General features: G+C 73.9%; 37 protein-coding genes, 1 tRNA gene and 1 pseudogene. 25 read left to right on the forward strand and 14 right to left on the reverse strand.

Going from position 1 to position 47,681, the window contains the following annotated elements:
• Positions 1-49: 49 nt before the first annotated feature.
• Together E6U81_RS34600 and E6U81_RS34605 are read right to left on the reverse strand one after the other, a co-directional pair.
• On the reverse strand, positions 50-292 hold the full coding sequence (locus E6U81_RS34600) for a hypothetical protein (RefSeq protein ID WP_030650150.1): 243 nt from the start codon (positions 290-292) through the stop codon (positions 50-52).
• Between the two features lie 20 nt (positions 293-312).
• Positions 313-2,307, reverse strand: coding sequence for a 4-alpha-glucanotransferase (locus E6U81_RS34605; protein WP_136233963.1), 1,995 nt, complete (start codon positions 2,305-2,307; stop codon positions 313-315).
• Between the two features lie 231 nt (positions 2,308-2,538).
• Between E6U81_RS34605 and E6U81_RS34610 the strand changes: the two genes are divergently transcribed.
• Positions 2,539-5,562, forward strand: a complete 3,024-nt coding sequence (locus E6U81_RS34610) for a beta-N-acetylglucosaminidase domain-containing protein (protein WP_136233964.1) — start codon at positions 2,539-2,541, stop codon at positions 5,560-5,562.
• 93 nt (positions 5,563-5,655) lie between these two features.
• Here E6U81_RS34610 and E6U81_RS34620 read toward each other — a convergent pair whose 3' ends face one another.
• Positions 5,656-6,198 carry an HNH endonuclease gene (locus E6U81_RS34620; protein ID WP_136233966.1) on the reverse strand — a complete coding sequence of 181 codons (543 nt, stop codon included), beginning with the start codon at positions 6,196-6,198 and terminating at the stop codon, positions 5,656-5,658.
• 287 nt (positions 6,199-6,485) lie between these two features.
• Here E6U81_RS34620 and E6U81_RS34625 point away from each other — a divergent pair, with 287 nt between their 5' ends.
• From E6U81_RS34625 to E6U81_RS34690, 14 genes and pseudogenes are all read left to right on the forward strand, one after another.
• Positions 6,486-7,568: a mechanosensitive ion channel family protein gene (locus E6U81_RS34625; protein ID WP_240804186.1), complete on the forward strand. Its 1,083-nt coding sequence runs from the start codon at positions 6,486-6,488 to the stop codon at positions 7,566-7,568.
• Between the two features lie 139 nt (positions 7,569-7,707).
• Complete coding sequence (locus tag E6U81_RS34630) at positions 7,708-8,934, forward strand: ROK family transcriptional regulator (protein ID WP_136233967.1); 1,227 nt, start codon at positions 7,708-7,710, stop codon at positions 8,932-8,934.
• Positions 8,935-9,084: 150 nt separating this feature from the next.
• Entirely contained in the window at positions 9,085-10,425 is a 1,341-nt protein-coding gene (locus E6U81_RS34635) for an ABC transporter substrate-binding protein (RefSeq protein ID WP_136233968.1), read from the forward strand.
• A 3-nt stretch (positions 10,426-10,428) separates the two neighbouring features.
• On the forward strand, positions 10,429-11,373 hold the full coding sequence (locus tag E6U81_RS34640) for a sugar ABC transporter permease (RefSeq protein WP_136233969.1): 945 nt from the start codon (positions 10,429-10,431) through the stop codon (positions 11,371-11,373).
• A pseudogene (locus E6U81_RS34645) lies at positions 11,370-12,230 on the forward strand (carbohydrate ABC transporter permease). The gene E6U81_RS34640 and the pseudogene E6U81_RS34645 overlap by 4 nt, the downstream one beginning before the upstream one ends.
• A 5-nt stretch (positions 12,231-12,235) precedes the next feature.
• Positions 12,236-13,522 (forward strand): 6-phospho-beta-glucosidase, encoded by a 1,287-nt coding sequence (locus E6U81_RS34650; protein WP_136233970.1) that lies wholly within the window; start codon positions 12,236-12,238, stop codon positions 13,520-13,522.
• The gene (locus E6U81_RS34655) at positions 13,513-14,538 is read left to right on the forward strand and encodes a BadF/BadG/BcrA/BcrD ATPase family protein (RefSeq protein WP_136233971.1); all 1,026 of its coding nucleotides are present in this window, start codon (positions 13,513-13,515) and stop codon (positions 14,536-14,538) included. The genes E6U81_RS34650 and E6U81_RS34655 overlap by 10 nt, the downstream gene beginning before the upstream one ends.
• A 206-nt stretch (positions 14,539-14,744) precedes the next feature.
• Entirely contained in the window at positions 14,745-16,157 is a 1,413-nt protein-coding gene (locus E6U81_RS34660; RefSeq protein WP_240804189.1) for a hypothetical protein, read from the forward strand.
• Positions 16,158-16,300: 143 nt separating this feature from the next.
• Complete coding sequence (locus tag E6U81_RS34665) at positions 16,301-17,248, forward strand: glutamate ABC transporter substrate-binding protein (RefSeq protein WP_240804190.1); 948 nt, start codon at positions 16,301-16,303, stop codon at positions 17,246-17,248.
• 122 nt (positions 17,249-17,370) lie between these two features.
• Positions 17,371-18,663, forward strand: a complete 1,293-nt coding sequence (locus E6U81_RS34670) for a hypothetical protein (protein WP_136233995.1) — start codon at positions 17,371-17,373, stop codon at positions 18,661-18,663.
• Positions 18,660-21,653, forward strand: coding sequence for a serine/threonine-protein kinase (locus E6U81_RS34675; protein ID WP_136233973.1), 2,994 nt, complete (start codon positions 18,660-18,662; stop codon positions 21,651-21,653). Before E6U81_RS34670 ends, E6U81_RS34675 begins: the two co-directional genes overlap by 4 nt.
• A gap of 3 nt (positions 21,654-21,656) precedes the next feature.
• Positions 21,657-23,264 (forward strand): protein phosphatase 2C domain-containing protein, encoded by a 1,608-nt coding sequence (locus E6U81_RS34680; protein ID WP_136233974.1) that lies wholly within the window; start codon positions 21,657-21,659, stop codon positions 23,262-23,264.
• A gap of 33 nt (positions 23,265-23,297) precedes the next feature.
• Entirely contained in the window at positions 23,298-24,623 is a 1,326-nt protein-coding gene (locus E6U81_RS34685; protein WP_136233975.1) for a VWA domain-containing protein, read from the forward strand.
• Between the two features lie 45 nt (positions 24,624-24,668).
• Positions 24,669-25,676, forward strand: coding sequence for an FHA domain-containing protein (locus E6U81_RS34690; protein ID WP_136233976.1), 1,008 nt, complete (start codon positions 24,669-24,671; stop codon positions 25,674-25,676).
• Here the strand turns inward: E6U81_RS34690 and E6U81_RS34695 are convergent, their stop codons facing one another.
• The gene (locus E6U81_RS34695) at positions 25,677-26,675 is read right to left on the reverse strand and encodes a methyltransferase domain-containing protein (RefSeq protein ID WP_136233977.1); all 999 of its coding nucleotides are present in this window, start codon (positions 26,673-26,675) and stop codon (positions 25,677-25,679) included.
• A gap of 83 nt (positions 26,676-26,758) precedes the next feature.
• Between E6U81_RS34695 and E6U81_RS34700 the strand changes: the two genes are divergently transcribed.
• The gene (locus tag E6U81_RS34700) at positions 26,759-27,163 is read left to right on the forward strand and encodes a globin (protein ID WP_136233978.1); all 405 of its coding nucleotides are present in this window, start codon (positions 26,759-26,761) and stop codon (positions 27,161-27,163) included.
• A 61-nt stretch (positions 27,164-27,224) separates the two neighbouring features.
• On the opposite strand, the gene E6U81_RS34705 is transcribed toward E6U81_RS34700, so the two are convergent.
• The 3 genes from E6U81_RS34705 to ettA are packed head-to-tail and all read right to left on the reverse strand — an operon-like array spanning position 27,225 to position 30,068.
• The gene (locus E6U81_RS34705) at positions 27,225-27,935 is read right to left on the reverse strand and encodes a hypothetical protein (RefSeq protein WP_136233979.1); all 711 of its coding nucleotides are present in this window, start codon (positions 27,933-27,935) and stop codon (positions 27,225-27,227) included.
• The gene (locus tag E6U81_RS34710; RefSeq protein ID WP_030840593.1) at positions 27,932-28,381 is read right to left on the reverse strand and encodes a thioesterase family protein; all 450 of its coding nucleotides are present in this window, start codon (positions 28,379-28,381) and stop codon (positions 27,932-27,934) included. Before E6U81_RS34710 ends, E6U81_RS34705 begins: the two co-directional genes overlap by 4 nt.
• A gap of 22 nt (positions 28,382-28,403) precedes the next feature.
• Positions 28,404-30,068, reverse strand: coding sequence for an energy-dependent translational throttle protein EttA (gene ettA / locus E6U81_RS34715; RefSeq protein ID WP_078658346.1), 1,665 nt, complete (start codon positions 30,066-30,068; stop codon positions 28,404-28,406).
• Positions 30,069-30,358: 290 nt separating this feature from the next.
• Here ettA and E6U81_RS34720 point away from each other — a divergent pair, with 290 nt between their 5' ends.
• Both E6U81_RS34720 and E6U81_RS34725 read left to right on the forward strand, forming a co-directional pair.
• Entirely contained in the window at positions 30,359-31,501 is a 1,143-nt protein-coding gene (locus E6U81_RS34720) for a hypothetical protein (protein WP_136233980.1), read from the forward strand.
• A 120-nt stretch (positions 31,502-31,621) separates the two neighbouring features.
• Complete coding sequence (locus E6U81_RS34725) at positions 31,622-31,849, forward strand: hypothetical protein (RefSeq protein WP_136233981.1); 228 nt, start codon at positions 31,622-31,624, stop codon at positions 31,847-31,849.
• 64 nt (positions 31,850-31,913) lie between these two features.
• On the opposite strand, the gene E6U81_RS34730 is transcribed toward E6U81_RS34725, so the two are convergent.
• From E6U81_RS34730 to E6U81_RS34750, 5 genes are all read right to left on the reverse strand, one after another.
• Positions 31,914-33,392 carry a bifunctional phosphatase PAP2/diacylglycerol kinase family protein gene (locus tag E6U81_RS34730; protein ID WP_136233982.1) on the reverse strand — a complete coding sequence of 493 codons (1,479 nt, stop codon included), beginning with the start codon at positions 33,390-33,392 and terminating at the stop codon, positions 31,914-31,916.
• A gap of 95 nt (positions 33,393-33,487) precedes the next feature.
• The gene (locus E6U81_RS34735; protein ID WP_240804187.1) at positions 33,488-34,822 is read right to left on the reverse strand and encodes a thioester domain-containing protein; all 1,335 of its coding nucleotides are present in this window, start codon (positions 34,820-34,822) and stop codon (positions 33,488-33,490) included.
• Between the two features lie 68 nt (positions 34,823-34,890).
• Positions 34,891-35,298, reverse strand: coding sequence for a single-stranded DNA-binding protein (locus E6U81_RS34740; protein ID WP_136233983.1), 408 nt, complete (start codon positions 35,296-35,298; stop codon positions 34,891-34,893).
• Positions 35,299-35,398: 100 nt separating this feature from the next.
• Entirely contained in the window at positions 35,399-37,243 is a 1,845-nt protein-coding gene (locus E6U81_RS34745) for a YfjP family GTPase (RefSeq protein ID WP_136233984.1), read from the reverse strand.
• Between the two features lie 4 nt (positions 37,244-37,247).
• On the reverse strand, positions 37,248-38,873 hold the full coding sequence (locus E6U81_RS34750) for a dynamin family protein (RefSeq protein ID WP_136233985.1): 1,626 nt from the start codon (positions 38,871-38,873) through the stop codon (positions 37,248-37,250).
• Positions 38,874-39,205: 332 nt separating this feature from the next.
• Here E6U81_RS34750 and E6U81_RS34755 point away from each other — a divergent pair.
• The 3 genes from E6U81_RS34755 to E6U81_RS34765 all read left to right on the forward strand — a co-directional run bounded on the left by E6U81_RS34755 (position 39,206) and on the right by E6U81_RS34765 (position 42,113).
• Positions 39,206-39,278: transfer RNA gene (locus E6U81_RS34755), tRNA-Arg, on the forward strand.
• Positions 39,279-39,647: 369 nt separating this feature from the next.
• Complete coding sequence (locus tag E6U81_RS34760) at positions 39,648-40,922, forward strand: phosphoribosyltransferase family protein (RefSeq protein ID WP_136233986.1); 1,275 nt, start codon at positions 39,648-39,650, stop codon at positions 40,920-40,922.
• Between the two features lie 60 nt (positions 40,923-40,982).
• On the forward strand, positions 40,983-42,113 hold the full coding sequence (locus tag E6U81_RS34765; RefSeq protein ID WP_136233987.1) for a sulfite oxidase: 1,131 nt from the start codon (positions 40,983-40,985) through the stop codon (positions 42,111-42,113).
• A 157-nt stretch (positions 42,114-42,270) separates the two neighbouring features.
• On the opposite strand, the gene E6U81_RS34770 is transcribed toward E6U81_RS34765, so the two are convergent.
• Complete coding sequence (locus E6U81_RS34770) at positions 42,271-42,735, reverse strand: phospholipase (protein ID WP_136233988.1); 465 nt, start codon at positions 42,733-42,735, stop codon at positions 42,271-42,273.
• A 188-nt stretch (positions 42,736-42,923) separates the two neighbouring features.
• On the opposite strand from E6U81_RS34770, the gene E6U81_RS34775 reads away from it, so the two are divergent.
• The gene (locus tag E6U81_RS34775) at positions 42,924-43,406 is read left to right on the forward strand and encodes a hypothetical protein (RefSeq protein ID WP_136233989.1); all 483 of its coding nucleotides are present in this window, start codon (positions 42,924-42,926) and stop codon (positions 43,404-43,406) included.
• On the opposite strand, the gene E6U81_RS34780 is transcribed toward E6U81_RS34775, so the two are convergent.
• The gene (locus E6U81_RS34780; RefSeq protein WP_136233990.1) at positions 43,403-44,230 is read right to left on the reverse strand and encodes an alpha/beta hydrolase; all 828 of its coding nucleotides are present in this window, start codon (positions 44,228-44,230) and stop codon (positions 43,403-43,405) included. The genes E6U81_RS34775 and E6U81_RS34780 overlap by 4 nt on opposite strands.
• 145 nt (positions 44,231-44,375) lie before the next feature.
• Here E6U81_RS34780 and E6U81_RS34785 point away from each other — a divergent pair, with 145 nt between their 5' ends.
• The 3 genes from E6U81_RS34785 (at position 44,376) to E6U81_RS34795 (ending at position 47,660) form a co-directional block, all read left to right on the forward strand.
• Complete coding sequence (locus E6U81_RS34785) at positions 44,376-44,789, forward strand: GNAT family N-acetyltransferase (RefSeq protein ID WP_136233991.1); 414 nt, start codon at positions 44,376-44,378, stop codon at positions 44,787-44,789.
• A gap of 78 nt (positions 44,790-44,867) precedes the next feature.
• Entirely contained in the window at positions 44,868-46,091 is a 1,224-nt protein-coding gene (locus E6U81_RS34790) for a S8 family peptidase (RefSeq protein ID WP_276615838.1), read from the forward strand.
• A gap of 273 nt (positions 46,092-46,364) precedes the next feature.
• On the forward strand, positions 46,365-47,660 hold the full coding sequence (locus E6U81_RS34795; RefSeq protein ID WP_240804188.1) for a hypothetical protein: 1,296 nt from the start codon (positions 46,365-46,367) through the stop codon (positions 47,658-47,660).
• The last annotated feature ends 21 nt before the right edge of the window (positions 47,661-47,681 follow it).

Below are 47,681 nucleotides of genomic sequence, written 5' to 3' on the forward strand. Positions count from 1 at the left end.
CGGCGCCCGGAAGGTCACACGGCTCCGGCCCCCACGGGGCCGGACCGGGTCAGGCCTGCTTCTTCTTCGGCCTGTCCGACTTGTCGAGGGCCATCACGAGGCCCACGATGACCAGGAAGATCACGATCGGCAGGGCCACGTACAGGCCGAGCGTCTCGCCGATGCTCAGGCCCGGGCCCGGGTCGTCGCCGTCGTCGCGGGTCAGCGCGAGAGCGGGAGACGTCATCAGCAGCATCATCAGCGTCGTTCCGGCCGAGACGGCGCCGGCGCGCAGAGCGTTCTTCTTGTCCACGGTGCAAACGTAGCGAACACCTAAACGCTGCGCGCGCCCGGGGGTGCCGTACGGGGACCCGCTCCCTCCCGCACCGCGCTGAGCAGCGCGTTCGCCCGGGGCGAGGACATCAGCTCCTCCAGCGTCAGGGGCCTGCCCGAGGCATCGGCGAGCGGCAGCCGCCAGTTGGGGTACTGGTCCCAGGTGCCCGGCAGGTTCTGCGGCCGCCGGTCCCCCACGGCGTCCGGCAGCCATACGCCCACCAGGCGCGCGGGGGTGCGCAGCAGGAAGGAGTACAGGGCCTGTACGGCGGCCTCCTCCCCCTTGGTGTCGAGGCCCAGCCCGTCCAGCAGGGCCAGCCACTCGGCGGTGTCGGCGGCGTCCTCGGCCCGCTCCCGCTCGGCCGGACGGGTCAGCAGGCCGAGCCGGTCGCGCAGTTCCACATGGCCGCCGGCGAGCTTGGCGGCCGTGGGCGGCAGGTCGTGGGTGGTGACGGTGGCCAGGCAGTCCGCCCTCCAGGCCTCGGGGGCGAGCGGGCTCCCGTCGCCCGACCAGTTCCGCTCGAACCACAGCACCGACGTGCCGAGCACCCCGCGCCGGGCCAGCTCCCGGCGTACGTGCGGCTCCACGGTCCCCAGGTCCTCACCGATGACCGGGGCCCCGGCCCGGTGCGCCTCCAGCACCAGGACCGCCAGCATGGCCTCGCCGTCGTAGCCGACGTAGGTGCCCTCGGCGGGCGGGGTGCCCTCCGGGATCCACCAGAGCCGGAACAGGCCCATGACATGGTCGATGCGCAGTGCGCCGGCGTACCGGAACACCCCGCGCAGCAGCGCCCGGAAGGCGGCGTAGCCGGAGCCGGCCAGCGAGTCCGGACGCCAGGGCGGCAGCCCCCAGTCCTGGCCGCGCGCGTTGAAGGCGTCCGGCGGCGCCCCGACCGAGATGGAGCGGGCGTGCAGGGCCGGCTCGAAGGCGTCCGAACCGCCCGGGTGCACCCCGACGGCCAGGTCGTGCACGATACCGACGCTCATGCCGGCCTCGCGGGCGGCCCGCTGGGCGGCGGCGAGCTGGCCGTCCGTCAGCCAGACCAGCCAGCGGTGGAAGTCGGTGCGCGTCCTCGGGTCCTCGCCCGTGCGGGAGGCCTGCCAGCCCGCGTGGATGTCCAGCGAGGCGCCTCCCTGAGCGCAGAACGCGCGGTAGTCCGCCTCCCGTTCGGGGGTGCGCGGGACGGCGTACAGCAGCTCCAGGGCCTGGCGCTTGAGCGCCCAGACGGCGTCCCGGTCGATCAACGCGCCCTTCTCCAGCACCTCGTGGCGCAGCGCGGCCCCCCGGGCGGCCAGCTCGGCCAGGGCCTCCCGGTCGGGGCAGTCGGCGTACTCGGGGACGTCCTCGATCCGCAGGTGGACCGGGTCCGGGAAGCGCCGCGAGGACGGCCGGTACGGGGAGGGGTCGGTCGGTGTCCCCGGCAGGGAGGCGTGCAGCGGGTTGACCTGGAGGAAGCCCGCGCCGTGGGTCACGGCCGCCCAGCGGGCCAGTTCCGCGAGGTCCCCGAGGTCGCCCATGCCCCAGGAGCGCTCGGAGAGCACCGAATAGAGCTGCACGAGCAGCCCGTGGGCGCGCTCCGGCGCGGCGGGGGCCCGTTCGGGGGCCACGACCAGGGTGGCCCCGGCGGTCCGCCCGTCGGGGGCCTCGGCGGTGATCCGGTGGACCCCGAGGGGGAGTCCGGGCCCCCAGGCGAACTCCTCGCCCGACTCCTCCGCCACCACCGCGACCCTGCTGCCCGGCGGCAGCCCGGCCGGGAGCGACGCGACCGGCTCCCCCTGCCAGAGCACCACCGTGGGCGGCAGCAGCCGCCCGGCGGCCGACTCGGCGGCCTCCTCTGCGGACACCCGGATGCTCTCGGCGTCGTCGGTGACGACCCCGAGCAGGCCGAGGACGGTTCTGATGGTGGCCTCGGGGACCTGGACGGTGACGTCGGGGGCGGGCTGGTAGGCGGTGGCGATGCCGTGGAGGGCGGCGAGCCGGGCCAGGTCGTCCATGGACGGGCGCTCCTTCGTGCGTGCGGGCAGGGGGGGGTGAGGGTGAGTCAGAAGCGTGGAGCACAAAAGCGGGACGCCGCCGGGGAACAACGCAGCCATACCCACTCGGAGGGGCCGCATTCCTGGCAGATCCGGGGCAGATCACCCACCCGCATTGACACTCAAGCCGCACGGGTGGTGGGCTCGGGCTCATTCGTACGAGCGGGGGACGTCTCGCGGCGAGGAGGCTCTGTGCAGCTCAGGGGCAGGAAAAGGTCGACGGCCGCCGCCATCGCGGTGATCGGGTCGCTGCTCGGCGGCGCCGTGGCGTCCGCGCCGCTCGGGTTCCTCGCGAGCCCCTCCCTCCCGGACGGTCCGACCACCGCACCGGGCGCCGCAGGCGCGGCCGGTGCCGCCGGTGTCGGCGCCAACGGCACCGTCGGCCCCGTGCTCGACCCCGGCGCGGACACCCCGCGCAGTGCCGCCGAAGGGCCCGCCGTGTGGCCCCGGCCGCAGTCGATGGCCGCCGATCCCGCGCGCGAGGTGCCGCTCGGCCGGGAGGCCGTGCTGGTGGCACCGGCCGACGCCGATCCGCACGCCGTCCGCGTGGTGCGCGAGGCGCTGCGCAAGGCGGGTGTGAAGACCCTGCACGAGCCGGAGCCCGGGGAGCCGCTGCCCGGGCGGGGCACCGTCGTACGGCTCCAGGACGCGGGCGCGCAGGAAGCGCTGCTGGCGCTGGGCGCGACCGCGGCCACGGACCTGCCGAACGGCGGCTACCGCCTCGCCGTGGGGCGGCCCGCCGGGCGGGACACCGTCGCCCTGGCCGGCGTCGGCGAGGAGGGGCTCTTCCACGCGGCGCAGACCCTGCGTCAGCTGCTCGCCGCGGGCGGCGGGAAGGTGCCCGGCGTCCTGGTCCGCGACTGGCCGGCCGCGCCGGTGCGCGGGATCACCGAGGGCTTCTACGGGCAGCCGTGGACCGAGGAGCAGCGCCTGGCCCAGCTGGACTTCATGGGCCGCACCAAGCAGAACCGGATGCTGATCGCGTCCGGCGACGACCAGTACCGCACGACGGGCTGGCGCGAGGACTACCCGAAGGAGCGGCAGGAAGAGTTCCGCAGGCTGGCCGAGCGGGCCCGCGCCAACCGGGTCGTGCTGGCCTGGGCGGTGACCCCGGGGCAGTCCATGTGCCTGTCGTCGGCGGCCGACCGGGCGGCGCTCGGGCGCAAGCTGGACTCGATGTGGGACCTGGGCTTCCGCGCCTTCCAGGTGCAGTTCCAGGACGTCAGCTACACCGAGTGGGGCTGCCGCGCGGACGTGCAGCAGTACGGCAGGGGCCCGGAGGCCGCAGCCAAGGCGCACGCGGAGGTCGCGAACGAGCTGGCCAAGCACCTGGCCTCCCGGTATCCGGGGGCGCCCGCGCTGTCGCTGCTGCCGACCGAGTACTACCAGGAGGGCGCCACCGCCTACCGGACGGCCCTGGCCCGCGGACTGGACGCGCGGGTGGAGGTGGCCTGGACCGGCGTCGGCGTCGTGCCGCGTACGATCACGGGCCGCGAACTGGCCGGGGCGCGCTCCGCGCTGGGTCAGCAGCCCCTGATCACCATGGACAACTACCCGGTCAACGACTGGGATCCGGGCCGCATCTTCCTCGGCCCGTACGCGGGGCGCGAACCGGCGGTGGCGGGCGGCTCGGCGGCCCTGCTGTCCAACGCGATGCAGCAGCCCATCCTGTCGCGCATCCCCCTCTTCACGGCTGCCGACTTCGCCTGGAACCCGCGCGGCTACCGGGCCGGCGAGTCCTGGCAGGCCGCGGTGCGCGACCTCGCGGGCTCGGACCCGCGGGAGCGCGAGGCGGTGGCGGCACTGGCCGGGAACACCACCTCCTCCGGGCTCAAGCAGGAGGAGTCGGCGTACCTGAAGCCGCTGGTCGAGCAGTTCTGGAAGGCCCGGGCCGCGGGGGATCCGGCGGCCGGGACCGAGCTGCGCAAGGCGTTCACGGTGCTGCGCGAGGCCCCGGCCCGGCTGACCGCCCTGTCGGACGAGGCGGGTCCCTGGCTGGAGCGGCTCTCGCGTTACGGAACGGCCGGCGAACTGGCCGTGGACGTCCTGCAGGCCCAGGCCCGCGGGGACGGGGCGGCCGCCTGGCAGGCCTCCCGGGCCCTCGCCGAGGCGCGCGAGGCGCTGGCCGAGCCGGGCCCCGCCCAGGTGGACAAGGCCGTCATGGACCCCTTCCTGGAGAAGGCGGCGACGGAGGCGGACGCCTGGACCGGGGCGACCCGCACGACCGGCGCGGTGACGAAGGACGCGCAGGCCTGGACGGTGCGGCTGGACGCCGTGCGCCCCGTGTCGGCGGTGACGGTGATGACGGACCCGCTCCCGGCGGGCTCGCGGGGCGCCGTGGTGGAGGCCCACGTACCGGGCGAGGGCTGGCGCAAGGTCGGCGACGCGGCGGCCTCGGGCTGGACCCAGATCGACACGGCGGGGCTGCGCGCGGACGCGGTGCGCCTGGCCTGGGCCGGGGCCGCGCCCGTGGTGCACCAGGTGGTCCCGTGGTTCGGCGACGGCCCCCGGGCCCGCTTCGAGCTGGCCGACGGCGGCAGGACCGACGCCGAGATCGGCGGCGCCCCGCAGCGGGTCACCGCCCAGCTCTCCGCCCTGGGTCCCGGCGAGGTCCGCGGGCCGCTGTCGGCCCGGGCGCCGGCCGGGATCGAGGTGCGCCTCCCGCAGACCGCGGTGGTCCCGCGCGGCGGCCGGGCGTCGATACCGCTGGAGGTCGTCGTCGCCGCGAACACCCGGCCGGGCACCTACCAGGTCCCGGTGGCCTTCGACGGGGAGTCTCGCACCCTGACGGTGCGGGCGGTGCCCCGTACCGGCGGGCCGGACCTGCTGCGCACCGCGCGGGCGAGCTCCTCGGCGAACGAGACGGCGGCCTTCCCGGCCTCGGCGGCCGTGGACGGCTCCCCGAGCACGCGCTGGTCCTCACCGGCGGTGGACGGGGCGTGGTGGCAGGCGGAGCTGTCCGCCCCGGCCCGGGTCGGCCGGCTGGAGCTGCACTGGCAGGACGCGTACCCGTCGGCCTACCGGGTGGAGACCTCGGCCGACGGGGTGACCTGGCGGCCGGCCGCGGCCGTCACGTCCTCCAAGGGCGGCCGTGAGTCGCTCCGGCTGAACGCTCCGGCGCCGGACACCCGGTTCCTGAGGGTGACGTGCGAGCGCCGCGCGACGCGCTACGGCTGCTCGCTCTGGTCGGCGGAGGCCTACGCGGTCACGCCGTAGCCCTGTCGGGGCTCCGCCCCGGACCTCGCGCCTCGAACGCCGGCGGGGCCGGCTTCAGCCGCGCCGGCGCTTGGGTCCGGGGGGCGGGGACCCTCAGGAGGCTGCCACGCTGATCCCGATCCGCTCCAGTGCGTCGTCGGCCCCGTACGGCTGGAGGTACGGCATCCACCGGGGATCACGGTGCCCGGTGCCGATGATGCGCCAGGCCAGGCCCGAGGGCGGGGCCGGCTGGTGGCGCAGGCGCCAGCCCAGTTCCAGCAGGTGCCGGTCGGCCTTGACGTGGTTGCAGCGCCGGCACGCCGCGACGACGTTGTCCCAGACGTGCTGTCCGCCCCGGCTGCGCGGAATGACGTGGTCGACGCTGGTGGCGACGGCGCCGCAGTACATGCAGCGGCCGCCGTCCCGCGCGAACAGGGCGCGCCGGGTGAGTGGAACGGGCCCCCGGTAGGGGACCCGCACGAAGCGCTTGAGCCGTACCACGCTGGGCGCGCTGACGACCCGTGTCGCGCTGTGCAGATAGGCGCCGGATTCCTCCAGGGAGACTGCTTTGTTCTCCAGGACGAGGACGAGCGCGCGGCGGAGCGGTACGACGCCGAGGGGCTCGTACGACGCGTTGAGGACCAGGACGTGCGGCACGGACTGCCTCCTTGTACGTCGGCGGCGCGTGGCTCGCGCCGGGACGATCTGCTCTCCAGTCTCTCCTTACGGCTGGTCGAAGCGCCACCACTCGCCCGTAACGGGTCCGAGGTGTTTTCAACCACAGTCAGTCATCCCCAGGTGAGTCTGGTCTCTCCCTCGAACACGGCACCAAGGTGAAGGGATTGCCCCGTTAGTGTGGTTGGTCTGCCCGCGCAGCCGCCCCCGGACCCCGTCCGGGGGGACACCCCCGGACGGGCAGACCGCTACATCTGGAGGTTCCTGTCGTGCCCTGGCCCGCCGCTCTGCTGCCGTTGGCAGCCGATGTCCCGGACACGCCCGCTTCGGTCAAGGAGGCGCAGGAGAGCGTCACCGAAGCCGCGAGCTTCATCGAGCAGAACTGGGCCACCTGGCTGAGCATCGGTCTGCGGATCCTGCTGATCGTCGTGATAGCGGCCGTGATCCGCTCGGCGGTCCGCAAGGCGCTGACCAAGCTCATAAACCGGATGAACACCAGCGCCGAGGCGGTCGAGGGCACCGCGCTCGGCGGGCTGCTGGTCAACGCCGAGCGGCGGCGCCAGCGGTCGGAGGCGATCGGTTCCGTCCTGCGGTCGGTGGCGTCCTTCCTGATCCTGGGCACGGCCGCGCTGATGGTCCTGGCCGCCCTGAAGATCGACCTGGCCCCGCTGCTGGCCAGTGCCGGTGTGGCCGGTGTGGCCATCGGTTTCGGCGCCCGCAACCTGGTGACGGACTTCCTCTCCGGCGTCTTCATGATCATGGAGGACCAGTACGGCGTCGGCGACAAGATCGACGCCGGCGTGGCCTCGGGCGAGGTCATCGAGGTCGGCCTGCGCGTGACCAAGCTGCGCGGCGACAACGGCGAGATCTGGTACGTGCGCAACGGCGAGATCAAGCGGATCGGCAACCTCAGCCAGGGCTGGGCGACCGCGGCCGTGGACGTGCAGGTCAAGCCCTCGGAGAACCTGTCGCGGATCCGCGAGGTGGTCCAGCAGGTCGCCGACTCGATGGCGAAGGAGTCGCCCTGGGACGAGCGCCTGTGGGGGCCGGTTGAGGTCCTGGGCCTGGACGAGGTGCTGCTCGCCTCGATGACGGTGAAGGTGTCCGCCAAGACGATGCCGGGCCAGCAGTTCGCCGTGGAGCGGGAGCTGCGCTGGCGAATCAAGGAGGCCTTCGACGCCGCGGGCATCCGGATCATCGGCGGCGTGCCGGCCGCGGACGAGGAGGACGAGGCCCCGGCGGACCCGTCGGCCTCCGTCGCCGCGCCGTCCGCGCTGGCGAACCCCGCCTCGCCGCAGTCCCTGGCCACCGCCCCGATCCCGCCGCCGTCCGGCCCGCGGATCACCAAGTAGCGGCCCGGTCCGCCGCCACGCCCGCTGCCCCGCAGGCCGGTCCTCACGGACAGGACCTGCGGGGCAGCGGCATTGACAGGGCTCGAACAGTGATAGGAAACTTACCTAACAGATCGCCTCGGTGAGGGAGAGCCGCCGCATGCCCGCCGCCACGCCCGGAACGCCCAGCCTGTTGCGCGCCATGAACGACCGGGCCGCACTCGATCTCCTGCTGACGCACGGCCCGCTGTCCCGGACCCGCATCGGACACCTGACCGGGCTGTCCAAGCCCACCGCCTCCCAGCTGCTGGCCCGCCTGGAGGCCGCCGGACTCGTCGTGGCCACCGGCACCGACGGCGGCCGCCCCGGCCCCAGCGCCCAGCTGTACGCCATCAACCCGCGGGCCGCGTACGTCGCCGCCCTCGACGTCGCCCCGGGGCGCGTCCTGGCCGCCGTCGCGGACCTGACCGGCACCGTGACCGCCACCCACGAGGTCCCGTACACGGAGGGCGCGGGAGCCCTCGACCAGGTGACCGAGGCGCTCGGCGGGGCCGTCAAGGCCGCCGGGCTGCACCGCTCCGACCTGCACCGGGTGGTCATCGGCACGCCCGGCGCCTTCGACCCGCAGACCGGCCGGCTGCGCTACGCCAGCCACCTCCCCGGATGGCACTCCCCCACCCTCCTCGACGACCTGGCGGCGGCCCTGCCGATGCCCGTCGAGTACGAGAACGACGTCAACCTCGCCGCCGTCGCCGAGCAGCGCCTCGGCGCCGCCCGCGGGCACGAGGACTTCGTCCTGCTGTGGAACGAGGAGGGCCTCGGCGCCGCGCTGGTCTTCGGCGGCCGGCTGCACCGCGGCTGGACCGGCGGCGCGGGCGAGGTGGGCTTCCTGCCCGTTCCCGGCCGCCCCCTGGTCCGGCAGGTCACCCGGGCGAACTCCGGCGGCTACCAGGAGCTGGCGGGTGTGGAGGGGCTGCCCCGCCTCGCCGCGGAACTGGGCGTCGAGCCCGCCGCCGGCCCGCAGGACCCCCCGGAAGCCGGCCCGCACGGCCCGGAGGTCGCCGCCGCCGTCGCACTGCTCGCCCGGGCCGCCGCCGCGCCCGAGGGGGCGCACCTGCGCCTCCTCCAGGAGTACGCCACCGCCCTGGCCACCGGTCTCGCCTCGCTGGTCGCCGTACTGGACCCGGAGATCGTGGTCCTGGCGGGGGCCGCGATCGCCGCGGGCGGCGAACCGCTGCGCGAGCTGCTGGAGGCCGAGCTCGCCGAACTGGCCCCCTCCCGCCCCCGGCTGGTCCCGGGCGAGGTCCTCCAGCGGCCCGTCCTGCACGGCGCGCTGGAGAGCGCGCTGGCCACCACCCGGGACGAGGTCTTCGACACCTCCCGCTGACCCCCGCGCCCCGCGCGCGCCCCGCCCCACCGGCCCTCACGCGCCTGCCGCCCCCGCACGCTCCGCCGCACACACGCTCCGCGCACCACGCTCCGCCGGCACCCCCAGGCCCCCACCGGAAGTTCCCTCCCGCAGAGAGCGAGCCCCGCCATGCCCAGAACCGGACGCCTGACCACCGCAGCCGCCCTCCTCGCGGCGATATCCGCACTCGCCACGGCCTGTACGGGCCGGACCGCCGACTCCGCCACCGACGATCCGAAGGCGGACGTCACCCTCTCCTTCTGGCACGGCTGGTCCGCCCCGGGCGAGGTCAAGGCGATCGAGGACGGCATCGCCCGCTTCGAGAAGGCGCACCCGAACATCAAGGTCGAGGTCACCGGCAACATGACCGACGACAAGATCAACCAGGCGCTGCGCGCGGGCGGGGACAAGGCCCCCGACGTGGTCTCCTCCTTCACCACGGACAGCGTCGGCAAGTTCTGCAACTCCCGCGCCTTCGCCGACCTGAACCCCTTCCTGCAGAAGTCGGGCGTCGACAAGACGAAGGTCTTCCCCAAGACCCTGCTGGAATACACGCAGTTCAAGGGCAACCAGTGCACCCTGCCGCTGCTGAACGACGCGTACGGCCTCGTCTACAACAAGACCGCCTTCGCCGCCGCCGGCATCACCGAACCCCCCAGGACCTGGAGCCGGTTCGTCGAGGTCGCGCAGAAGCTGACGAAGCCGGACGCCTCGGGCGACAGCTACGAGCAGGTCGGCCTGATGCCCACCTTCCACGGCTACGAGACCACCCCCATGCGGCTCGCCGCGCAGTGGAGCCCCACCTACTTCGACGCCGACGGCCGCTCCAACCTCTCCCGGGACCCGGCCTTCGCGAAGATGCTGACCGCGCAGAAGGACCTGGTGGCGGCGCTCGGCGGATACGAGAAGCTGGAGCGGTTCCGCAGCACCTTCGGCGACGAGTGGAGCGCCGAGCACCCCTTCCACACCGGCCGGGTGGCCATGCAGATCGACGGCGAGTGGCGGGTCCCCATGGCCGAGGAGGCGGGTGTCGGCTTCGAGATCGGCACGGCTCCGCTGCCCGTCCCCGACGACCAGGCCGCCGACTACGGCAAGGGCTACCTCTCCGGCACGGTCGTCGGCATCGCCTCCGGCAGCAGGAAGCAGAACGCGGCCTGGGAACTGGTCAAGTACATGACCACCGACACCGAGGCGGTGGTGGCCTTCGCCAACGCCATCCACAACGTGCCGTCCACGCTCGCCGCCCTGGAGTCCCCTGACCTGGAGGTGACCCCGGAGCTGCGGACCTTCCTCGACATCGCCCGGCACCCGAAGTCCGGCACCACGCCCGCCCGGGCCGACGGCGGCACCTACCAGCTGACCTTCCAGGACTTCGCGTACGCGGTCGAGAAGGGCGACGTCCCCGACATCGCGGCCGGACTCGCCAAGGTCGACCGGCAGATCGACACGGACATCGCGAAGGCGGAGTAGCCGATGTCAGCCGCCGCCGCCCCGCGGTCGAAGCGCCTGCGGTCCGCCGTGCGGACCGCAGCCTTCATGTCCCCCTGGCTGATCGGGTTCTCGGTCTTCTTCGCCTATCCCCTGCTGTCCACCGTGTACTTCTCCTTCACCAAGTACGACGGCTTCCGCCCGCCCGCCCTCAACGGCGCGGACAACTGGAGCTACGTCTTCACCGACTATCCGCTGTTCTGGCCGGCGATGCGCAACACCCTGTGGCTGGTGGTGGTGATGGTGAGCTGCCGCGTGGTCTTCGGCCTCGGCGTCGGCCTGCTCGCCACGAAGATCAAGACCGGGGTCGGGGTCTTCCGGACCCTCTTCTACCTGCCCTACCTGGCGCCGCCGGTCGCCGCGACCCTCGCCTTCGTCTTCCTGCTCAACCCCGGCACCGGCCCGGCCAACACCCTGCTGGACGCGGTGGGGCTGCCCGCCCCCGGCTGGTTCACCGACGCCGACTGGTCCAAGCCCGCGCTGACCGCCCTCGCCCTGTGGGGGGTGGGCGACCTGATGGTCATCTTCATGGCCGCGCTGCTCGACGTACCGAAGGAGCAGTACGAGGCGGCCGAGCTGGACGGCGCCGGGGCCTGGGCGCGGCTGCGCCACATCACCCTGCCCAACATCTCGCCGATCATCATGTTCGCCGTGGTCACCGGGGTCATCCAGGCCATGCAGTACTACACCCAGCCGCTGGTGGCGGGGAAGGTCGCGGCCGGGGTGATCGGCGGTTCCGGCCAGCAGTTCGAGCCGGGCTACCCGGACCGGTCCACCCTGACCCTGCCCCAGCTCGTCCACAACCTCGGCTTCCAGCGCTTCGACTACGGCTCCGCGTGCGTCGTGGCGCTGGTCCTGTTCGCCCTCTCCATGGCCTTCACCGCACTTCTGATGCGGCGCCGTGGCGGTCTGATCGGAGCAGGACGATGAGCACGCACGCACCGGCCGGCGGCACCCACCGGCGCAAGGCCGTACTGCACTGGATCGCGGTGCACTCGCTGGGCGTGGCCGCCGCCCTCTTCTTCGTCCTCCCCTTCGTCTTCCTCCTGCTCACCTCGCTGATGGGAGACCGGCAGGCGCTGACCCGCGACCTGTGGCCCGACACCTGGGAGTGGGGCAACTACGCCCGGGTGTGGCACACCCCGGGCTTCCTGACCTGGTGGCGCAACACGCTCCTGTACGCCGGACTGGGCACTCTGTTGACCGTGGTCTCCTCCGTGCCCGTCGCGTACGCGCTCGCCAAGTTCCGCTTCCGCGGGCGCAACCTGTCGCTGATGCTGGTGGTCGCGATGATGATGCTGCCGCCGCAGGTGGTGGTCATCCCCATGTACCTCTTCTGGGCCAGGCAGCTCGACCTGTCGGGCAGCCTGTGGCCGCTGATCGTCCCGATGGCCTTCGGCGACGCCTTCTCGATCTTCCTGCTCCGCCAGTTCCTGCTGACCATCCCCGACGAGTACCTGGACGCGGCGCGCGTGGACGGCTGCGGCGAGGTCCGCACGCTGCTGCGCGTGGTCGTACCGATGGCCAGGCCCGGGATCGCGGCCGTCGCGCTGTTCTAGTTCTTCTGTGCCTGGAACGACTACTTCGGCCCGCAGATCTACGCCTCCGACAACCCCGCGGCCTGGACCCTCAGTTACGGACTGGAGTCCTTCAAGGGGGCGCACCACACCAACTGGAACCTGACCATGGCCGCGACCGTGCTGGTCATGGCCCCGGTGATCGTCCTCTTCTTCTTCGCCCAGAAGGCGTTCGTCGAGGGAGTCACCCTGACCGGCGTGAAAGGCTGACGACGTTGAAACTCGCAGTGGTGGGCGGCGGTTCCACCTACACCCCCGAACTGATCGACGGCTTCGCACGGCTGCGCGACACCCTGCCGGTCGAGGAGCTGGTGCTGATCGACCCGGCCACCGAGCGGCTGGAGCTGATCGGCGCCCTGGCCCGCCGGATCTTCGCCCGGCAGGACCACGCCGGCCTGGTCACCACGACCACCGACCTCGACGCGGGCGTCGCCGGGGCCGACGCCGTCCTCCTCCAGCTGCGCGTCGGCGGGCAGGCCGCCCGGCTCCAGGACGAGACCTGGCCCCTGGAGTGCGGCTGCGTCGGCCAGGAGACCACCGGCGCGGGCGGGCTCGCCAAGGCCCTGCGCACCGTCCCCGTGGTCCTCGACATCGCCGAACGGGTCCGCCGGGCCAGCCCCGACGCCTGGATCATCGACGTCACCAACCCGGTCGGGATCGTCACCCGGGCCCTCCTGAGGGCCGGGCACAGGGCCGTCGGGCTGTGCAACGTCGCCATCGGCCTCCAGCGGAAGTTCGCCGCCCTGCTGGACCTGGCCCCGTCCGACGTCCACCTGGACCACGTCGGCCTCAACCACCTCACCTGGGAGCTGGGCGTGCGGCGGGGCGGCCCGGACGGCGAGGACCTGCTGCCCGGGCTGCTCGCCGCGCACGGGGAGGCCGTCGCCTCCGACCTGCGGCTGCCGCGGGCGGTGCTGGACCGGCTCGGCGCCGTCCCCTCGTACTACCTGCGCTACTTCTACTCCCACGACGAGGTCGTACGGGAGCTGGGCACCAAGCCCTCGCGGGCCGCGGAGGTCGCCGCGATGGAGCGTGAACTGCTCGCCCTGTACGCGGATCCGGCACTCGACGAGAAGCCCGCGCTGCTGGCGAAGCGGGGCGGCGCCTTCTACTCGGAGGCGGCCGTGGACCTGGCGGCCGCCCTGCTGGGCGGCGGCGGCACGGACGTGCAGGTGGTCAACACCTACAACAACGGCACGCTGCCCTTCCTGCCCGACGACGCCGTGATCGAGGTCCAGGCGCGCGTGCGCGCCGCCGGCGGCTCCGGCCCCGTGCCGCTCCCGGTGCCGCTCCCGGTTCCGCGCCTGGACCCGCTGTTCGCCGGGCTGGTCTCACACGTGACGGCGTACGAGGACCTCGCGCTGGATGCGGCCCTGCGCGGTGGCCGCGAGCGGGTGTTCAAGGCGCTGCTCGCGCACCCGCTGATCGGCCAGTACGACCTGGCCGAAGGGCTCACCGACCGGCTCCTCGCCCACAACAAGGAGCACCTGCCATGGGCGTGACCCCCGTGGCCCCCGCGGCCCCTGCGCGCCCGGTGCCCCTCCCTCCCGTCCTCGCGATCGACGCGGGCAACAGCAAGACGGACGTCGCGCTCATCGGCTCCGACGGGTCCGTGCTGGCCGCCGGGCAGGCCGGGGGCTTCCAGCCGCCCCGCACCGGGGTGGCCGCGGCCGTGGACGTCCTGGCCGAGGCGCTGGCCTCGGCGGGGGTGCCCTCCGGCGCCGGGTCCGGGCCCGTCGCCGAGCACGTGTCGGCCTGCCTCGCCAACGCCGATTTCCCCGTGGAGGAGCGGCGGCTGGCGGACGAGATCGAGCGCCGCGGCTGGGGACGCGCCACCGCGGTGCACAACGACACCTTCGCGCTGCTGCGCGCCGGCCTGCCACCGGGCGCGGAGCCGCGGGGCGTCGCGGTGGTGTGCGGGGCGGGCATCAACTGCGTCGGGATGACCCCGGACGGGCGGACAGCGCGCTTCCCCGCGGTCGGGCGGATCTCCGGCGACTGGGGCGGCGGGGGCGGACTGGCCGAGGAGGCCCTGTGGTTCGCCGCCCGGGCGGAGGACGGCCGGGGCGCGCCGACGGAGCTGGCACGGGCGCTGCCCGCCCGGCTCGGGCACGCCTCGATGGCCTCGCTGATCGAGGCGATGCACCTGGGGGACGTGCCGGCCGGCCGGCGGCACGAACTGGCCCCGGTGCTGTTCGAGGTGGCCGACGCCGGTGACCCGGTGGCGCTCTCGCTGGTGCACCGTCAGGCCGACGAGGTCGTCGCCATGGCCGTGGTGGCGCTGGGCCGCCTGGGCCTGCTGGCCGAGGAGGTGCCGGTGGTGCTGGGCGGCGGGGTGCTGGCGGCCCGGCACCCGGGGCTCGACGACCGGATCGCGGCGGGCTTCGCCCAACGGGCCCCGCGCGCCCGGATCACGGTGGTCACGGCGCCTCCGGTGCTGGGCGCCGGGCTGCTCGGTCTGGACGCGCTCGGGGCTGCGGCGGAGGCCCACGGAAAACTCCGTGCCCATTTCGGTTGAACCCGCCCCGGAAGGCGCCCGGTCTGGAACCGTTACGGCCGTAAGCGCGTATTGACGGTGAAGGGGTGACGAAAGGCACCCCCGGGGGCGGATCGCCCCGGATCCAGCACCGGGTGCTGTGGTCCACCGGCACTACGGCCATACTGCTGCTGCGCAGGGGGATCTCCCGGCGCCGGCCGGGGGACGACAGGACCGAGGGGGAGGTCATGGTGGCGATCACATCACGCGCGCCCGCGCCCGGGGGTGGTGTCTCCGCGCCGCCCGCCGGCGCACCGGCGTCGCCGCCCGACGGGCCGCCTGGGCGGCGCACCGCCTGGTCCGAGGGAGTGCAGCGGCTGCGTGAGGCCGCCACCACCGAGCCGGGCCGGCTGCGGATCATCGGCGCGGTACTGGCCGCACTGATCGTGCTGTTCGGCACGGTGAGCGTGTGGGAGATCTCCGCCCGGGCCACCGCCGCCGACGACGTCGTGGGCCGCAGCCAGCCGCTGAGCGCGGACGCCGCCAGCATCTACCGCTCGCTCGCCGACGCCGACACCACCTCCTCCAGCGGGTTCCTCCTCGGCGCGCAGGAGCCGCGCGAGGTCCGCCAGCGCTACGAGAAGGACATCGCCAACGCCTCCCGCCTGCTGGTGAGCGCCGCCGCCAACACCGGCGGCAGCAAGGAGTCCCGCGAGCAGATCACCCTGCTGAGCGAACAGCTGCCGCGCTACACCGGCCTGATCGAGCAGGCCCGGGCCACCAACCGGCAGGGCCTGCCGCTGGGCGGCGCATACCTCCGTTACGCCAACGAACAGATGACCACCCAGCTGCTGCCCGCCGCCCAGCGGCTGTACGAGGCGGAGACCCGCCGGCTGCACACCGACGACGACGACGCCCGTGCCTGGCCGCTGGGTTCGCTGGGCCTCGGCGTACTCGCCGTGGCCGCCCTGGTGTGGGCGCAGCGGCGCAACTACCGCCACACGAACCGGGTCTTCAACCACGGGCTGGTGGCCGCGACCGCCGCCTCCGTGGTGGTGCTGCTCTGGCTGTCCGTCGGCCACACGGTGGCGCGTTCCTCGCTGAGTGAAGCCCGCACGGACGGGCAGGAGTCGATGAAGGTGCTCAACGACGCGCGGATCGCCTCCCTCCAGGCCCGTGCGAGTGAGAACCTGACCCTGATCGCGCGGGGCGCCGTACTGGCCGAGGACAAGAAGTCCGACAAGTACGACGTGGACTTCACGAACAACATGAAGCAGCTGGACGCGGGGCTCGCGACCGCGCTGCGGCTGGCCGACGACGATGACGGCCGGGCGCCCGTGAGCCGGGCCGTGGACGGCGTCGAACAGTGGAAGCAGCGGCACACGGCGGCCCGGGAGGCGGACTTGAAGGGCGACTACGAAGCCGCACTGCCGCAGGTCGTCGGGGACGCGCAGCACAAGGAGAGCAGCGGCGCCGCCTTCGACACGGTGGACGCCTCCCTGGAACAGGCCGTCGCCCACGAGCAGCGGGAGTTCACCCGCGCCGCCCAGAACGGTCTGGGCGCGCTGGGCGGCCTGGTGACGGGCTCGGCGGTACTGGTGGTCATCGGCGCGACAGCGGCCCTGCTCGGTATCGGGCGCAGGCTTTCGGAGTACAGGTGAGAGCGATGCGGATACGGGCGAGGCGGGCCGCCGAAGGCCATGAGGAGTACGAGGAGCACGAGGTACGCACGCGTGTCCCGGGCCCGGTGTCCGGGGTCCGGCGGGCCGCGCGCCGGCTGCGCGGCTGGGGCGGTGTGAGCGCGATGGCGGTCGCCTGCGCCATGACGGCCGCGGTCGTACTGCTGCCGCTGGCCCACGCCACTCCGGACACCACACCCGGCGTCCCCGCCCGCGGGCCCGCACCGGCGGCCCCGGCGGCCCCCTGGGTCCTCTCGGACACCTGCCAGGACCCCGAGGCCAGCCTGCGCCCGTCCGACGTGGACGGGGCGGCCATCGCGCGGATCAAGGCGGCGGGCAAGCTCGTCGCGGGCGTGGACCAGAACAGCTTCCGCTGGGGGTACCGCAACCAGACCGCGGAGGGCGGCCGCCTCGACGGCTTCGACATCGACCTGGTCAAGGCCATCGCCAAGGACATCCTGGGCGACGAGAACGCGGTCATCTACCGGGCCATCCCGACGAGCCAGCGCATCCCCGCCCTCCAGGAGGGCCGCGTCGACATCGTCGTGCGGACCATGACCATCAACTGCAAGCGGCTGGAGGACGTCGCCTTCTCGACGGCCTACTTCGAGGCCGGGCAGCAGGTGCTGGCCCCGAAGGGCTCGCCGATCACCGGGTACGACGCCTCGCTGAAGGACAAGCGGATCTGCGTCGCGGCCGGTTCCACCGCGGAGAGCGCGCTCAAGGCACAGTCCTACGGCGCGGCCCCGGTCACCGTGGCCAACCAGCTCGACTGCCTGGTCCGGCTCCAGCTGGCCGAGGTCGACGGCATCATCACGGACAACGCCCTCGCCGCCGGCCAGGCGGCGCAGGACCCCTCGGTGCGGCTGGTGGGCTCGCCCTTCACCCGCGAGTTCTACGGGGTCGCGATGAACAAGGACGCCCCCGACCTGGTCCGCCGCGTCAACAAGGTGCTGGAGAACTACCGCGCGGGCGGCAATGACAGCCCGTGGATGAAGGCGTACCTCAAGCACCTCCAGCCCGTGCTGCCCGGCGTGACCGGGCCGCCCGCGCCCAAGTACCGGGACGGCTGAGGCCGGTGGCGATTTCGGGCACGGGACCGGGCACGAGGTCGGACACGGAGGGGAACGGGGAAGCGCACACGGAGGCGGCAGCGGAAGCGGAGGCACAGTCGGTGGAGGCGGGGTCTGCAGTGATGGACCGGGACGGCGTCGACCGCGCCCTGACGAGGCTGGGCGCCGAGCACGAGGCCGTCGAGACCTCGCTGCTCGCCCTCCAGGACCACGCCGGGCGCCGGCTGCTGGAGGGCGCCGCGCTGACCGGTCTCACCAAGGAGCGGTGGGCGGGCGCCGACGCGGACATCACCCGGCTGTGGACGTACTTCGACGCCTACAGCGGGGCGCTGACCGCCGCCCGGGAGATCCGTGAGCGGCGCCGCTGGCCGGGCCGCGACGACCTGATCGAACTGACCGAGCGGCTGCGCGGGCCCGGGGTCCTGATCGCCGGGGCCGCCACCGAGGGCGCCGCACTGGCGGAGCGGCTCTCCCTCGCGGAGCTCGTGACCCGGATGAACGACCTCTACGCGCGTTCGCTCGACGTGGTGGTCGCGGCAGACGCCGTCTGGTCGGCGCTGCCCGCCCGGATCGACCTGCTCGCCGCCGAACTGCACCGCACCCGTTCACTGGCCCACTCCGTGGGCGTGCGCCCGGGCGAACACCCCTCGGGCGACGACCTGGAGTACATCACCGCCGAGCTCACGGACCTGCGCGCCCAGGTGATCGCGGATCCGCTGGCCTTCTGGCGGCCCGCAGCCGGGAGTTCCGCGCCCGGCGGCGGCCGCCCCGACACCGGTCGCTACGACCGGGCCGCGCTCGCCCTGGAGGACGTACGCCGCGAGGTCGAGGCGGTGCTGGCCGTACGGCAGGACGCCGAGCAGCGGCTGATCAGCCTGCGCGACGTGCTCTCGCGGGCCGACCGGACCCTGGCGGAGGCGCGGACGGCGCGCGGAGAGGTGCTGGCGAAGATCGCCGCGTCCGAGGTGCCCGTGGTCAGCGGCCCGCCGACGGTGCTCCAGGAGCAGCTCGCGACGGCGGCCGACCACCGGCGCCACGCGCGCTGGCACCGGCTCTCCCCGCTGCTGGAATCCCTGGAGGAGCGGGCCGAGGAGGAACTGCGCAGGGCCCGCGAATCGTTGACTGCGGTGACGGCACCGCTGGCCGTACGGGCCGAGCTGCGCGGGCGTCTCGACGCCTACAGGGCGAAGGTGGCCCGCCACGGCCTGGCGGAGGACCCCCTGCTCATCGAGAGGTACGACACGGCCCGGCGGATGCTGTGGAGCGCGCCCTGCGACCTGCGGGCCGCCGAACAGGCCGTCCTGCGCTACCAGCAGGCGGCGGCGGAGTCGCTGGTGCCGCAGCACCGGCCCGAACAACAGCCAGAGCAGCACCGGGAAGAGCGGCCCGACGGGCCGGGGACGGAGGACGCATGAGCCTGAGCGGAGCAGCGTGCGTTCGCCCCGGCTGCCCGGGGACGTACGAGGACATGGGCGGCGGCGAGCTGTACTGCGACACCTGCGGCCTGGCCCCGGTCGGCTCGGTCGCGGCGGGCGCGGAGGAGCTGGTGTCGCCGCCGACGGGGATGACGAGCGCGGCCCGCGGCTCCCTGGGCTCCGGTGGGTCCCGGGGATCCCAGGGGTCACAGGGCTCCCACGGTTCGGCGCGCTCCTCGGCCTCGGCCCGCTCCTCCCGGTCCTCCTCCTCCCGCCGCTCGGTGTCGGGGCGGCTGTCGCGGTCCCTGACCGGGCAGGCGTCCACCCGCTCGGTCTCGGTGCGCAGTTCGGGCTCGGCCGCCCCCTCCTCGGGGCGCAGCCGGCTGGGTGCCGGCCTGGTCAGCGTTCCGGAGGTACCGCGCCCCGATCCCTCGACGGCGGTCCTGGAGAACCCGGAGGTGCCCGAGCGCAAGCGGTTCTGCTCGCGCTCGGACTGCGGCGCCCCGGTGGGCCGGGCCCGCGGGGACCGGCCTGGCCGGACGGAGGGCTTCTGCACCAAGTGCGGGCACCCGTACTCCTTCGTGCCCAAGCTGCGCGCCGGTGAAGTGGTGCGCGGCCAGTACGAGGTGGCGGGCTGCCTCGCGCACGGCGGCCTCGGCTGGGTGTACCTGGCGGTGGACCGGGCGGTCGCGGACCGGTGGGTGGTCCTCAAGGGCCTCCTCGACACCGGTGACCAGGACGCGATGGAGGCCGCGATCTCGGAGCGGCGCTTCCTCGCGGAGATCGAGCACTCCAACATCGTGCGGATCTACAACTTCGTGGAGCACCTGGACCAGCGGACCGGTTCGCTGGACGGGTACATCGTCATGGAGTACGTCGGCGGCAAGTCGCTGAAGGAGATCGCGAACGAGCGGCGCCGGCCGGACGGCCGGCGCGACCCGCTGCCGGTGGAACAGGCGTGCGCGTACGGCATCGAGGCGCTGGAGGCGCTGGGCCACCTGCACAGCCGGAACCTGCTGTACTGCGACTTCAAGGTCGACAACGCGATCCAGCAGCAGGACCAGCTGAAGCTGATCGACATGGGCGCGGTGCGGCGGATGGACGACGAGGAGTCGGCCATCTACGGCACGGTGGGCTACCAGGCCCCGGAGGTCGCCGAGCTGGGGCCGTCGGTCGCCTCCGACCTGTACACGGTGGCGCGCACGCTGGCCGTCCTGACCTTCGACTTCCAGGGCTACACCAATGTGTTCGCGGATTCGCTGCCGGACCCGGAGCACATCGAGGTGTTCCGGCGGTACGAGTCCTTCTACCGGCTGCTCGTCCGGGCGACCGACCCGGACCCGGGGCGGCGGTTCGCCTCCGCGCAGGAGATGGCCGACCAGCTGACCGGTGTGCTGCGGGAGGTGGTCGCGCTGCAGACGGGCAGGCCGCGCCCGCAGCTGTCCACCCTCTTCGGCCCGGAACTGCGGGTGCCGGACACCCGGCTGTTCACCGGCACGGACACCGCGGACACGGTCGTCTCCCGCCTGGGTGACCGCCCGGTCGCGCCCCGCCGGGGCGGCCTGCGAAGCCGCTTGGGCCGCGGCCCGGCCGCCCTGCCGACGGCTTCGGCACCGGGCAGACCCGGGACCTCGGCGCCGGCCACGGCCGCCTCGGCGGGATCCGCCGCCGGATACCCGCCCGCCTTCGCCGGAGGCACCCCGCCGGCCGGCACGCCGGGGCCCGCGGGCGCCGGCCTGACCGGCACGCCGGGGCCGAGGCACGCCACGCCCGGCGGCGCGTCCGCGCCGGCGCATCCGACCCGGCTCGGCGCCGGCACGCCGGGTACGCGGCATCCCGCGCCCGGCGGCGGACCGACTTCGGCGGGACCCGCCGCGTCCGGCGCCGCAACCCCGCCCTTCGGCGGAGGCGGCCTGCCCGGCGCAGCCCCCGGCAGGGGCGGGCTCGGGACCACCGCCACGCACGTGGCCGGGGCGGCCGTGCCCCGGGCGCGGCAGGCTCCCGCGACCGCGACGGGACCCGCGCCCGCCGCCGTGGTCCCGCCGCCGGCCGGGGCCGCGCACCCCGCCACGACCCTCGACGCCCGCGACAGCGCACTGGCGCTGCCCGTGCCGCTGGTGGACGCCTCCGACCCCAACGCCGGTTTCCTGACCGGTCTGCTGGCCTCCGCACCCGGCGATCTGCTGGGCGCACTGGCCTCGGCACCCGCCGACTCCGCCGAGCTGCGGCTGCGGGAGCTGCGCGCCCGGCTGGAGCTCGGCGAACTGTCGGCGGCCGGGGACGCGCTGGCCGAGCTGGAGGCCCGCCATCCCGACGACTGGCGGGTCGTGTGGGCCCGCGGCATCGCCTCACTGGCCACCGGTGACGACGAGATAGCGGCGCTGTCCTTCGACGCGATCTACGACGCCTTCCCGGGTGAGCCCGCGCCGAAGCTGGCCCTCGGGCTGTGCGCGGAGGTGCTGGGTCAGCTGGACAACGCCGCCGAGTACTACCGCCTGGTCTGGATCACCGACCCGGGATTCGTCAGCGCGGCGTTCGGGCTCGCCCGGGTCCAGCTGGCCGCCGGCGACCGGGACGGAGCCGTCCGCACGCTGGAATCCGTACCGGAGGCGTCCATCCACTACACCGCCGCGCGGGTGGCGGCCGTACGCGCACGTCTGCGCGACCGGTCACCGGACGAGCCGCTGCTGGCGGATCTTTCGGCCGCCGCCGACCAGGTGGAGGCCCTGCGGAGGTTCGGGCTGGACCCGGAACGGCAGGAGTTGCTGGCGACGGAGGTTCTGGGCTCGGCCCTGGACTGGGTACTGTCGGGTGGCCGGGGTGCCGACCCCGGCCGGACCTCGCTGCTCGGCAGTCAACTGGACGAGCGGGGCCTGCGCTTCGGACTGGAGCGCTCGTACCGCGTCCTCGCACGGCTGGCACGGCGTGGCGAGGAGAGGATCGAACTGGTGGAACGGGCCAACCGTTTCCGTCCCCGGACGTGGGTGTGATTGATGTCGATGCATCGGCTGTCGGGCTGCCCCAGCTGCGCGGAACCCCTCGAAGAGGGTGACCGTTTCTGCGGTCTCTGCGGCTATGCCCTGACCCCTTCTCCCGCGGCCGCGTCCACGGACCACCCGACCGTCCCCATCCCACCGGCGCCACCGGCGCCGGCCGCCCCCGCGCCCCCGGCCCCCGTCACCGCGCCCGCCCAGGCCGCCCCCGCGGGCGGCTACGGGATCCCGGCTCCGGCCGGCCCGCACGGCTCCCCCGGCGCCGGCGAACCCGCCCCCGGCTGGGGCAGCGTGGCCGCGGCCGCACCGACCCTGGTGGGCGACCCGGCCGACTGGGCCGCCCCGGCACAGCATCAGCCGGAGCCGGAACCGGAGCCTCGGCAGAACCCGGCCGGAGCCTCGTACCCGGGCCCGGGCCACGAGGACCCGTACGGCACGAACACGCCCCCCGAGGGCACCCCGTGGGGCGCGGCCGACTCCGCCCGCCCGGGCCCGCAGGACCCCGCGGACGGCCCCGAGACCCGCCACGACCGCCCCGGCGGCGACCCCGGCACGCCCGACGAGGGAGCGCCCTGGGGCGCGGAGAACCCGTACGAGAACGCGTACGACAGCGCGCCCCCGTCCGGCGCCCCGTCCGGCGCCGCGCCCGGCGGGAAGACCTGCGTGGCCTGCCGGGCCGGGCACGTCGACACCGACGGCTACTGCGAGCACTGCGGGCACGCGCAGCCCCGGGAGCGCGACCACGTCGAGGAGGAGCTGGGCAGCGTCGCGGCCGTCAGCGACCGGGGCCTGCGCCACCACCGCAACGAGGACTCGTTCGCCGTGTCGGCCACCGCCCTGCCCGACGGTTCGGCCGCCACCGTGGCCATCGTGTGCGACGGGGTCTCCTCCGCGAGCCGCCCCGACGAGGCGTCCGCCGCCGCGGCCGGCGCCGCGAACGAAGCCCTGCTGGAGGCCCTGCCCCGCGGCGCGCACCCCCAGGAGGCCATGCACGAGGCGATCCTGGCCGCCGCCGCCGCGGTCAACGCCCTGGCCCCGGAGGTCCCCGGCGCGCAGAACGCGCCCGCCTGCACCCTGGTCGGCGCCGTCGTCAGCGGCGGCCTGCTGACCATCGGCTGGGTCGGCGACAGCCGCGCCTACTGGGTGCCCGACGACCGCGCCGCGCTGCCCCGCCGCCTCACCGAGGACGACTCGTGGGCCGCCCAGATGGTCGCCGCAGGCCTGATGGGCGAGGCCGAGGCCTACGCGGACGTCCGCGCGCACGCCATCACCGGCTGGCTGGGCGCCGACGCCTACGAACTCGAACCGCACACCGCGATCTTCAAGCCGGACCACCCCGGCGTGGTGGTGGTCTGCACCGACGGCCTGTGGAACTACGCGGAGTCCGCGCGGGAGATGGCCCAGGTGCTGCCGGCCGACGCCGCGGTCCGCCCGCTGCACAGCGCGCAGGTGCTCGTGGGGCACGCCCTCGACGGCGGCGGCCACGACAACATCACCGTGGCCGTCGTGCCGTTCGCCACGCAGCCCGGCGGGGAACCGGGAGCAGCCCCGGGGACCGGCCCGGCAGCAGCACCGGAACCGGAAGTGGAAGCGCGCCCGCAGGTCTGACCCGCCTGCCCGAGCCCTCTAGGAGTCCAGCCGATGGCGAATTTCGCCAAGCCGAGCGCACCGCGCTTCAGCGTGGACGTGTACCAGAACGAGTTCCTTCCCGAAGGCGGGCGGGACGTCCACGCCATCATCACCGTCACCGCCACCGGCGGCGGCAGCGTCACCCGCGGGAAGCCCGCCGACGGCACGGCAGCAGTCGTGATCATGGTCGACTGCTCCGGTTCCATGGAGTACCCGGCCGAGAAGATGCGCGGCGCCCGCGAGGCCACGGCCGCGGCCGTCGACACCCTGCGCGACGGCACCGCCTTCGCGGTGATCGCCGGCACGCACGTGGCCAAGGAGGTCTATCCCGGCCAGGGCCGCCTCGCCGTCGCCGACCCCGCCACCCGCGCGCAGGCCAAGGAGGCCCTGCGCGGCCTCGCCGCCGGCGGCGGCACCGCCATCGGCACCTGGCTGCGCCTGGCCGACGGCCTGCTGCGCGGCTCCACGGCCGCCATCCGCCACGGCATCCTGCTCACCGACGGACGCAACGAGCACGAGGATCCGGCCGTCCTGCGCGCCACCCTCGACGCCTGCGCGGGCCGCTTCACCTGCGACGCCCGCGGTGTGGGCACCGACTGGGAGGTGAAGGAGGTCACCGGCATCGCGAGCGCCCTGCTCGGCTCCGCCGACATCGTGGCCGATCCGGCGCACCTCACCGAGGACTTCACGCGCATGATGGAGAACGTCATGGGCAAGGAGGTCGCGGACGTCTCGCTGCGGCTGTGGACCCCGGTCGGCGTGGAGATCCAGTACGTCAAGCAGGTCGCGCCGACCGTCCAGGACCTGACCGCCCGCCGTGCCGACTCGGGCCCGCGCGCGGGCGACTATCCGACCGGATCGTGGGGCGACGAGTCCCGCGAGTACCACGTGTGCGTGCGCGTCCCCGGTGCGGCCGTCGGCCAGGAGATGCTGGCCTCCCGCGCCACGCTGGTACGACCCGCGACGGGCGGCGAGCCCGAGGCCGTCCTGGCCCAGGGCCTGGTGCGCGCCGTGTGGACGAACGACGTGGCCGCGTCCACCGCCATCAACCCGCAGGTCGCCCACTACACCGGGCAGGCAGAGCTGGCGCAGGCTATCCAACAGGGCCTCGAAGCCCGCAAAATGGGCGATGTCGATGGTGCTACGGCCAAACTCGGACGGGCCGTACAACTGGCGAGCGTCTCCGGGAACGCCGACACAGCACGACTCCTGTCGAAGGTGGTGGATGTGGTGGACGCGGTGGCAGGTACTGTGCGGCTGAAAGCGAAGGTTGCAGACGCCGACGAGATGACTCTCGAAACACGTTCGACGCAGACCGTCCGAGTGAAGAAGTTCTGAGAGCCTCCCGCGATGACGCAGGGAGAAGAAGGGGGAAGAGCCGCCATGCCGACCTGCCCGAACGGGCACCAGTCCGCCTCCGACGACTGGTGCGAGGTCTGCGGCCACCGCATGGGTGCCCCGGAGGGGCCCCCCGCGGCGCCTTCCTACGGCTACGGCTTCCCCCCGACCGCCGGTGAACCGACCGCCCAGGCAGAGCTCTGCCCGCAGTGCCGTACCCCGCGCGAGGCCATGGCCCCGTTCTGCGAGGAGTGCCGGTACAACTACCTGACCCGCTCGGCGACCTCGTACGCGCCGCCGGCCCCGGACCCGGCTCCGTCGGCGCCCGGCTCGGGCGCCCCCGCCGGGCCGCGTCCCGGCAGCGCTCCCCCGCCCCCGCCGCCGGTGCCCGCGCCGGGGACCTACGCGCAGGACCACTTCGAGTACCAGGGTTCGCGGCCGTCCCGGGTCAACCGCCCCGCCGAGCCGCTGCAGCGCGAGGACGACTGGCTGCTGTCGCCGCCCTCGCACGAGCCGCCGCAGGCGTACCAGCAGGCCCCGCAGCCCCAGTACCAGCAGCAGCCCCCGCCGCAGCACCAGCGGGAGTACCAGCAGGAGTACCGGCAGCAGCCCCAGACGCCGCCGTACCAGCCCCTCCCGCCCCAGGGCGGGTCCTGGAGCGCGACGATCGGCCCGGACCGCTCGTACTTCATGGCGATGATGCAGCGCAGCGGGCCCGAGGCGACCGGGCTCAACCTGCCCGCGTACTCCCCGGAGCAGCACCTCCCGCTGGCCGGCGGACAGATCACCATCGGCCGCCGCCGCGCCTCCACGGGCGAGTCCCCCGACATCGACCTGTCGGTGCCCCCGGAGGACCCGGGCGTCTCCCACCAGCACGCGGTGCTGGTGCAGCAGCCCGACATGAGCTGGGCCGTGGTCGACCAGAACTCCACCAACGGCACCACCATCAACGGCGGCGAGGACCCGATCCAGCCCTACGTCCCGGTCCCGCTCGCCGACGGCGACCGCGTCCACGTGGGCGCCTGGACCACCATCACCATCCGGCGAGGCTGATCACGCCTCCCCCAGGGGCCATACGTAGGGCCCCTGGGGATCGTCCAGCCACGACCACTGGCCCTCCGGGCCGACCGAGACCCCGAAGCGTTCGCGGGCCGGGCGGCCCTCGCTGCGCCACAAATCCAGGGCCTCTCGGGGGGTCAGCACCCCGGCGGTCAGCACCAGCATGAACTGGAAGCGCTCGTTCTCCACCAGCTCGTACGGGAGCCCGCGCACCATCGCCATCCGGTCGGGCGGGGGTACGGCCGTGGCCCCGCGCAGCGGGACGAAGTAGGCCGCGGTGTGCAGGAAGCGGCCCTCCGCGAAATCGGCGTCCCGGACGGTGAGCGCGATCAGCCCGGTCGACAGCGGGGCCAGGATGCGCGCCCCCGGCCGGCACTGGCCGAGCCAGGCGTGCGGGACCAGCGGAAGCGTGCAGGTCACCAGGATCCGGTCGAAGGGGGCCCGGGCGGGGCAGCCTCGGGCGCCGTCGCCGGTGACCACGGTGGGGTGGCGGCCGAGCTGGGCCAGGTGGGCCCGCGCGGACTCGGTGATCTCCTCGTCCAGGTCCACGGTGGTGACGTGCTCGTCGCCGAGGCGGTGGCAGAGCAGGGCCGCGTTGTAGCCGGTGCCCGCGCCGATCTCCAGCACGTCGTCGCCGTCGCGCACGTCGAGGGCGGCCAGCATCTTCGCCATCAGGGACGGCTGGCTGCTGGAGGAGACCAGCCGGCCGTCGCGCAGCCGGGTCGCCAGAGGGGCGTCGACGTACACGCCGCGCAGCCAGCGGGCCCGTAGCTGCGGGTCGGGGTCCTCGGCCCAGAGCCGTTCCTGGCCGGCGCCGCGCTCGGTCCAGAAGTACGGGACGAAGACGTGCCGGGGGACGGCCGCGAACGCCGCCCGCCACCGCGGGTCGTCCAGTACGCCGGCCGCTGTCAGCTCCCGCACCTGGGCGGCGTGCGCGGTCTCCCGCAGATCCCGCGGCTCGGTGCGTGCGGTGTGTGCGGTGTGTGCACCCATGCCTCCACTGTCCTGCGCCCGGCCCGGACGTGCGAGCGAGAAGGCGCCCCCGGGCGGTACCGGGCGTCTGAGACGATGGTCGGGTGAATGAGATTCCGCGGGGCGGCCTTCAGGAGCAGACCTTCTACGAGCAGGTGGGCGGCGAGGACACCTTCCGTCGCCTGGTGCGGCGCTTCTACCAAGGGGTCGCGGAGGACCCGCTGCTGCGCCCGATGTACCCGGAGGAGGATCTCGGTCCGGCCGAGGAGCGGTTCGCGCTGTTCCTGATGCAGTACTGGGGCGGTCCGACCACGTACAGCCAGCACCGCGGCCACCCGCGCCTGCGGATGCGGCACGCGCCGTTCCAGGTGGACTCGGCGGCCCACGACGCCTGGCTGAAGCACATGCGGGTGGCGCTGGACGAGATGGGCCTGGCGCCGGAGCACGAGGCGCAGCTGTGGAAGTACCTCACGTACGCCGCCGCGTCCATGATCAACACGGCGGGCTAGGAAGCACCGCAGGGCACGGCAGGACAGTGGACCGCGGGCTTCGGGCCTCGCGGTCCGCGGGTCAGACCGGGCGGACCTGGAAGGCGCCGAGGCCTCCGGTCGCGCCGGGGCGGCGGGTGGCGACGGAGCCGTACGGGGTGCGCAGCCGCAGCCAGCTCCCGGAGGCGAGCAGCGCCGCGGGCTCAGGGGCGGCGGCGGACGCGGAGGCGGGCACGGCGGCCCGTACCGGCCGCAGGAAGCCCAGGGACTGGGCGGCGTGCGCCACGCGCAGCGGGAGTTCGGTGTCGCCCAGGGTGCGGGACCAGATCTCGCGGCCGATGCGGTCGCGCTCGGACCGGGTCCGGTGCTGTGCGGGCAGGGCCTCGTCACGGGCCCGGAACTCGGCGACGGCGGCCGCGACGGCCGCCGCGATCGCCTCGGGTCCGGGCAGCCCCGGCACCTGCCGCCAGCCGCCGCGGGGCGGGAGCACCCCGGTCCAGGGCGGTCCGGTGACCGGCCCGGGCACGGTGGCCTCGGCCGAGGCCTCGTCCACGGATTCCAGGAGCTCTCCGGCGGACACGGTCACGTCCAGCGGCGTCGCCACGGGGACGGCGAGCCGCACGGTGCGGATGGCCAGGACCTCGAAGGAGGGCGGCCGTCCGAACACGCCGAGCGCGCCGCCGCCGGCCTGCAGGCGGACGGCGGCGGCCCGGTCGTAGTGCACCAGCCGGCCCAGGAAGGCGGCGAGGTCCGCCGCCTCCCCGGAATCGGCGAAGCGCAGCTGCTCGATCATGCCGCGACGGCCTCGGAACGCGGCTCGTCGAGGTACTCCTCCAGGAAGTGCCTCTCCTCGGCCGTGATGCGGCGCGGCCGGCCCGCGGCGAGGTTGTAGGGCACGACCACGGTCTCCGCACGCACGTAGACGGTCTCCGGCCGGTCCTCGGTCGCCTCGTCCTTGACCTCGTAGCGGATGGTCAGGGAAGCGGCACCTATCCGGGTCACCCAGGACTCGATGAGGACCGGCTCGTGACGGTGCACGAGGGGCAGCTTGTAGTCGATCTCGTGGCGGGCCACGACGGATCCGCCCGTGAAGGACTCACTGCCCTCCCCCGGCGCGAGGCGGAACATGAAGTCGATCCGCGCCTCCTCCAGATAGCGGAGGAAGACGACGTTGTTGACGTGCCCGAAGGCATCCATGTCAGCCCAACGCAGGGGGCAACGGTATTGGTGTCTGGCCATGGCCGTGACCTCAGCGCTCCCCTCAGCCTCGGGTGAGCTTCTTGTAGGTGGCACGGTGCGGACGGGTGGCGTCCGGGCCGAGCCGCTCGATCTTGTTCTTCTCGTAGGACTCGAAGTTGCCCTCGAACCAGAACCACTTCGAGTCACCCTCGTAGGCGAGGATGTGCGTGGCCACCCGGTCCAGAAACCAGCGGTCGTGGGAGACGACCACGGCCGCACCGGGGAACTCCAGCAGCGCGTTCTCGAGCGAGCCGAGGGTCTCGACGTCGAGGTCGTTGGTGGGCTCGTCGAGGAGCAGCAGGTTGCCGCCCTGCTTGAGGGTCAGCGCGAGGTTCAGGCGGTTGCGCTCACCACCGGAGAGCACGCCGGCCGGCTTCTGCTGGTCGGGACCCTTGAAGCCGAAGGCGCTGACGTACGCGCGGGAGGGCATCTCGACGTTGCCGACGTTGATGTAGTCCAGCTCGTCCGACACGACCGCCCAGAGGGTCTTCTTGGGGTCGATGTTGGCGCGGCCCTGGTCGACGTACGAGATCTTGACGGTCTCGCCGACCTTGATCTCGCCGGAGTCCGGCTTCTCCAGGCCCTGGATCATCTTGAAGAGCGTGGTCTTGCCGGCGCCGTTCGGACCGATGATGCCGACGATGCCGTTGCGCGGCAGCGTGAAGGACAGGTCGTCGATGAGGACCTTGTCACCGAACGCCTTGGAGAGGTTGTTGACCTCGACCACGATCGAGCCCAGACGCGGGCCCGGCGGGATCTGGATCTCCTCGAAGTCCAGCTTGCGCATCTTGTCGGCCTCGGCCGCCATCTCCTCGTAGCGGGCGAGGCGGGCCTTGGACTTGGCCTGGCGGCCCTTGGCGTTGGAGCGGACCCACTCCAGCTCTTCCTTGAGGCGCTTGGCGCGCTTCTCGTCCTTCTTGCCCTCGACCTTGAGGCGCTCGGCCTTCTTCTCCAGGTAGGTGGAGTAGTTGCCCTCGTAGGGGTGCGCGCGGCCGCGGTCGAGCTCGAGGATCCACTCGGCGACGTTGTCGAGGAAGTAGCGGTCGTGGGTGACGGCCACGACGGCGCCCTTGTACTGGGCCAGGTGCTGCTCCAGCCAGTTCACGGACTCGGCGTCGAGGTGGTTGGTGGGCTCGTCGAGGAGCAGCAGGTCGGGGGCCTCCAGCAGCAGCTTGCAGAGGGCCACGCGGCGCTTCTCACCACCGGAGAGGTTGGTGACGGGCCAGTCGCCGGGCGGGCAGCCCAGGGCGTCCATGGCCTGCTCCAGCTGGGCGTCGAGGTCCCACGCGTTGGCGTGGTCCAGGTCGTCCTGGAGCTTGCCCATCTCCTCCATGAGCTCGTCGGTGTAGTTCGTCGCCATTTCCTCGGCGATCGCGTTGAACCGGTTGAGCTTCTGCTTGATCGGGCCGACGCCGTCCTCGACGTTCTCCAGGACCGTCTTGGACTCGTCGAGCTTCGGCTCCTGCATCAGGATGCCGACGGAGTAGCCGGGCGAGAGGAAGGCGTCGCCGTTGGAGGGCTGCTCGATGCCCGCCATGATCTTCAGAACGGTGGACTTACCGGCACCGTTCGGACCCACCACACCGATCTTCGCGCCGGGCAGGAAGTTCAGGAAGACGTCGTCAAGGATCACCTTGTCGCCGTGTGCCTTGCGCGTCTTGCGCATGGTGTAGATGAACTCAGCCAAGAGAAACCGTCCGGCAGATCGATGGTGGGCAGATACACCCCATACTGCCAGGCGTCCATACCCCGGGGGAAACGCGTATGGCCCGGGCCCCCTGAGCTGGGGTGCGACCGGGGGAGAAGGTCCCTGCCGTGCCGCGTCGCCGAAGGCGCTGCCGGCGGTGGCCGCTCGATCGGGGGTGGGCGATCGTTTCTGCGGTGAACATCATGATCTGACTGGGTCAGCCGCCATCAGGACCCGTCGCGCTGGAGCCGATTCTTCGGGCCCGACGCGACGGAGAGCGGAGTCGGCAATTGGTGCACGAAAAGGAACCAGGGCAACGGAAGCAGCCGGGCACGGCACCCAAACGCCTGGGCAGCTACATCCCATTCTGGGCATCTCGTGGAGAATTGGGCCCGTGGGAGCAGAAGGAAAGCCTGCTGGCGCGGATCGCTGAACTCGATCCCATCCTCGAGGCAGCAGAGAGGTGCGCTCAGGATGACCCCGCACAGAACAGGCTAACTGCAGACTACGCAAGCCAGGCCCGCTCGGAACTGAACGAGGCCAAGAAGGCGCTGGCGCACAAAGCGCATCCCATGATGCGCCGGGCGGCGCACCTGGGGGTCGCCCAGTCCCATGTCGATGCCGCCCTGAACCTGCTGGTCTGGATGGCTCCGAGCGATGACATCAAGGCATTCCTGCCTCAGATGGTGGCCCTGGCGGAAGAGCACTTCGACAACAGCGACCCACGGCGGATCCGGGTCGTGCAGCTCGCCCAGGAACTCCACCAATCGGCGTCACGTGTGATCAACGCCAGCGAGCGCGCCTTCCTCGCCGAGACCGTCAGCCTGGCCCGGCGCCTACTCCAGAAGGAGACGCTCCGCGTCCGCAGTTTCGTACGGATCGTTGCGCTGGTGACGGTGGGCCTGTTCGTCGCCGCGGTCGGAGTCGCGCTCGCCGCGATCAGATGGGAAGACATGGTCCCTCTGTGCTTCACCCCGGAGACCCCGCCGACGTTCAAAGTGGTGTGCCCGACGAACAGTATCGACGTCACGGGCCAGCCGACCATCACTGAAATCAGGAACACCACACGCCCCCAGGACTACCTGGTCGTCGAGATCGTCGGCGCCGTGGCCGCCGCCATTGCGTCTGCAGCTGCTCTGAAACGGATCAGGGGTACCGCGCTGCCCTACAACGTGCCTGTCGTCCTCGCGCTGCTGAAGCTTCCCACGGGGGCGCTGACCGCCCCGCTCGGACTCCTCCTGATGCGTGGCGGCTTCGTCCCGGGCCTCAGCGCCCTCGACTCCTCGGCTCAGATCATCGGGTGGGCCATCGTCTTCGGCTACTCCCAGCAGCTGTTCACGAAGTTGGTCGACGACCGCGGACAGGCCCTGGTGGACGCCGTTCGCGGTCCGGCCAGTCCCCCGGCAGCCCCGAGATCGGAGTCGAGGCCGTAACCGGAGGGCGCCGGACGGGTCCGGGCCGGGCGGTGCCCGCCGCGGCGACTGCATCCGGCCTACCGCGTTCTCGGCCCTGTGGAGGACGATCTCGCGGCACCGCCGCGGGAAGGTTGATCCGTGCGAACAACCATCGGATACACCGTCGAGAGCATCGGCTACGTCATAGGAGCCCAGGGGCTCATCGGCTTCGTCTCGCAGACCTTCTTCGGCGCGGAGTGGGGCTGGCTCCACAAGGTCGTCGACCTTCCGCCCGTCGCCCACCTCGGCATCGTCGCCGTGGGGCTGGCACTCGTCGCCGGCGGGGTCAGGACGCGGAAGGCGGCAGGGCGCCGGGAGGCCGTCTGAGCGACGGATCCCGTCGGCCGACCCCGCGCCCCACGGACCACCCGGGTCCGGGGGGCGTCCCGGGTCAGAGGGGGCGGTAGACCGTGAGGGCTCCTGGGAGGGTGTCGAGGACCAGTTCGCCCGGCGCCTTGGCGTATTCGCCGTCGTAGGCGAGCGCGGTGCCCTTCGGGACGGCGCCGACACGCAGGCTGCGCAGGTGGGTGGCCGCGTGGACCGGGGAGCGGCTCAGCGGGCCGGCGAAGGCGGCGGCGAGGAGTCGGGGGCCGGGGCGCCCGCCGCCGTAGACCACCCGCAGGTCGAGCAGGCCCTCGCCGACACTGTCGCGGCGGCCGGGGGTGGGGCCGGTGCCGTGGTAGGTGCCGTTGCCGGCGAAGAGCAGCCAGACGCTCCGGGGCCGCCCGGCCAGGCGCAGCCGCACGGGCCGCTCGGCGCGCAGGACCTTCCAGGCCGCCAGCAGCGCGGCCGGGCCGCCGCCGATGCGCGGGCCCCAGCGCAGCCGGTGGCGCAGCAGCTCCGGGTAGGCGCCGATGCTGAAGTTGTTCAGGAAGTAGCCGGGCTCGCCGTCCGGGCCGGGGCCCGGGGAGAAGCGGCCCACGCCCACGTGGACGGCCTCCCCGTGCTCCAGGGCCTCGCAGGTGCTCTCGGGTCCGATGAGGCCGAGGTCGAGCGCGAAGTGGTTGAGGGTGCCGCCGGGGAACACGGCCAGGGGTACTCCGGCCCGCAGGGCGGCCGTGGCGGCCGCGTTGACGGTGCCGTCGCCGCCGCACACCCCGAGGACGGTGGCGCGCGAGGCCGCCTCCGCCAGTGCGGGAAGCAGCTGCGCTCCCTCGCACTCGACCACCTCGGCCTTGGGGAGCCGGGCGCGCAGTACGTCGCGTACGGCCGCGGCCGTGCCCGACCCGGTGTTGACCACCACCGTCAGCCCGGCCCCGTCGGGCAGCGCGGGGACCCCGATGGCCTTCGGCTCGTCGCCCGGCACGGCCCGGGCCTCCTGCACGTCCCGCGCGAGCCGGCGTACGACGAACGCGGCGGCGACGCCCAGCGCCGCGCCCGCGACCACGTCGGAGGGGTAGTGCACCCCGGTGTAGACGCGGGAGAACGCCACCGACGCGGCGACCGGGGCGAGCACGGCGCCCAGCGCGGGGGCCTCCAGAGCCAGCCCGGCGGTGAAGGCGAAGGCGGACGCCGAGTGCCCGGACGGGAAGGAGGTGGTCTGCGGCTGCACGGCCAGCTGCCGCACCGCGGGCACTCCCTCCAGCAGCGGCCGGGGGCGGCGTACGGACCACTTGCCGACGGTGTTGATCGTCGAGGAGGCCAGCGCCAGGGAGGCCGCCCCGCGCAGGGCCGCCTTGCGCGCGCCGGCCGACCCGAAGACGGCGATGGCCGCGGCGGCCCCGCCCCACAGCACCCCGTGGTTCGCGGCGCGCCCCAGGCGCGGCAGCACTCGATCGGCGCCGGGCCAGTGCCTGCGGGCCACGGCGTCGAAGAGCCGGCGGTCCCATCGCGCGAAGGCGCCGGTCCAGGTCAGTTCTTGATCAACCATTTCCTGCCTCTACCCCGGATCCGATGGCGGAACCGGCCCGGTGCTCCGGGCCGGCCCTCCTCTTCCTCTCCCTGCCGCCCCGCCCACTGCCCCTCCTACTGCTCCTCGTCGAGCGGGCGCTTGCGCAGCAGCAGGACGACCAGGCCGCCCAGCACGACCAGGCCCACCGCCAGGGAGGCGATGACGGGCGTGGCGGCCGAGCTGCCGCTGGTCGCCAGCCGCTCCTCCTCCGGGGAGGTGGTGGGCAGCGACGCGGACTGCGCGCCCAGTGCGACCGCCGCCGAGCCGGTGCCCGGGTCCGAGGCCGGAGCCGTCCCGGCCTCGGGCGGCGGGGACGGCTGCCAGGCCGCCCGTGCCGTGGCGGCCGCCGCGGACTCGCTGGAGCCGGCCACGATCTGCGCCTGGGCGGGAACGCCGCTGGTGAAGACCCGGCCGACCGGCACCCTGGTCGCCCCCTGGACGGTGACCGAGGCCGTCCCGTCGGGGGTGCCCGCCGGCACCTCGAAGTAGATCCGGCTCCCGTTGACCGCCGTGGTCAGCGGCTGCCCGTCGGCGTCCACCACGCGCACCCCCATGGCGACGGCCGCCGCGTCCGGAACCACCGACACGCTGCGCGCCCCGGTGCGCACGGTCACCGGGCCGAGCCGTGTGCCCACCGGCCCCGAGACCTCGCCGGGGTCGAGCCCCAGGGAGGCGGGCGGCTCCGGCATCTGTCCCGCCGCCCGCTGGAGGTAGTCGGCGAGCTTCTCCGCGGACGGGTCCGTCGCCTCGACCCGCACCCCGTCCGCGAGCCGCCAGATCGCCACCTGGGTCCCGGCCGCCGCGCTCTCCGCGGTGAGCGACACGGCCCCGGCCGCCTTGGCGAGCCCGGCCAGGTCGTTCAGCTGCGGGTAGGAGTGCTCCAGCACCCAGCGGATCCGGCCGGCCTGCCCGTTGCCCGCGAGCGGGCTGCCGCTCCAGCCGCTCTCCGTGTACCGGGCCTGCGGCTGGGCGTTGCCCGCCACCCCGACACCGTACGTCTGGAGCATCCCGCCGCCCTCGACCCGCATCTCGTACAGGCCGGCGGGGATGTTCCGCACCTGTCCGTCGCCGCTGTGCAGGACCGCCTGCCCGAACGTCTTCAGCCCGTCCAGCACTGCGCTCGCGCCCTCCGGTACGCGGGGCGCGGGCGGACCGGAGTCGGCGGCGGCCCTGGCGCCGGGCGCCGCGGTGAGGGCCGCGGCCAGCAGGGCGGCCGCGAGCGGGCGGCGCGCGGAGCCCCGTACCGCCGCGGCGGGTTCGGCCGGGGCGCGTTCGGCCGGGGCGCGTTCGAGCAGAGCGGGAGCAGGTTCGGGAACGGCGGGAGCGGGTGCGGGAGCGGGTGCGGAAGCAGCAGGAGCGGGAGCAGGAGCGGGAGCAGGAGCGGAGGATGCGGGAACGGCAATCGACACAGTCTTCCCCTTCGGGCCGAAGGCCCAGGTGCCCGTGAGTACCGGGGAATCCTAGCCCCCTCGAACACTCAACCCACCGGCGCCTTCTGAGTGTCCATCAGCGGATGATCGGTTCTCACCACTCGCCTGAAGGCCGCCGTGCCCCGGTTCAGGTCGTGCCCGATGGCGGTCGCGTCGATCTCCGCGCCGAACCGGCGGTTGCCCTCCCCGTCGGGCGGGTCGTCCCGCACGCGCAGCCGCCCGTGCACCACCAGCGGCTCGCCCACCGATACGGAACCGGCGAGGTTCACCGCGAGGGTGCGCCGCGCCCACACGGTGTAGAAGCTGGTGGTCCCGTCCGTCCAGGTGTCCTTGCGCCGGTCGAAGTACCGGGGCGTCACCGCGAACCGGAACCGCGCCGACGGACCGTTCACCGTCTCCTTGTAGTCGACCTGCGTCGCCACATGTCCCACCAGCGTCACCTGGGTGTCGTACATCCCGGCCGCCCTCCCCCGTCGTCCCGGTCCGCACGGACCATCCGTACGGGCTACGAGCCATGCTGCGGCCGGCGGCCGGTCCCCCGCTCCGGCCTGTGGACTACTGGCGGGTTGTGGACAACCGGCTCCCCCCTGCGGCTACCGTCGCGTACTGCTCCCGCACCTCCCGGTAGCGCAGCAGCTCCGCGGCCACCGGTTCCAGCACCCGGGCCCGTCCGCACCCGGCCGCCGCCTGCCGCAGCCTGCGCTCCGCGTCCTGCCCGTACCGCCGTGCGGGGCCCCGCGCCGCGATCGAGCAGGCCCATTCCACGAGCGGCCCGCCGATGATGCCCGCCACCATCAGCAGCACCGGCGGCATCAGCTTCGGTTCCAGGACCCCGACGATCTGCCCGACGAGCCACAGCCCGCCGAAGATCTGCAGCAGCGTCATGGCCGCCTGCGCCAGCACCGCCACCGGCCACCACGCGGGCCGCGGCGGCTTGGCGTTCGGCACCGCGACCGCGGCCCCGAGGGTCACCGCGATCTCGTCCAGCGCCTCCGGAAGCCGGTCGGCGCCGCGCACCGCCGTCTCCCGGACCGCCTGCGCCCACGGGTCGGGCAGCCCGGCGACCGCCTCGTCGGCGACGACCCGTACGGCCTGTTCCACCCGCTGACGCGCGGTCACCTCCTCCTCGACCGGCGCCGGTGCGACGGTCTGGCCCCGGCCGCCGATCGCCGCCAGGGCGGCCAGGCCCGCCAGGGTGCGCGGCGCGCGCCGGTTCTCGTACCAGCGCCACAGCCGCAGCCACGGCGTCCCGCACGCCTTGCCCGCGTTGCGCCGCCAGGCCCGTTCGGCGGCGAGTCCGGCCGCGCAGGCCCCGACCGCCTCGGCGAGCCGGTCCTCGAACTCGGCGCGCGCCACCTCCCCGATCTCGGGTCCGGCATGCCCGTCGGCGACGTAGAGCGGCCGCAGCCGGACGGCGGCGCGGTCCACGTCCGCCGAGATCCGCCGGGTCGCGGCGCCCTTCTCCTGGGTGAACTGTCCGAGGAGTTCGCGCAGCTCCCCCACGCCCTCGCCGGTCAGCGCGGACAGCCCGAGGACGGTGGCGCCGGGCTCGCCGTGCTCCCCGAGCGCGATGCCGTCCTCGTCGAGCAGTCGGCGCAGGTCGTCCAGTACGAGGTCGGCGGCCTCGCCGGGCAGCCGGTCCACCTGGTTGAGCACGACGAAGGTGACCTCGGCGTGTCCGGCCAGCGGGCGCAGGTACCGCTCGTGCAGCACCGCGTCGGCGTACTTCTCCGGGTCCACGACCCACACCACGGCGTCGACCAGCGCCAGTACGCGGTCCACGTGCTCGCGGTGCGCGACGAGCGCCGAGTCCAGGTCCGGCAGGTCCACGAGGACCATCCCGCGCAGGGCCTCGGCCTCGGAGGTCTCGCGGGGCCGGCGCCGCAGCCGTCCGGGGATCTCCAGCCGGTCCAGCAGCCCGGCGGCCCCGTCCGACCAGCTGCACGCGATGGGCGCGGCGGTGGTCGGGCGGCGCAGCCCGGTCTCGGAGATCTGCACCCCGGCGAGTGAATTGAAAAGCGTGGACTTGCCGCTTCCGGTCGCTCCGGCGATCGCGACGACCGTGTGCTGGGCCGAGAGGCCGCGGCGTGCGGCGGCCTCGTCCAGGACCCGTCCGGCCTCGGCGAGCGTCTTTCCGTCGAGCCGGGTACGGGACAGCCCGACCAGCTGGCGCAGCGCGTCGAGGCGCTGGCGCAGGGCCTGCGCCTCGGGGCTGAGCGGGGGCGCGGACGACTTGCCCCCGTCGCTGCCGGCGCCGGAGACGGCCCGTACGAGCGCTTCGTCGCCCTCGTCGCCCGCGTCGGCGGCGTCCTCCTCGCCCACTTCGACGGGGCGGGGGCGGGAACGCGCGATGAACCCGTCGTCCCAGCGGTCGTCGGTGCGGTCGGTCAGGGCGGTCACGGCGTCACCTCTCCTTCTGCAGTACGGACAGCGCGGCGATCAGTTCGGCCTGCGGTTCCGGGGTCACTTCGAGTGCTTCCAACGGGGCCAGGCGGCGGTCGCGTTCGCCGCGCAGCACCTCGTCGAGGTGGTCGCCGACCAGTTCCCCGCCCTTGTCGCGCAGCCGCAGGGCAGCCTGGGCGCCGATCCGCTCGGCGAGCTTCTCCCCTGCGGGCCGGGCCCGTTTGCCGCCGAGGAGCGCGGCGACGAGGAGGGCCGCGACGGCGTCGGCGTCGGGTGTGGGCTGCTTGTCGAGCCGGGCCACCTCCTCCTCGGCGAGTTCCTCCAGCACGCGCCGCCAGCGGCGTACGGCCATGCCGATACGTTCCGCCGCCTCCCGGTCCGGAGTGGGCAGGGCCAGCGCGCCGGAGGCCGGTTCGCGCCGCCAGGCTTCGGCGATCCGCTCGTCGGCGGCGGCCACGGCGCACTGGAGCAGCGCGGCGAGGGACTCGGCGAGGGAGTCCAGCAGTTCGTCGGCGCTGGTGTCGAGGGGGTAGCCGCGCCACCGGGTCAGCGCGTCGCCGGCCAGGACGGCGCCGCGGTCGAGGCGGCCCCGGACCCTCTTGCCCTCGCGCCGGTACGCGTCCTCGACGGCCGAGGTCAGCCGTACGGCGGCGGCGTGCTGGGCGGCGACGGCGGAGGCGAGTTCGGGCATCCGGCGCCCCAGGGAGTCCAGCGCGCCGAGGGCGGTGCGCCCGACGGCGTACTGGCGGGCAGCCGGGTCCTGGGCGTGGTGGGCGAGCCAGGCGAAGAGCGGGGCGACGGCAGTGGCGGGCAGCAGCCCGCCGCCGCCGGTCGATTCGGGGAGTTCGGGGACGGTGAAGCGCGGTACGTCGCCCAGTCCGGCCTTGGTGAGCAGGGCCCCGTACTGGCGGGAGACCTCGGCGAGCACCTGGTGCGGCACCCGGTCCAGGACCGTGATGAGGGTGGCCTTGTACTGCTTGGCGGTGCGCAGGAGGTGCCAGGGGACGGCGTCGGCGTAACGCGAGGCGGTGGTGACCATCACCCAGACGTCGGCGGCGCAGATGAGTTCGGCGGCCAGTGTCCGGTTGTCGACCACGAGGGAGTCGATGTCGGGGGCGTCGAGGATGGCGAGGCCGCGCGGCAGGCTGGTGACGGTCTCGATCCGCATCTCGCGGGTCTCGTGGCCGCCCTGGGCTCCGACGTGGCCGCGGCCCGGGCGCCGGGAGGCGGCTCTGGGGGGCGCGTCGTCGTCCTCGTGCGGCACCCAGACCCGCATCAGGTCGGGCAGGACGCGCATCCCGGCGAACCAGTGGTGGTCGTCGGGGTGGCAGACGAGCACCGGTGTGCGGGTGGTCGGGCGGAGCACGCCGGCTTCGCTGACCTGGCGCCCCACGAGGGAGTTGACGAGGGTGGACTTACCGGCCCCGGTGGACCCGCCGACGACGGCGAGCAGGGGCGCCTCGGGCGCCTTCAGGCGCGGTACGAGGTAGTCGTCGAGCTGCGCCAGCAGCTCGGCTCTGGTCTGTCGGGCCCGTGGGGCGCCGGGCAGGGGCAACGGCAGACGTACGGACGCGACCCGGTCGCGCAGGGCGGACAGGGCATCGAGCAGCTGAGGCCGAACATCCAAGGTCACCACATGCGAAGAATGCCCAATTTAGGACCATTTTTGAAGCTTATACGCCCCCTGCGCGCCGACCGCGACTTCAGTGGGACATTCTGGGCACGACGGACGAGTGGGGCGCAGGCATAACGAGTGCACAACACCCAGGGCGCCGCGGCGCAAAAGCGATGCGAGAATCGCACCTGCCTGCGATTATCGGGACCGCTTCACCGAACCTCCACATCGTGGCACGCGAGTGAAGCAACCGGGACAAGGCAACCGGAGCCCTATCCTTGACCCGGCACGGACCGAAGTCCCACCCCCACCAGGGGCTCCAGGCCCACCAGGGTCACCTTCCGGCCCCCGTAGCTCAGTGGATAGAGCAGGTGCCTTCTAAGCACTTGGCCGCAGGTTCGAGTCCTGCCGGGGGCACACATTCTCCTTCACCCGAAGCCCTCCCTCAGCGGAGGGCTTTCGTGCAGGTCGCAGCGGGCGGCGGGGCTGCACGGGGCGGTCCGGGCCACCCCCGGAGCCGTCGTCCGGGTTTGCTCCGGACGCGCCGGGAGGTCGCCCCCGGCGCCTGTCGGCGTCGTCCTGCGGGCCGAACTCGACCGTCCCGGGCCACAGATCGGCTGAAAAGCGCCGTACGGCGAAGCGTTCACCGGAAGGGGTCGATCCTCTTCGGGATACCGAGGCCGCGGTCCGCCGGCTTCCCCGACTTGCGCGAAGCCCCCGCGTGGGGTTGCGTCGGAAGAAGGGTGCGCGCGCTTCCGTCTCCCCTCGGGTTGGGGGTGAACCCCCGTGCTCTTCACCGACCGCGCGGACGCCGGGGAACGGCTCGCCGAAGCCGTCCGCCATCTGGAGGGGGACCGCCCCGTCGTACTGGGCCTGCCCCGCGGCGGCGTCCCGGTGGCCTTCCCCGTGGCGCGGGCCCTCGGCGCCCCGCTCGATGTGATCGTGGTCCGCAAGCTCGGCGTCCCGCACCACCGCGAACTCGGGTTCGGCGCGATCGGCGAGGGCGGCGTACGGGTCATCAGCGAGGACATCGTCCGCATCAGCGGCGTCACGCAGCAGGATCTGGCGGCCGTCGAGCACGCGGAGGAGGCGGAGCTCGCCCGGCGGGCCCGCAGGTTCCGCGGCAACCGGCCCCGGGTACCGCTCGACGGCCGGACGGTGATCGTCGTGGACGACGGGATCGCCACGGGCGCCACGGCCGCCGCAGCGTGCCGGGTCGTACGGGCCCAGGGCGCGGCCCGGGTGGTGCTGGCCGTTCCGGTGGCGGCGCCCGACGCGGTCGCCCGGCTGCGCGGCGAGACCGACGAGGTGGTGTGCCTCTCCGCGCCGCGCGCCTTCCGGGCCGTCGGCGAGTGGTACCGGGACTTCTCCCAGACCGCCGACGAGGAAGTCGTCTCGCTGCTGGCGCGGGCCGCGGCCGCCCCCGCGCCCGGGCGGGCCACCCGGCCCGCCGCCGTCGAGGTGGACGCCGGCGGCCTGGCCCTGGCCGGGGACCTGGCCCTGCCCGAGGGGGCCGCGGCCGTCGTGGTGTTCGCCCACGGCTCCGGCAGCAGCCGCCGCAGCCCGCGCAACCGGAGCGTCGCCGCGGACCTGAACCGGGCGGGTCTGGGCACCCTGCTCTTCGACCTGCTGACACCCGCCGAGGAGGCCGACCGGGCCAATGTCTTCGACATCGGGACCCTGGCGGAGCGGCTCGCGGACGCCACCGGCTGGCTGCGCCGACGCGCGTCCCTCCCGATCGGCTACTTCGGGGCGAGCACCGGCGCCGCGGCCGCGCTGTGGGCCGCGTCCGCCGCCGGTGCGGACATCGGCGCCGTGGTCTCCCGCGGCGGCCGGCCCGACCTCGCCGGGCCCCGGCTGGCCGCCGTACGGGCGCCCACGCTGCTCGTCGTCGGCGGCCGCGACACCACCGTGCTCGACCTCAACCGCGCGGCGCAGCGGGAGCTGCGCTGCGAGAACCGGCTGGAGGTCGTCCCCGGCGCCACGCACCTCTTCGAGGAGCCCGGCGCCCTGGAGCAGGTGGCGGCCCTGGCCCGCGCCTGGTTCGCCCGGCACCTGTGACGCGGCGGCCCCGGACCGCGACGACGTGCCCCGCGGCGCGGTGCGCGCGACCATGGGGAGATGGACCAGGCGTCCGCGCGGGATGTCAGCGCCCCGGCGCGCATCGCCCCGGCCGGTGAGGGCATCGGCCAGGAGGAGTTGGCGCTTGCCGCCCGCAACCACGGCCTGCCGCTGGAAGCCCTGCGCTACGAGGTCACACCGCCCGGGCTGCACTACGTCCTGGTCCACTACGACATCCCCGCCGCCGACGCGGACGGCTGGCGGCTGACCGTGGGCGGCCGGGTCGGTACGCCGCTGTCGCTGGACCTCGACGCCCTGCGCGCGCTGCCCGCCGTCACCCGCCGGGTCACGATGGAGTGCGCGGGCAACGGCCGGGCGCTCCTGTCGCCCCGGCCGGTCAGCCAGCCGTGGCTGGTCGAGGCGGTCGGCACCGCAGACTGGACCGGGGTCCCGCTGGGCCTCGTACTGGACCGGGCGGGGGTGCGGCCCGATGCGGTCGAAGCCGTGTTCACCGGGGCCGACCACGGCGTGGAGCGCGGTGTCGAGCAGGACTACCGGCGCAGCCTGCCGCTGCCGTACGCCGTCGCGGAGGGCTCGGGCGTGCTGATCGCCTACGCCATGAACGGCCTGCCCCTGCCGCCGCAGCACGGGTACCCGCTGCGGCTGGTCGTGCCCGGCTGGTACGGCATGGCGCACGTCAAATGGCTACGCGAGATCACCCTCGTCGACGCGCCGTTCACCGGATTCCAGCAGTCCGTGGCCTACCGCTTCCGGTGGTCCGCCGACGACCCCGACGAGCCGGGCGAAGCGGTCACCCGGATCGCGCCGCGCGCCCTGATGGCCCCGCCGGGCTTCCCCGACTTCATGTCGCGCACCCGCGTCGTGCACCCGGGCCCCGTACCGCTGCGGGGGCGGGCCTGGTCCGGCCACGGGGCCGTCGCCCGGGTGGAGGTGAGCGCCGACGACGGCCTGACCTGGACCCGCGCCGAACTGGAGGCCCCGGGTCCGCATCCGTGGGCCTGGCAGGCCTGGAGCTGCGCCTGGACCGCCGTACCGGGCCGCCACACGCTCACCGTCCGCGCGACGGACGCCGGCGGCCGCACCCAGCCCCTCGAACCGCCTTGGAACCGCGGCGGCTTCGGCAACAACCTGGTCCAGCGGGTCCCGGTGCTCTGCGTGGCGGCTCACTAGTGCTGTGGCCGGAAAGGTTTGCCGGGTCGCGGTGTCCGGTGCGGTGGATCGCAAGGCGGAGGGCCACGGCCCGTACCGGACGTACTCGCGTGGTCCGACAACGCGGCGAGGTGCCGTGCCGGGCGCCGCGAGGCGGTGAACCTTTGCGGTCACAGCACTAGGAGATGCCGAGGAGCCTGACCGCCTGGTAGTACGTCCACGCGGTGCCGTCGCACGACCGCTTGGTGTTGCCCGAGTAGCGGGCGCACACCCGCTTCAGGTCCGCGTGGAACGCCTCGTCGAGGCGGGCCTTGGCGGCAGGAAACAGCCCTGCCGCGCGGTGGTTGCGGTAGCCGAAGTCGTGGCGGGCGCAGGCTGCCGCGAAGGGGAAGCCGAAGGGGTTGTCCGGGGAGGTGGTGCACAGGTCGGTCGACCAGTCGAAGCCGTACGCGGCCCAGGCGGCGCGGTGCTCGCGCGCGTCGGCCCAGGCCTCGTAACTCGCGGCGGCGGGTTGCGTCCAGCGGCTCAGCACCTGCGGCTTGTCGGCCGGGACCTCGGGTGCGGCCCAGGCGGCGGGCGCGAGGGCGAGCACGGCGGTGGCCGTGGCGGTGGCAAGGGCGGGGAGGAGGCGGCGACGGCGCATGGGGGTCCTCGGGGGCCGGGCGGACGGTCATCCGGCCAACGGGTCCGGGCGCCGCCCGGTTACTGGGCGTTGCCCGGGCAGGCCCGGAGACCCTCCCAGGTATGACGCCGTGTGCGACCTTCGGCCAGGGCGCGGTTCGTTCTGAGGAGGGACGCGCGAGGGGGCTTTCCCGGCCGAGACTTGAAGGCATGAACCGCCGCCCGCTCGTCATCGCCGCCGCCACCGTGGGAGTCCTCGCCACCGCCGCCTTCGCCCTGCCCAACCTGCCGCCCAACCCCGTGACCGACACGATCGACCACAAGGTGTTCAAGGAGAAGGGCAAGCGCTTCGCGACCGCCGCCGACGCCCCGACGCGTACGGAAGCGCCCTTCGCCCTGCCGTCCTGGATACCCAAGGACGCCACCGACGTCCGCATACGGGTGCGCACCACCGGCCACGACCGGCTCATACGGTTCGACCTCGGCAAGACCCCGCTGGACGGTCCGCAGTGCTCGGCGGGCGCCCCGAAGCGGCAGGGCGCGCCGGACCTGCACGCCAAGTGGTGGCCGCGGGGCGTGCGGGCCGAAGTCCACGCCGAGTGCCGGGACTTCCACCAGTACCAGGTCGCGGTGCGCGGCAAGCGGGTCTACGCCTGGACCGACGGCACCCCGTCGCCGCACACCCGGGGCTAGGCCGTCGACTGAACACCCCCGGAGGGCATGGACGGGCCGGGAGCCGTGCCCCAGGAGGTGGCGCCCAGGGCCGTGGCGGCGGCTCGGGCGAAGGCTTCCGGGTTGTCCAGCATGATGTTGTGTCCGCAGTCGGGGACGGGCACCACGGCGACGCCCGCGGCCCGCAGGGCGTCGGCGCCCGGGAGCGGGCCGTCCGCCTCGGGCAGCAGGTAGGTGCGCGGGACCTTCAGCTCCAGCAGCAGCTCGCGCATGGTGGGGGTGGTGCCCGCCGCGAGGTGGACGGCACTGCGGTACAGGGCCGTACGGCCCGCCAGCCGCATCGTGGACCACCAGTGCGCGCCGCACCTGTCGCGTACCTCGGCCCAGCCGCCGGCGAGGAACTCCTCCTCGGTGTAGGAGGCGATCCCGCTGCTCCCGGAGGCGACGGGACGGGGCTGCACGGGATCGAGGTTGGCGTCGACGAGCACCAGCCGGGACACCAGGTGCGGGTGGCGGTCGGCCAGCACGACGGCCACGGCTCCCCCCATGCTGTGGGCGATCAGCTCGGCGCCCTCCGCACCGGCCTCGGTGAGCGCGGCGGCCAGCGCGTCGGCATGCTCTTCGAGGGTGTAGCCGAAGTCCTCGGGCCGGTCGCTGTGCCCGTGTCCCAGCAGGTCGACCAGCAGGGAACGCCGGCCCGCCAGCAGCGGGTGCGTGGCGCTCGCCGCGAAGTAGGCGGGCGAGGTGGCTCCCAGGCCGTGCACGTACACCCGGGCCGGGGCCTCGCCCGACAGCTCCACCCAGCGGAGCCGGTCGCCCCTCGGCGTGACCTCGGCACTTCTCACGGCTCCCCCTCAAGTCCTCCAAGAAGCGCACAGGTTAGCGAGTGCCGAGTCACCCCGCCGGGAGTTTCCGGGGCCGCCTCCCCGCCCGCCACGCCGTGCCCGGCTACGCCGCGCCGCCGGCCGCGCGCGCATTATGGTGACCGCCATGGACATCCGCCGGGCCTTCACACCAGCCGAGCTCTCGGCCGCCGAATCCCTCTTCGACGGGCCCGCCCGCCAGGAATGGTCCGAGCGCTTCCTCACCGCCCCCGGGCACCTGATGCTCATCGCGTACGTCGACGACGTGCCCGCCGGGATGGTCTCCGGCATCGAGATGGTCCACCCCGACAAGGGCACGGAGATGTGCCTGTACGAACTCTCCGTGGACGAGGGCTACCGGCGCCGAGGCATCGGCCGCGCCCTGACCCGGGCCCTCGCGGACGAGGCGCGCGAGCGCGGCTGCTACGGCATGTGGGTGGGCGTCGACACCGACAACGAGGCCGCGCTGGCCACCTACGACGCCGCAGGCGCCCGCGACGAGGGCGTGTTCGCGATGCGCGGCTGGCCCCTCACCGAGTAGCCCGGGCGGCGGCGTGTCGTGCGCCCACTCGGCGCACCCTCCGCGCGCCCGCGCCGCCCCGCGCAGAGCATCGGCCGCATGACCGCCACCGCATTCGCCACACTCGTCCCCGCGGCCGCCCTGCTCGCGGCCGCCCTCACGGGCCCCCCGCCGGCTCCCCACCCCGGCCCCGGATCCGGCCCCCGGTCCCTCCCCGGGTCCGGCTCCACCGCCCCCTACGTCGTCGTCCTCAAGGACACCACCTCCCGCGCCCCGACCCGCGCCCTGGCCGCCGAGGCCGCCGACGCCGGGGACGAGGTCGGGCCCGTCTACGAGGCCGCCCTGAACGGCTTCGCCGTCCGCACCACGGCCGCGCGGGCCGCCGCCCTGGCCGCCGACCCCCGGGTGGCCTCCGTGGAACCGGACACGGTCTTCCACATCACGGGCACCGCCGATACCCCCGAGGCCCTGCCGCAGGCGCCCGCCCCTTGGACCCTGGACCGGATCGACCAGCGCGAACTCCCGCTCGACGGCTCGTACACGTACGCCACGAAGGCCGAGGGCGTCACCGTCTACGTCCTCGACACCGGGATCAACACCCGCCACCAGGAGTTCGGCGGGCGCGCCCGGGCCGGGCACAACGCGGTGTTCCTGGAGGGCTCCCGCGACTGCAACGGCCACGGCACGCACGTCGCGGGCACCGTGGGCGGGGCGACGTACGGGGTCGCCAAGGGCGTCTCCCTCGTCGCCGTGAAGGTGGCCGACTGCCGCGGCGACGGACGCCTGTCGGCCATGATCAAGGGCCTCGACTGGGTGGTGCGGGACGCCGCCCGTACCCCAGCCACCCCGGCCGTGGCCAACATGAGCATGGGCGGCAGCCGCAGCCGCGCCCTCGACGCAGCCGTCCTGCGGGTCGTGTCCTCGGGGGTCACCTTCGTCGCGGCGGCCGGCAACGAGGGCCGGAACGCCTGCGGCGGGTCCCCTGCCTCCGTCCCGCAGGCCCTCACCGTCGGCGCGACCGACGCCGCGGACCGCCGGGCGGCGTTCTCCAATCACGGTGCGTGCGTCGACCTGTTCGCGCCGGGCGTGGCCGTCACCTCCGCCTGGAAGGACTCCGCCACCACCACCGCCCGCTCCTCCGGCACCTCGATGGCCGCCCCGCACGTGGCGGGGGCGGCCGCGCTGCTCCTGGCCGGCGGTACGGCGCGCACCCCGGCGCAGGTTTCCGAGGCGCTCGTAGGAGGCGCCGTGGCCGGCCGGATCACCGGACTGCCGGCCGGCACCCCGAACCTGCTGCTGCACGTCACAGCCGGCCGGCACTGACCCGGGCCGACCACCCGAATACGGCCGGATAAGGCCTGGACCGACAGCCGCACCGCCCGGCGCCCCCCATTGCCACTCCCACCCCGACCGGTCGGTACCCGATGGGCCATCAGCCTCTCCCTGATGGCCCATCAATTTCTGTGTGCTTCGGGCGAAAGCAAGTCATTGACTTCTCATCACCGTGACGCGTCAATATCGGCCACCGCACCGGCTCGGCCTCCCCCACACAGCGGGTGGGGGGAGGGTTCGTCATGACGAAGGAGTCGCGACCCAGTGAGTACGAGAAGGCATGTACGAAAGGCGCTGGCAGGGGCCGGGGCCCTGTCGCTGGCCCTGACCGGCGCAGTGGTGGGCCTGGCGGGCTCCGCGCAGGCCGCGACCAAGACCACGACCGTCTTCGAGAACTGCGACGCCCCGGCGCCGCAGCCGGACGGCTCGGGCAACCAGAACTGGACGGTCACCCTGCCCGACGGAGCGAAGGCCGGCGACGTCGTCCCGATCACGATCGACCCGGGTGCGAGCCCCCTGATCCCCTCGTTCTCCGTCACCACGGTGAACACGACCAAGATCACCCTCAAGGTCGGCGCCACCACGCAGGTGGTCACCAGCCCGCCGGAGACCGTGTCGGTCGTGGCCGGGCAGCCGCTCGACCCCAAGGCGTTCTCCGGAACCATCAAGGTCCCGGACGGCACCGAGGGCACGACCGTCCAGGTCGCCCTCGATCTGGCGGTGACCGACGCGGACCTCTCCGGTTCGGTCTTCACCACCACCTGTACCCCGGCGCCCCGCCCGAGCGCCTCGCTCGGGTCGGTCGCCGTCGAGGCCCTGCCCAAGGACCCGGTCACCACGAAGCTGACGCCCAACAGCGGCCCGGCGGGCACCGCCGTCGCCGTGGGCGGAGCCAACTTCCCGGCCGGCGCCGTCACCTGTTCCGCCCTGCTCGCCGGGGCGGCGACCGGTGACACCGGCACCGGCACGGCGGACGCGTCAGGCGCCGCCACCTGCAACATCACGGTCACCAAGAAGGCCGACACCATCAAGATCGACGGTTCGATCACCCCGTACAAGGCCTTCGTCTTCCTGGAGGAGCAGGCCGGTGTGAAGAACCCGGTCGACGTCGAGGTCCTTCCCGGACCGCTGGGCCTGGGCCCGAAGGACGGCCAGCCGGCCGTCAGCTTCGGCTCGGTCACCATCAACGGCAAGGCCCAGTCGGTGGTCGGCGTCTTCAACGCCGCGACCGTCCAGGACTTCCGCGGCGGCTCGCTCGGCTGGGACGTGACGGCGACGCGTACGCCGTTCCTGAACCAGACCACCGGCCACTCGATGGCGAAGGCGCAGATCGGCATCCAGCCGTCCTGCACCGTGACCAACCCGGACAGCCCGAGCACCTGCACCGCGGGCACGCCCGGCGCGATCTCCGACGTCCCGATGAAGGTGGCCTCCCAGGCCGCCGGGGGCGACGAGCTGACCGGTGGTGAGTTCGCCGTCGGCGGTGCCGGGATGATCCAGCTCCCGCCGTTCATGTTCGCCGACACCTACCAGACGGTCGTGACCTTCTCGATCGCCTGATCGGCAGTCCGTACGGCCCGC

The organism is Streptomyces sp. A0592, assembly GCF_004795115.1.
Taxonomy (GTDB): Bacteria; Actinomycetota; Actinomycetes; order Streptomycetales; family Streptomycetaceae; genus Streptomyces; species Streptomyces erythrochromogenes.

Bases quoted from the DNA above. Each gene is read 5' to 3' on its own strand.
- E6U81_RS34635 (WP_136233968.1), top strand. From the start codon at position 9,085: ATGCCCAGAACCGGACGCCTGACCACCGCAGCCGCCCTCCTCGCGGCG.
- E6U81_RS34790 (WP_276615838.1), top strand. From the start codon at position 44,868: ATGACCGCCACCGCATTCGCCACACTCGTCCCCGCGGCCGCCCTGCTC.
- E6U81_RS34765 (WP_136233987.1), top strand. From the start codon at position 40,983: ATGGACCAGGCGTCCGCGCGGGATGTCAGCGCCCCGGCGCGCATCGCC.
- E6U81_RS34675 (WP_136233973.1), top strand. From the start codon at position 18,660: ATGAGCCTGAGCGGAGCAGCGTGCGTTCGCCCCGGCTGCCCGGGGACG.
- E6U81_RS34685 (WP_136233975.1), top strand. From the start codon at position 23,298: ATGGCGAATTTCGCCAAGCCGAGCGCACCGCGCTTCAGCGTGGACGTG.
- E6U81_RS34730 (WP_136233982.1), bottom strand. From the start codon at position 33,392: ATGGTTGATCAAGAACTGACCTGGACCGGCGCCTTCGCGCGATGGGAC.
- E6U81_RS34705 (WP_136233979.1), bottom strand. From the start codon at position 27,935: ATGATCGAGCAGCTGCGCTTCGCCGATTCCGGGGAGGCGGCGGACCTC.
- E6U81_RS34660 (WP_240804189.1), top strand. From the start codon at position 14,745: ATGGTGGCGATCACATCACGCGCGCCCGCGCCCGGGGGTGGTGTCTCC.
- E6U81_RS34785 (WP_136233991.1), top strand. From the start codon at position 44,376: ATGGACATCCGCCGGGCCTTCACACCAGCCGAGCTCTCGGCCGCCGAA.
- E6U81_RS34710 (WP_030840593.1), bottom strand. From the start codon at position 28,381: ATGGCCAGACACCAATACCGTTGCCCCCTGCGTTGGGCTGACATGGAT.
- E6U81_RS34775 (WP_136233989.1), top strand. From the start codon at position 42,924: ATGAACCGCCGCCCGCTCGTCATCGCCGCCGCCACCGTGGGAGTCCTC.
- E6U81_RS34680 (WP_136233974.1), top strand. From the start codon at position 21,657: ATGTCGATGCATCGGCTGTCGGGCTGCCCCAGCTGCGCGGAACCCCTC.
- E6U81_RS34605 (WP_136233963.1), bottom strand. From the start codon at position 2,307: ATGGACGACCTGGCCCGGCTCGCCGCCCTCCACGGCATCGCCACCGCC.
- E6U81_RS34630 (WP_136233967.1), top strand. From the start codon at position 7,708: ATGCCCGCCGCCACGCCCGGAACGCCCAGCCTGTTGCGCGCCATGAAC.
- E6U81_RS34670 (WP_136233995.1), top strand. From the start codon at position 17,371: ATGGACCGGGACGGCGTCGACCGCGCCCTGACGAGGCTGGGCGCCGAG.
- E6U81_RS34665 (WP_240804190.1), top strand. From the start codon at position 16,301: ATGGCGGTCGCCTGCGCCATGACGGCCGCGGTCGTACTGCTGCCGCTG.
- E6U81_RS34655 (WP_136233971.1), top strand. From the start codon at position 13,513: ATGGGCGTGACCCCCGTGGCCCCCGCGGCCCCTGCGCGCCCGGTGCCC.
- E6U81_RS34695 (WP_136233977.1), bottom strand. From the start codon at position 26,675: ATGGGTGCACACACCGCACACACCGCACGCACCGAGCCGCGGGATCTG.
- E6U81_RS34690 (WP_136233976.1), top strand. From the start codon at position 24,669: ATGCCGACCTGCCCGAACGGGCACCAGTCCGCCTCCGACGACTGGTGC.
- E6U81_RS34740 (WP_136233983.1), bottom strand. From the start codon at position 35,298: ATGTACGACACCCAGGTGACGCTGGTGGGACATGTGGCGACGCAGGTC.
- E6U81_RS34640 (WP_136233969.1), top strand. From the start codon at position 10,429: ATGTCAGCCGCCGCCGCCCCGCGGTCGAAGCGCCTGCGGTCCGCCGTG.
- E6U81_RS34770 (WP_136233988.1), bottom strand. From the start codon at position 42,735: ATGCGCCGTCGCCGCCTCCTCCCCGCCCTTGCCACCGCCACGGCCACC.